The sequence below is a fragment of the Pseudomonas japonica genome (assembly GCF_900188455.1).
Taxonomy (GTDB): domain Bacteria; phylum Pseudomonadota; class Gammaproteobacteria; order Pseudomonadales; family Pseudomonadaceae; genus Aquipseudomonas; species Aquipseudomonas japonica.
Genome location: NZ_FZOL01000002.1, coordinates 113,293 through 170,156 on the forward strand (window position 1 = coordinate 113,293; position 56,864 = coordinate 170,156).

Here is a 56,864-nt window from a genome sequence, read left to right on the forward strand (position 1 = left end):
CGTCACAGCCTGAACGATGCCATCAAGCGCGGCACCGACCACCTGCTGTCGGGCAAGCAGGCCCTGGTGATCGGCTACGGTGACGTGGGCAAGGGCTCGGCCCAGTCGCTGCGTCAGGAAGGCATGATCGTCAAGGTCACCGAAGTCGACCCGATCTGCGCCATGCAGGCCTGCATGGACGGTTTCGAAGTGGTTTCGCCGTTCAAGGACGGCATCAACGATGGCACCGAAGCCAGCATCGACGCGGCCCTGCTGGGCAAGATCGACCTGATCGTCACCACCACCGGTAACGTCAACGTCTGCGACGCCAACATGCTCAAGGCCCTGAAGAAGCGCGCCGTGGTCTGCAACATCGGTCACTTCGACAACGAGATCGACACCGCCTTCATGCGCAAGAACTGGGCATGGGAAGAGGTCAAGCCACAGGTGCACAAGATCCACCGCACCGGTCACGGCGACTTCGACCCGCAGAACGACGACTACCTGATCCTGCTGGCCGAAGGCCGCCTGGTGAACCTGGGCAACGCCACCGGCCACCCGAGCCGGATCATGGACGGTTCCTTCGCCAACCAGGTCCTGGCGCAGATCTTCCTGTTCGCGCAGAAGTTCGCCAACCTGAGCGCCGAGCAGAAGGCCGAGCGCCTGACCGTCGAAGTCCTGCCGAAGAAACTCGACGAGGAAGTGGCCCTGGAAATGGTTCGCGGCTTCGGCGGCGTGATCACCCAGCTGACCCCGAAACAGGCCGAGTACATCGGCGTGACCGTCGAAGGTCCATTCAAGCCGCACGCCTATCGCTACTGATACGCAGGCGACCCCAGCCGCCGGCGGGTACCGTTTCCACGGTGCCCGCCGGCGGTTTGCGGTGTGCAATCCGACGCTGAAGGAACTTTCGAAATGACTCAGGAACGCCGTTACAGCTTCGAGTTCTTCCCGACCAAGACCGACGCTGGACATGAAAAACTGCTCGCCACCGCCCGCACCCTGGCGAGCTACAAGCCGGACTTCTTCTCCTGCACCTACGGGGCCGGCGGTTCGACCCGCGACCGCACCCTGAACACCGTGCTGCAGCTGGAAAGCGAAGTGAAGATCCCCGCTGCGCCGCACCTGTCCTGCGTCGGCGACAGCAAGGCCGAACTGCGCGCCCTGCTCGCCCAGTACAAGGCTGCCGGGATCAAGCGCATCGTCGCCCTGCGCGGCGACCTGCCATCAGGCATGGGCATGGCCAGCGGTGAGCTGCGCTACGCCAACGAACTGGTGGAGTTCATCCGCGAGGAAACCGCCGACCAGTTCCACATCGAAATCGCCGCCTATCCGGAGATGCATCCGCAGGCACGCAATTTCGAGGACGATCTGGCCAACTTCGTGCGCAAGGCCAACGCCGGCGCCGACAGCGCCATCACCCAGTACTTCTTCAACGCCGAAAGCTATTTCTACTTCGTCGAACGCGTGCAGAAGCTGGGGGTGAAGATCCCGGTGGTGCCCGGCATCATGCCGATCACCAACTACAGCAAGCTGGCGCGCTTCTCCGACGCCTGCGGCGCCGAGATTCCACGCTGGATCCGCAAGCAGCTGGAAGCCTATGGCGACGACGTCAAGAGCATCCAGGCCTTCGGCGAAGAGGTCATCACCCAGATGTGCGAGCAACTGCTGCAAGGCGGCGCACCGGGTCTGCACTTCTATACCCTGAACCAGGCTGAACCGAGCCTGGCGATCTGGAACAACCTGAAGCTGCCACGCTGATCCCCAAGCGGCGATGATGCCTGTATCCTTCAGCCTCATCGCCGCTTCCGGCCTTCCGGCCCGCCCGTAATGTCCTATCTCGCCCGACTGTCGATCATTGTGCTGTTGAGCTGCATGAGCCTGCTGGCCCGTGCCGAACAGTTGCGCATCGTCACCGACCCCTGGGCGCCGTATGTCTATGAGGAAAACGGCGAGCCCAAGGGGATCGACTACGAAGTCACCGCCGAAGTGTTCCGCCGGCTCGGCATCGAGGTGCGCTGGGAGTTCATGCCGTGGCGACGCTGCCTGCTGATGCTCGAACAGGGCCTGGCGGACGGGGTGATGGATATCTTCCAGACCAGCCAGCGCGACAGTCAGCTGTTCTACCCCAGCGAGCCGCTGTCGCACGTCGAGTTCGTGCTCTACCAGGCCAACGCGCGACCCCATGCGGTCGACGACCTGGAAGACCTGCGCGGCCTCAATGTCGGCACGTCGCCGGGCTACAACTATGGCGAGGCGTTTCTCGAATCGCCGCTGTTTCGCCGCGAAGCCGCGCCGACCCAGGAAGCCAACTTCGGCAAACTGCTGCTCGGACGCATCGACCTGCTGATCACCGACCGCCGCGTCGGCCAGTTCATGGTCAATCAGCTCGGCCTGCAGGGCCAGGTCAGCGAACTGCCGCTGGTGGTCAGCCGCCAGGCCCAGTACCTCGCCGTGCGCCGCAATGCCGGCATGGACCTGCTGGCCCAGCGCTTCGCCGCCGAGCTGCGCCGCTTCAAACGCGAGCCGGCCTACGCCGAATTGCAGGCGCGTTATCACGTTGTAATGCCGAACGCTACAGAAACCGTTGAGCAGCAGGAACGCAGCACTCCCTGATTGCTCTGTTATACTCGGGCCTTTCCGCCAGGCTTACGCCCGGACGCTGGCCTTGCAAAAGGCATCCCGACCGCAGGATTGCGCGCCTCCAAGGCCCGTCCGCAGCTCCCGGATGCGCAGTGAAGACCAGCAGGACCGGACGCGACAGCATCGACCCGATGCCCCTCGCGCCAGGCACGATCATCCCCATAGGGCACAGCCCCCACTAGAACAGGATTTCTCATGTCCTTTGCATCCCTCGGTCTCTCCGAGGCTCTAGTCCGCGCTATCGAGGCTGCGGGCTATACCCAGCCTACTCCGGTGCAACAGCGGGCCATTCCCGCCGTGTTGCAAGGTCGTGACCTGATGGTCGCGGCACAGACAGGTACTGGTAAAACCGGCGGCTTCGCCCTGCCGATCCTCGAACGCCTGTTTCCCGGTGGTCACCCCGACAAGTCCCAGCGTCATGGTCCGCGTCAGCCACGTGTGCTGGTCCTGACCCCGACCCGCGAGTTGGCAGCCCAGGTGCACGACAGCTTCAAGATCTACGCCCGTGACCTGAAGTTCGTCAGCGCCTGCATCTTCGGCGGCGTCGGCATGAACCCGCAGGTCCAGGCCATGGCCCGTGGCGTCGACGTCCTGGTCGCCTGCCCCGGTCGCCTGCTCGACCTGGCCGGCCAGGGCAGCGTCGATCTCAGTCACGTCGAGATCCTGGTCCTGGACGAAGCCGACCGCATGCTCGACATGGGCTTCATCCACGATGTGAAGAAGGTCCTCGCCCGTCTCCCGGCGAAACGCCAGAACCTGCTGTTCTCGGCGACCTTCTCCAAGGACATCACCGACCTCGCCGACAAGCTCCTGCACAACCCGGAACGCATCGAAGTCACGCCACCGAACACCACGGTCGAGCGCATCGAGCAGCGCGTGTTCCGCCTGCCGGCCAGCCACAAGCGAGCCCTGCTGGCGCACCTGATCACCGCCGGCGCGTGGGAACAGGTCCTGGTCTTCACCCGCACCAAGCACGGCGCCAACCGTCTTGCCGAGTACCTGGAAAAGCACGGCCTGACCGCCGCCGCGATCCACGGCAACAAGAGCCAGAACGCCCGCACCAAAGCGCTCGCCGACTTCAAGTCGGGCGCCGTGCGGATCATGGTCGCCACCGATATCGCCGCCCGCGGCCTGGATATCGACCAACTGCCTCACGTGGTCAACTTCGAACTGCCCAACGTCGAGGAAGACTACGTCCACCGCATCGGCCGTACCGGTCGTGCGGGCCGCTCCGGCGAGGCCATCTCGCTGGTCGCGCCGGATGAGGAAAAACTGCTCAAGAGCATCGAACGCGTCACTCGCCAGAAGATTCCGGATGGCGACCTGATGGGCTTCGACTTCGCCGCCGTCGAGGCGGAAAAACCGGAAGTCCGCGAGCCGCGTCCACAGAACAACCAACGCCGTGGCCAGCGTGCCGACGGCAGCAATGCCGGTGGCCGCAAGGACAAGGGCAAGGACAAGGGCAAAGAGAAAGACAGCAGCAAGGACAAGCCGGCCGGCGAGAAAGCCGCGGAGAAATCCGCCGGTGGTCGTCAGGAGCAGCGCAAGCCGCGGGACAAGAAGCCGCGTCAGCAGCAGAGCGCCCAGCAGGCTGCACCGTCGGGGCAAGTCGATCGCGATCCGGAAGAGTTCCTGGATGACGATGTCGACAACTTCGGCAACCGCGCCGACTACGTCAGCCCGTATCAGAACAAGGGCGGCCAGGGTCGCAACCGGCGTCCGGGCGCCCAGGCCGGTGCCGGCAACGCGGGCGGCCAGTCCCGTGGCAGTCAGCCGCGCAACAACGCCGGCGGCTCCGCTCAGCCACGCAGCGGTGGCGCGGCCAACGGCGAGAAACGTGGCGGCGCGCGCAACGGTGCCAGCGGCAGCGGCGGTGGCGGTGGCGGTGGCGCTCGTGATGGCCAGCAACGTCGCGACGGCAGCAACAACCGCAACCGCCGTCCGGCCCGTGACGATCGTCAGGAGCCGGCGGTGCGCAGCCCGCGTGAAGGCCAACCGCAGCAGAACCAGCCGAAGATCATGCACAAGGAATCGAAGATCGATCGCTTCCCGTCCATGGAACAGCTGGAGCAACTGCCAAGCCGTCCTCGTGGCGAGAAACCGGCGTTGCTGACCCGCAACCGCTGAGTTTTTTCCGCTGGAACAAAAACGCCGCCCTCAGGGGCGGCGTTTTTGTTGGCGGAGCAGAAATTATTTCTGCTTCACGCCTTCCAGAGAGATGTCCAGATCGAAGGTCTGGGAGTTCTCGCCCGGGCCTTTGATACCGAAGTCGTTCAGGTTGACGGTGGTGGTGGCGTTGAAACCGGCACGCTCGCCGCCCCATGGATCCTTGCCTTCGCCGATGAAGGTCGCCTTGAAGGTGACCGGCTTGGTCACGCCGTGGAAGGTCAGGTCGCCGGTCACGTCAGCGGTTTTCTCGCCGGTGGACTTGACGCTGGTGGAGACGAACTTGGCGTCCGGGTACTTCTTCACGTCGAGGAAATCGGCGCTGGCGATGTGCTTGTCACGCTCGGCGTGGTTCGACCACAGGCTGGCGGTTTTCACATCGACGCTGATCTTGCTGGCTTCAGGCTTGGCTGCATCCCAGGAGAAGGTGCCGTCGAAGTCCTTGAAGGTCCCGTGGATGAAGCTGTAGCCCAGGTGGCTGATCTTCCAGTCGACGAATGCGTGCTGGCCTTCCTTGTCGATCTTGTAGTCGGCGGCCATGGCCTGACCAGCCGAGAGCAGAGCGGTACCCAGTGCCAGAGCGGCAAAAGTCTTTTTCAACATACTTTCGATTCCTTTGAGTGGAGGTTGAACATCAAGCCTTGCGGCCCAGCATGCGCGTCAGGGTCGCATCACGGTCGATAAAGTGGTGCTTCAGAGCGGCCAGCCCGTGCAGGACGGCGAACACCACCAGTCCCCAGGCCAGATAGAGGTGAACCAGACCTGCGATATCAGCCTGATCGGGCAGGCCGGAAATCAGTGCAGGTACTTCGAACAGGCCGAACACCGGGATCCCGGCACCGTCGGCGGTGGAAATCAGGTAGCCGGCGATCAGCACGCTGAACAGGCCGACGTAGAGCAGCAGATGCCCGACCTTGGCGGCAATGCGGGTCAGCGTGCCGTGGTTGGCCGGTGCCGGTGGCGGCGGGCTGAGGAAACGCCAGAGCACTCGCAGCAGCATCAGCGCCAGCACGGTCAGGCCGATACCCTTGTGCAGTTCCGGGGCGGTGTGGCGCCAGGAGCTGTAGTAGTCCAGACCGACCATCCAAAGGCCCAGCCCGAACAGACCGAACACGGCCAGGGCAACACCCCAGTGCATGACGATGCTGACCAGACCGTAACGAGAAGATGAATTGCGAAGCTGCATTTGCCGGATTCCCCGTAAGAATTGCTACCAAGACTAACCGGTTATCTATCGATATAAAGCGGAAAATTTCGCTTTGAACTATCAGAAAAATAGATGCTAAGTCTGTAGGAAGGGCGTTAAGGAAACATTAACACCGGGGGAAAGGCTGTAGAGGGGGGCTTTGCGTCATGTCCCCGTAGGAGCGCGGCTTGCCCGCGAAAGGACCGCAAAGCGGTCCCAAATCGGCGTTGCGTGGGATAGGGACCGCTGCGCGGTCCTTTCGCGGGCAAGCCGCGCTCCTACGAAGGCATGACACTAAGACTAGCAGTCAGTCGGCCTTGGCCTGGCTATCGGCAGCCGGCTTCTTGACCGGCTGAGCCTTGGCCTCGGTCTTCTTCGCCGGCGCATGAGTGGTCGCGGTCTTCTTGACGGGCGCCGGCTTGCTCTCTGCCTTTTTCACCGGCGCTGCTTTCGCCGGAGCCTGCTTGGCGGCGGGCGCGGCCTTGGCCGGTTCTTCCTTGGCCACGACAGCCGGCGCCACTGGCGCCACGGGTGCAGGCGCCGCCGCCGGAGCAGGTGTCGGCGCTACCGCCGTTTCCGCGGCCTTGGCCGTCTCCGCCGCCACCGGCTTGTCATCGCCACCGCCAAACAGACGCGAGAAGAAGCCCGGCTTGTCATCCTTGCCTTTGTTCGCCACTGCTGCGACCGCGGCACCGGCTGCCGCCGCGGCCGCCGCCGGCCTGGCATCGAAGGACTTGCCCGCCGCCAGGTCCTCGACCTGCCCCGCCGCACGCTTGCCGCTGCGCAGCGCGCCTTCCAGGGTGCCCGGGTACAGCGCGTCGGTATGTTCGCCGGCGAAGGCGATGCGCTGCAGCGGACGTTCCCACAGACGCCAGTACTTGCTGATCTGCCCCGGACCATAGGCCAGGTAGGAACCGCCAGTGCCCACGTCGGTGCTGTAGCGACGGATCTCATAGCCGGTGAACGCACCACGGGCCTGTGGATAGAACGCATGCAGACGGATCAGCACCTGGTCGACCAACTGCTTGTCGCCGAAGGCCTGCATCACCCGTGCGTTGTCGCCGGACAGGTTGATCACCACGTTGGCGCCACCCTTCAGCGCCGGTTCGATCCACAGCATGCCGAGGCCGGTGTTGCTGTAGATCTCGCCGGACATGCGCGCGCGGCTTTCCCAGACCGGGTTCTTGAACTTCAGCATCAGCTGGTCGCGCCAGCCGTAGTTGGTGCCCTTGAGCGCCGCCAGGTGCTGGTTGCTCAGTGCCGGGGTCAGCTGGATCTTGGCCAGCGCGCGCAGCGGCACCGCCAGTACCAGGTAATCGGCCTGGTAGCCGACACCACCGACCTTGACCGTCACGCCGTCCTTGTCCTGGGTGATGGCGGTGACCGGCGAACTGGTCTTGATGGTCTTCAGTTGCTTGACGAAGGCCTGGGCCAGCACCGGACTGCCGCCGGGCAGGCGCGCGGCGCGCAGGTCACGGTCGTTGACGCCGCGGTAGACGCGGGTCTGCTGGGCGAAATACAGCAGCGACAGGCGCGACGGTTCGTCGTAGCGGGTACGGATCTGCTGGTTGACCAGTTGTCGCGCGGTGGTCGGCAGTTGCAGCTTGTCCAGCCAGGCGGACACGTTCATCTGGTCGAGGGCGAACAGGGTGCTGTTGGCCGCCGGGTTCTCCGGATCGCTGATGGAGGCGGCGAGGTCGTCGAGGGTCTTCTCGTAGCGCTTCAGCGCCTCGGCGGTGGCCGGCTGCTTGGTGGTCAGGTCGGCGGCGCTGAAGTACTCGCCATCGATCAGGTAGCCCGGCGTGCGCACGAACTCCGGCGCCGGCAGCGTGGTGATCTTGAAGGTATCCAGGTACTGGTTGAGCACCGGCTGCGCCTTGCTGTTGCCGATCCATTCGCTGGTGGCCAGGCCGGAGCGGCCACCAATACTGGACTTGGCTTCCAGCAGGGTGACCTGCCAGCCCTTGTTCTGCAGCTCGTAGGCCGCGGTCAGACCCGACAGGCCGCCACCGACCACGATCGCCGTCGGGGTCTTGGTCGCCGCCATCGCCCCCGCGCTGAACAACCCGATAAACACCAGCGCGCAGCCGCGCAGCCAACCAGCAGACATTCGTCGAACTCCGGATCAAAGGCAGGAAAACAGGGCGCTAACCCCGGGAAAAGAGTCCGGTGAAGGATACGTCAGGGCCTGCAGGCTCGCCAGCGCAGGGGCCACGAACAGAGCGGGGTACCTGATATTTCTGTCAGTAGACGGGCTTCGATATCAGCGCGAGGATTATCCGTGCACTGTCAGCTTCTTCAGAACTGCAAGGACTATCCAGTATTTGAAAGATAGGGAGAGGGATCATGCACAAGATCGGATCGGTTTTTGTCGAGAACTTCGAAAAGTTGAGCTCCGCGCCGCTGAAAACCAATGAAACGTTCAATAACCCGTCATGCGGCCTGATCATTACCCTGATCGCCCGCCCCAACACCGCCGGGACGTTGCCGAGTGGACTCTCACGCGAGGAAAATGATTCCTTTCTGAATATCGGCGACCACTCGGAAGTACGTATTCAATTCAAGGACGACAGCGGCAAACCGGTCCTGGTCACCGAGGTGGGATTCCACTGGGCGACCCACCCCGACTACACCGATGAAGACGCCCGGCAGGATGCCATCGACGCCAGCGCAAAACGCATCACCTTCGCCGAACCGGTGCGCATGGAACTGCGTCGGGAAGGCAAGGCTTACGCCTGGAACCACTACACGCCGCCAAGCAAGGCCTGGACGCAGGTCGAGATGAAGAACATCGAACTGGATGAAATCCTCTTCACCACCTCACGGCGCGGCAAGGTTCATTTCGATCATTTCACCTGGAAAATCGCGTAGGTCGCTCCCGGCCCTGACTCGCATGGCACTTCGAGGTTCACCCGGGAAGACGCCTGAACCTCATCCCGACATTGTCCTGAACACGGGCTTTGCTTAGGCTTGTGCGGGTTTCCCCAACCCGCGTTGCCAGGAGTACAAGCCCATGGGCCTCAACCAACAGTGGATGGACCGCGACCTCAAGGTCCTGTGGCATCCCTGCACCCAGATGAAAGACCACGAGCAACTGCCGCTGATCCCGATCAAGCGCGGTGAAGGCGTGTGGCTGGAGGACTTCGAGGGCAAGCGCTACCTCGACGCGGTCAGCTCCTGGTGGGTCAATGCGTTCGGCCACGCCAACCCGCGCATCAACCAGCGCATCAAGGACCAGGTCGACCAACTGGAGCACGTGATCCTCGCCGGCTTCAGCCACCAGCCGGTGATCGAGTTGTCCGAGCGCCTGGTCAGCATCACCCCCGAGGGCCTGAATCGCTGCTTCTACGCCGACAACGGTTCGTCGTGCATCGAAGTGGCGCTGAAGATGAGCTTCCACTATTGGCTGAACAAGGGCCGCACGCAGAAGAAGCGCTTCGTCACCCTGAGCAACAGCTACCACGGCGAAACCATCGCGGCGATGTCGGTGGGCGACGTGCCACTATTCACCGAAACCTACAAGGCGCTGCTGCTGGACACCTTGAAGGTGCCGAGCCCGGACTGCTACCTGCGCCCCGAGGGCGTGAGCTGGGAAGCGCATTCGCGGACGATGTTCGCGGCCATGGAGCAGACCCTCGCCGAACACCACGAAAGCATCGCCGCGGTGATCGTCGAGCCGCTGATCCAGGGCGCCGGCGGCATGCGCATGTACCACCCGGTGTACCTCAAGCTGCTGCGCGAGGCCTGCGACCGCTATGAGGTGCACCTGATCCACGACGAGATCGCCGTGGGCTTCGGTCGCACCGGGACGATGTTCGCCTGCGAACAGGCCGGTATCCGTCCGGATTTCCTTTGTCTGTCCAAGGCCCTGACCGGCGGCTACCTGCCGCTGGCCGCCTGCCTGACCACCGACGAGGTGTATGGCGCCTTCTATGACGACTACCCGACCCTGCGCGCCTTCCTCCACTCCCACAGCTACACCGGCAACCCGCTGGCCTGCGCGGCGGCGCTGGCGACCCTGGACATCTTCGAGCAGGACAACGTGATCGAGGCCAACAAGGCCCTGAGCCAGCGCATGGCCAGTGCCACGGCGCACCTGGTCGACCACCCGCACGTGGCGGAGGTACGCCAGACCGGGATGGCTCTGGCCATCGAGATGGTCCAGGACAAGGCGAGCAAGACCGCCTATCCGTGGCAAGAGCGGCGCGGCCTGAAGGTCTTCGAGCATGCCCTGACCCGCGGCGCGCTGTTGCGGCCGCTGGGTAGCGTGGTGTATTTCCTGCCGCCGTATGTGATCACCCCGGAGCAGATCGACTTCCTGGCCGAGGTGGCCAGCGAGGGGATCGACATTGCCACCCGGGACAAGATCAGCGTGGCGGTGCCGGCGGATTTTCATCCGGATTTCCGCGATCCGGGCTAAGTGAGTTCGGGGGCCGCGTTGCGGCCCTTCGCGGTGGTTCGTCACACGACAAGCCACGCTCCTACAAGGGGATCGCGGTAACCTCGTAGGAGCGTGGCTTGCCCGCGAAGGACCGCGACGCGGTCCCAAACCAGACACCCAAATTTTGAAGAAGAGCCCCAATGCGACTCTCCCGCTTTTTCATCGATGCCCCGCTGAGCCTCGGCGAGCACGATCTGCCTGAAGCCCAGGCCCACTACATCGGTCGCGTCCTGCGCATGAACGCCGGCGATGCCGTGCAACTGTTCGACGGCAGCGGCGAGGAATTCCTCGGCGAGCTGCTGGAAGTGGGCAAGAAGACCGTGCGCGTGCGCCTCGACCAGGCCCTCCCCGGCCAGGCCGAATCGCCCCTGCGCATCCACCTCGGCCAGGGCCTGTCCCGTGGCGAACGCATGGACTGGGCGATCCAGAAAGCCACCGAGCTGGGCGTCGACACGATCACCCCGATCGTCAGCGAACGCTGCGAAGTGCGCCTCAAGGACGAACGCGCCGACAAGCGCCTGGCCCACTGGCGCCAGGTGGCGATCAGCGCCTGCGAACAGTGCGGCCGCTCCAGCGTGCCGCGCATCGAGCCACCGGTCACCCTCGGCGAATGGCTGGCCGCCCGCGACGAAGCGCTGAAACTGGTCCTGCACCCCGTGGCCGAGCCCCTGGTGAGCCATGCCCGGCCGACCAGCCTGGCGTTCCTGATCGGTCCGGAAGGCGGCCTGTCGGACGCCGAGGTGGAACAGGCCAAGGGCAGCGGTTTCCACGCCGCCCGCCTTGGCCCGCGAGTACTGCGCACGGAAACCGCGCCAGTGGTGGCGCTGGCCGTGGCACAGCAACTGTGGGGCGACTTCTAGGCTGGCAGGAGCTTTTCCAGGGCCACCAGATCCGGCACCCGGGCGACCTGCTCGCCCACCTGCACCGCCGCCAGCTCCAGTTCGCCGAGCGGCACATCGACGTAGTTGAGCTGGCTGTCCAGCTTGCAGGAACGGGGAATGCCCTGCACCAGCAGGGCGAAGAAGCTGCGCGTGGTCCCGCCGAGGGCATTGAGCACGACGATCCGCGCCCGCTCGCCGACCTGGGTCTGGCCACCGCAAGCCGCCTCGAAACTCAACAGCGGCAGGCGCTGGCCGCGCCAGTCGATCCAGCCCAGCAACCACGCCGGATGCTCCGGTGCCGGCGCACAGTGCTGGTAGCCGATCAGCTCGGCCACCGCCACATTGGGCAGCACCAGGCTGCGGTCGCTCAACGGCAGCAACAGGCCGGTCAGGCTGCTGCGCCGGCCACTGCGGGGCGCTTGTTCAAGCATTGAATTGGCTCCAGCGGGCGATGCTCTGCAACAGCACCGATTCCTGATACGGCTTGCCCAGATAGTCGTTGACGCCGATCGCCATGGCCCGGTCGCGGTGCTTCTGCCCGGTGCGCGAGGTGATCATGATGATCGGCAGGTCGTGCAAGCGCGGATCCTGGCGCACCTGGGTCGCCACCTCGAAGCCGTCCATGCGCGGCATCTCGATATCCAGCAGCAGCACGTCGGGACGGTGCTCGGCCAGGACCGCCATGGCATCGACACCGTCCTTGGCGGTCAGCACGTTCATGCCATGGCGCTCCAGCAGGCGCCCGGTGACCTTGCGCACGGTGACCGAGTCGTCCACCACCAGCACCAGCAGCGGCCGCGCCGGACCGCTGCCGAGCGGCAACAGGGGCTCGCGCTCGGCGCGTCCGGCCTGCTGCGCCAGGCGCAGATGCAGGCCGCGCAATTGCGCCAGGACATCGAGAATCAGCACCACCCGGCCATCACCGAGCAGGGTCGCGCCCGCCAGGCCCTGCACCGCGGCAAATTGCGCGCCGAGGCTCTTGACCACGATTTCGCGGCTGGGCGACAGGCTGTCGACCTGCACGGCGAACTGCTGGTCATGGGCATGCACCAGCAGCACCGGCAGCGGCAGGGTCTGCCCCAGCAAGCGCGGCTGGCGCTCGCCCTGCAGCAGTTCGCCGAGGTAGCGCAGCTCATAGCCACGCCCGGCGTACTCGTAGCGCGGCGGATCGAGGCGGTAACAGGCCTCCAGCTCCGCCGGCGGTACCCGCACCACACCGTCGATGGCGTTCAGCGGCATGGCGTACTGTTCTTCGCCGCAATGCACCATCAGCGCACGGTTGACCGACACGGTGAACGGCAGGCGAATCAGGAAGCGCGCGCCCTTGCCCGCCACCGAACTGATGACCATCGAACCGCCCAGTTGCTTGACCTCTTCATGGACCACGTCCATGCCCAGGCCGCGCCCGGAAATCTGGGTGATCTTCTCGGCGGTGGAGAAGCCTGGCTGGAGGATGAACTGCATCACCTCGTGGTCGCTGAGCTCGCTGCGCGGATCCAGCAGGCCGCGCTTGATCGCCTTGTTGCGCACGGCCTCCAGCGGCACCCCGGCACCGTCGTCGAACATCTCGATGACGATGTCGGCGCCTTCGTGGAGCAGGTTCAGGGCAATCATGCCCTGCTCCGGCTTGCCCGCCGCCAGGCGTGCCTCGCGGCTTTCCAGGCCATGGTCGACGGCATTGCGCAGCATGTGCTCCAGCGGGGCCACCATGCGTTCGAGAACGCTGCGGTCCATCTCGCCTTCGGCGTTGCCCACCACCAGTTCGACCTGCTTGCCCAGCTCGCTGGCGGTCTGCCGCACCACACGCTGCAGGCGCGGCACCAGGCGCTCGAACGGCACCATGCGGGTGCGCATCAGGCCTTCCTGCAACTCGCTGTTGACCCGTGCCTGCTGCGACAACAGGCTTTGCGCCATCTGGTTGCGCGTGGTCAGGGTTTCCTTCAGGTCGAGCAGGTCGGAAGCCGACTCGGAGAGCGCCCGCGACAGTTGCTGGAGCTGCGAGTGGCGGTCCATCTCCAGCGGGTCGAAATCCTCATAGGCATCGCCGTCGATCTGCAGCCGGCTGAGCAGACTGCCCTGGGTCTCGGTGTCGAGACGGCGCAACTGGTCGCGCATGCGCTCCAGGGTGGTTTCCATCTCGTTGAGGGCGACTTGCGCGTCGTTGATCTGCTGCTCCAGGCGCCCGCGCAGGATCGAGGTTTCCGCCGCCTGGTTGCCCAGGTCGTCGAGCAGCTCGGCATTCACCTTGACCATGTCCAGTGCCGCCCGCTCCGGCGCCGGCGCCGGGGCCTCGGCAGGCGCGGCCTCGTTGCCCGGCGCACTGGCGGCGCTGTCGCTGAGGGCGGCGCTGCTGAAGTTGCGGATGTAGTCGATCAGCGCCGTGGCCGCATGCAGCGGCTGCTGCAGGCGCACCGCGTCGAGCATGTGGGCGAGGCGGTCATGGCAGTTCTGCAGCAGGCTGAACAGCGCCGCACTGGGCTGCAGTTGTCCGGCGGCGAGGTGTTCGTAGAGGAATTCCAGCTCGTGGGCCAGATCGCCGATCGGGGCGATTTCCACCATGCGCGCGCCGCCCTTGAGGGTGTGCAGGTCACGCAGCAGGTTTTCCACCTCGACCGTGTTGCGCGGCTCGGCCTGCCAGCGGGTCAGCGCGGCGGCGGCACTCTCGACGATGTCCACGCCCTCTTCGAGGAAGACATCCAGCAGTTCCTTGTCGCCTTCCTGGGCCGGCTGTTCGGGCTTGCCGGCGGTGCCGGCCGGCTGCGCGTGATGGCGAAACTCACGCAGCGCGGCGAGGGTTTCCACCACCGACTCCAGGGGTTGGGCCTGGCTCAGTTGCGCCAGCAGCCTGGCCAGCAGGGCGTGACTGCCACGCAGCAGGCTGAGCAGTTCCAGCGTCGGACTGTAGCGGCGGTCCACCAGGCCTTCGTAGAGCAGCTCCAGTTCATGGGCGAGCACATCCAGCGCACCGATGCCGGCCATGCGCGCGCCGCCCTTGAGGGTATGCAGGTCGCGCTGCAACGAGGACAGCGCGGAGGCGTTGTCGGCATCGTCGAGCCAACGCTTGAGGGCCTGGTCGGCGCTGTCCAGCACATCGATGGCTTCTTCGAGGAACAGCGCCACCAGTTCATGGTCGGTGTCCTGGTCCGCCAGGTCGCGGGTGACCTCGGCCAGTTCGCTGATGCTCGACGTACCGTCGACCTGCCTGCGCACCAGGCCCATGGCGCTCGGATCGAGGCCCTGTTCGAGCAGTTCGCGCAGCCCGTGCAGACGCTCCGGGCACGGCTCGACCTCCTGGCCGGCGGCAATCTGGTCGAGCATGTTGATCAGCGCTTCGTGAGCCGCCTGCGCCTCCTCGAAGAAGCGCGCATCGGCGCCCAGGCTGCTCTCCTCCACCGCGCCGTAGAGGTCCAGCAGCGCTTCGCACAGCTCGTCCACCTGCCACAGGTTGGCCAGGTGCGCGCTCTGTCCGAGGGTGGTCAGTTCGTCCAGCAGGGCATTGAGTTCCTGGCGCTCGCCGGGGTGCTCCTGCCAGCGCAGCAGCAGCGATTCGGCATCGAGCAGGATGTCCATGCCCTGTTCGAGGAAGCTGGCGATCAGTTGCGGGTCGCGCTTGATCCGCAGGCTCTGGTCCGGTGACTCGAGCAGTGCCTTGAGACGCGCGCCGACGACCTGGTCGACCTGTTCGATGAGGATGTCCGCGCCCTTGATCGGCGCCAGCGGCGTGCTTGCAAGCTGCTCCAGGCCACGGCGCAACAAGGGCTCGGCGGTCTGCAGCAGATAGATCTCGTCAAGGTCGAAGCCGACCTGGTGCGCCTTGAACTCACGGGCCAGCAGGTCCAGGGCGCCGGCCAGCTCGGCGATCGGCGTGACCCCGGCCATGGCCGCGCTGCCCTTGAGGGTGTGCAGGGCCCGCTGCAGGTCGTCGCTGACCGGCGCCGGCAGATACCGCTCGGCGCTTTCGAGAAACACATCGAGACTGGCCAGGTGGGTCTGCGCCTCGTTGCGGAAAATCTCCAGCAATTGCGGGTCGAGGGCTTCGGCGCCGTCCTCGGCACCATCGCTGTCGTTCATCGCCAGGGCGTGCAGATGGCTGGCCAGGTGCTCGACATGGGCATGGGCATGCACTTCGCCCGTGGCGAACTCGGCGACCAGCGGTGGCATCAGGGTCATGGCCTGGCCAATGGCCTTGAGCACCACCTCGCTGCTGCCGACCCGGCCTTCGAGCATGCGGTTGAGCAGGTGCTCGCCGGCCCAGGCCAGTTCGGCCAGGACCAGCGCGCGAACCATGCGGCCACTGCCCTTGAGCGTGTGGAAGCCCCGCCGCAGCTCGATCAGCGCCTCGCGCGGATGGCCCTCGCCACGCCAGCGCTGCCAGTCCTGGTCGAGCTGTTGCAGGACTTCCTCGGCCTCTTCGAGAAACACTTCGCGCAGCTCGTCGTCCACCGGTTCCGGCGCGGCGATGGTCAGCGGCGCCAACTGCACCGGCCGCGCCAGCACCGGGAAGCCGAGGTCGCCGAGGGCCCGACGGGCACGGGCCAGCAAGGCTTCGACATCGGCCCGCAGATCGATGCTCAGGGCCTGCAGGTAGCACTCCAGGCTGCTGATGACATCGGCCAGATGCTCCAGCTCGACACTGCCGGGCAGGGTTTCGGCCTGCAGCACACGGGCCTGCAGGTAGTCGGTGCAGCGCTGCACCACCGCCGCCGGTTGCGGCAGCATCAGCATGGCCAGGGCGCCACGAATCTGTCCGAGCAGGTCCGGCAAGGGCTGCAGGCGCTGGCGTTCCCAGCCGGCTTCGAGGCAATCGGCGATCAGGTCGCGGGCCTGCAGCAGCACACCGTGCGCCTCATCCAGCACCAGTTGGCGAATCTCGCCGATATCGGTACCGTTCGGCGGGTTGTGCTGCGGCGATTCCATGGCGCCGACCATCCCGCTCAGGCTCGCCTCGGCATACTGCAAGGCGCCGGACACATCGAGCAGCGCCGGCAGCTCGCTGGCGCGCTGGCCGCTGACCATGCCCTGCAGGGCCGCCACCTGGTCGAGGATGACCCGGCGCGGCTGGTTGAAACCGAGTACGGCGAGGGTGTCGCAGAGCTGCCGCAGCGGCGCCAGCAGCGGCTCCAGTTCTTCCGTCTGGCGCGACTCGCCCCGGACGAAGCGGTCGATGCGCTCCTTGATGCGCAGCAGATCCTCGCTGATCGCCGCCACCACCGAGCGCATCGCGTCACGCCCGGGCATGTCCGGCAGGTGCCCCTGCAAGGCATCCAGCGACAGACCGAACGCCTCCCCGGTGGCGATACCCAGCGCACTTTCGCCCAGCGCCTCGGCGCCGCGAGCGGCGCGCAACTGGTTGAGCAGCGGCAAGGCCAGCACCGGCAGGTCGCGTCGCGCCCCGCGCAGACGCTCCAGATACAGCGGCAACTGGGTCAACGCGCGGAACAGCGCGCCCTGGCTTTCGCCGTTGGCCGCGACCTGGCCTTCAACCAGGGCCCCGGCCAGCGCTTCCATTTCTTCGGCGAGCAACGCGGCCCCGTTGAGCTCCAGCATCAGCAGGCAGCCACGCACCTGGTGCAAGGGCTCGATGAAGCCCGCCAGGCCGTTGCCGGCGCCATCGACGAACTGCTCCAGGGCCTGGCGGGCCTGAGCCAGATTGTCCTCGATCGCCTCCCTGACCCAGGCCAGGGCGACGAAATCCTGTCGCTCGGCCGCCATCAGCGCGACTCCACGGTACTGGGCAGGGTGAAGCCCGAGACCGAGCGACGCATCTCGCTGGCCATGCGCGCCAGGTTGCCGATGCTCTCGGCGGTGGCGGTGGAGCCGGATGAGGTCTGCGAGGTGATCTGCTGGATGATCGCCATGGTGTGGGAGATCTGTCCGGCCGACGAGGTCTGCAACTGCGCCGCGTCGGAGATGCTCAGGATCAGCTCGGCGAGGGTCTGCGAGACCCCTTCGATCTCCTCCAGGGCCACCCCGGCGTCCTGCGCCAGACGGGCCCCGCGCACCACTTCGGCGGTGGTCTGCTCCATGGAAATCACCGCTTCGTTGGTGTCCACCTGGATCGCCCGCACCAGCGCCTCGATCTGCCGCGTCGCCGAGGACGAACGCTCGGCCAGGCGCTGCACTTCGTCGGCGACCACGGCGAACCCGCGCCCGGCCTCGCCGGCCATCGACGCCTGGATCGCCGCGTTGAGGGCGAGGATGTTGGTCTGATCGGCAATGTCGTCGATCAGGTTGACGATATCGCCGATCTCCTGGGAAGACTCACCCAGTCGTTTGATCCGCTTGGCGGTGTCCTGGATCTGCTCGCGGATGTTGTCCATGCCGTGGATGGTGTTGTGCACCACCTCGTTGCCCTTGTTGGCGATGGCCACCGAACGCTCGGCCACCTTGGCGGACTCGTAGGCGTGACTGGAGACCCGGTCGATGGACTCGGCCATGTCGCCCACCGCCATCGAGGCATCGGCGATCTGCTGGGCCTGGTGCTCGGAGGCCTTGGCCAACTGGTGCGCGGTGTTCTGCGTATCTTCCACGGCGGCGGCGACTTCCTCGGCGCTGAGGTTGATGGTCGCCACCAGGTCGCGCAACTGGTCGATGGAGTAGTTGATCGAGTCGGCGATCGCCCCGGTGAAATCCTCGGTGACCGAGGCGGTGACGGTCAGGTCGCCGTCGGCGAGGTCTTCGATTTCGTCGAGCAGGCGCATGATCGCCTGCTGGTTGCGCTCGTTCTTCTGCGCGGTTTCGCTGAGCTGGCGATGGGTCTCGCGGACCATCACCAGGCCGATGAGGATGATCGAGGCCAGCGCCAGCAGGCCCAGCACGTAGCCGCCGACGGTGTCCAGGGTGCGCCCGCTGGCCAGGTTCTCGAAGCCGTTGGCCAGGCGCGAGGCTTCGTCGAGCAGGGTCTGCGACAGACTGAAGATGTTGCCCGCGGCCTCGCGCACGCGAAACAGCTCCGACGAGGTTTCCAGGATCTCGTCCACGGAGCCGGAGACGAACTGGAACAGTTCGGCGATCTCGCCGAGACGGGCGCGGGCGTCGGGGTCTTCGACACGGCTGATCTGCAGGCTCGGATCACCACCGAGCATGCCGTTCAGTACCTGGCCGAAACGGCTGGCGTCGCGGCCGAAGACATCGGCGGCCTGCACCGAGGTGTCGTCGCCGGCCAGCACGGTGTTGACCGAGCCGAGGATCCGCTCGGCCAGCAGCGCCTGGCGCTGGGCCACGGCCACCTGGTTGGCCGGGGCACCGCTCTGCAGCAGGATCTCCACGACCTTTTCGTACTCGACCTGCAGTTGCGGCACGGTCTCGGCCAGGGTCGCGGCGACCTGGTGCAGGGACAGCACGGTCTGTTCGCTGGCGAGGATCACGTCGGTGTTCTTGCGCAGGGTTTCCCAGTCGCGCTGCACCGCGTCCATCTCGCCACGCACCGCCACGGGCGCCGAGGGCAGGCCGGTGCTCGGGTCGCCCTTCTTCAGGTAGCCCCAGCGCTGTTCGAAATCGTTGCGCGCCTCGCTCAGCAGGCGAAACGCCACGGTCTTGCCGGAGGCCGCCTCGGTGGCGTTCTTGGCGATGCGCTGGGACAGCACGCGCAACTCGCCGGCATGGCCGATGTACTGCTTGTCGTGGTTGGCCTGGGTGTTCAGGTAGGCGAAGTTGGCGAACAGCAGGATGATCGAGAGGATCAGCACCACGAACAACGCGGCGATCTGCGCGCTGCTGCGCGAACCTTTGACTGAACTGGCGGACTTGAGCTGGCTCACGGGTCTGGCGTTCCTTTACAGCGCGACATCGAGAAAGCCCGGGGCCTGGGCCAGGGCGAACGGACTGAAGATTCCCCAGCAGTGCTCACGCTGGAAATGCCCCTGGATAAACGGTGCGGCACTGCCGAGCAGCGGCGCGGGGGGCGACAGCTCCAGGCCGTCCAGCGCGAAATGCTGCAGGCCGAGCACTTCGTCCACCAGCAGGCCGGTGAGCAGCTCGTCGTGATCGACCACCAGCACCCGCCGCTGCTTGCGCGCCAGGCACGGTTCCAGGCCGAGAAAACCGCTGAGGTCGGTCACCGGCAGCAACTGGCCGCGCAGGTTGCTGACCCCGGCGACCCACGGCTTGACCCCCGGAATCCGGCTCAGGCGCGGCGCGGTGAGGACTTCGGCGACTTCACCCATGGGCGCGACGAAACAGTATTCGCCGAGGCGAAAGCCGATGCCGCTCCAGGTCTGCAGGCGGGTTTCCTGCAAGGGCAGGTCGGCGGCCAGCAGGCGGCAGCGCCGGTCGATGTCCAGCAACAGCTCGAATGCGGTCAGCGACTCGCCCATGGCGCCGCGGGTCAAGCCTTGAGAACGTCGTTGAGGACCCGGATCAGGGCATCTTCGTCCACCGGCTTGACCAGGTAGCTCTTGGCGCCCTGGCGGGTGCCCCAGACCTTGTCGGTTTCCTGGTCCTTGGTGGTGACGATGATCACCGGGATGTCCTTGGTCGCCTGGTCCTTGCTCAGCTGGCGGGTGGCCTGGAAACCGTTCAGGCCGGGCATGACGATGTCCATCAGCACGGCATCGGGCTTCTCCTGGGTGGCCAGGGCCACGCCGTCGGCGCCATTGACCGCCTTGAGCACCTGGTGCCCGTGTTTTTCGAGCATTCCGGTGAGTTTGTACATTTCGGTCGGCGAGTCGTCGACGATGAGAATTCGGGCCATGCTGTTCCCCATGAAAGGAAAGACGCCAGCGCGCGGGGCGCTGGCGTCAGGGTGCGTGTTGTTCTTCTGCGGTGAAACCCGGCACGTGGGCACGGATCGCTTCCAGCAGCTCTTCCTTGCTGAACGGTTTGGTCAGGAACTGATCGCAACCGACGATCCGTCCGCGGGCCTTGTCGAACAAGCCGTCGCGGGACGACAACATGATCACCGGGGTGTCCCTGAACGCCATGTTGTGCTTGATCAGGGCGCAGGTCTGGTAACCGTCCAGCCGCGGCATCAGGACGTCGACGAAGATGATCCCGGGACGGTGGTCGACGATCTTGGCCAAGGCATCGAAACCGTCGATGGCCGTGATGACCTCGCACCCCGCTTCGCTCAGAAGCATCTCGGCGGTGCGGCGAATCGTCTTGGAGTCGTCGATCACCATCACTTTCAATGCCGCGTCGGGCTGAACCATATTCGCTCTACCATTACTGTCGGATCGCGCCATGCCGGCCACCTGCCACGCATTTTTAGCACACTCACAGGGTGCATTCCATCAAGCCACCCCGGGGTTTTCCGCTTGACCGCCAGCGCCGCGGGCGCCACCCTGAGCCACTTTTCATTCGAACCACCGCGGCCCCGCGCCGCCGAGAGGATTTCCCCCCATGAGCGTTCGCCTCGGCATTGTCATGGACCCCATCGCGTCCATCTCCTACAAGAAGGACAGCTCGCTGGCCATGCTGCTGGCCGCCCAGGCGCGTGGCTGGACGCTGTTCTACATGGAGCAGAAGGACCTTTACCTGGGTGCCGGCCAGGCCCGCGCGCGGATGCGCCCGCTGAAAGTCTTCGCCAACCCGGAGCGCTGGTTCGAGCTGGAGGCCGAGCAGGACAGCCCGCTGGCCGAGCTGGACGTGATCCTGATGCGCAAGGACCCGCCCTTCGACCTGGAGTTCGTCTACAGCACCTACCTGCTGGAGCAGGCCGAGGCCGAAGGCGTGCTGGTGGTCAACCGCCCGCAGAGCCTGCGCGACTGCAACGAGAAGCTGTTCGCCACGCGCTTCCCGCAGTGCATGGCGCCGACCCTGGTCAGCCGCCGCGCCGACATCCTGCGTGAATTCGCCGCCACCCACGGCGACGTGATCCTCAAGCCGCTGGACGGCATGGGCGGCGCCTCGGTGTTCCGTCACCGTCCGGGCGACCCCAACCTCTCGGTGATCCTCGAAACCCTGACCCAGCACGGTCACCAGCAGATCATGGCGCAGGCCTTCCTGCCGGAAATCAAGGACGGCGACAAACGCATCCTGATGATCGACGGCGAGCCGGTGCCTTATTGCCTGGCGCGCATCCCGGCCAGCGGCGAGACCCGCGGCAACCTGGCCGCCGGCGGTCGCGGCGAAGCCCGCCCGCTGACCGAGCGCGATCGCTGGATCGCCGCGCAGGTCGGCCCGAGCCTGCGCGAGAAGGGCCTGCTGTTCGTCGGCCTCGACGTGATCGGCGACTACCTCACCGAAATCAACGTCACCAGCCCGACCTGCATCCGCGAGATCGACGCGGCCTACAACACCGATATCGGCGGGCAGTTGATGGACGCCATCGATCGCCAGCTGAAGGCACGCTGACCGACGACAAGAGGAAACGCCGCGGAGTGGGTTATCATGCCGGTCCTTTGCCACCTGGCTCCCCGCTCCGCCGGTTGTTGACCCTAGATGACGCTTCCCGCCGACCTCCCCGCCGACCTTGCCCCGCCCCGCGTTCGCGCGGCGGACCGCCTGGGCTTTACCCTGTTCGTGGCGGCGCTGCTGCACCTGGCGCTGATCCTCGGGGTGAGCTTCAGCTTCGCCAAGCCGGAAGAAATCCGCCGCACCATGGAAATCACCCTGGCCACCTTCAAGAGCGAAGTGGCGCCGAAAAAGGCTGATTTCCTCGCCCAGGAGAATCAGCAGGGCAGCGGCACCCTGGACAAGGCGGAGGTACCGAAGACCACCGAAGTGGCGCCGTTCCAGGACAACAAGGTGAACAAGGTCACGCCACCGCCGGTCTCGCGCCAGGAAGACGTGCCACCACCACCGGCCAAGGCCGCGGTCACCACGGTCGCGCCAAAGCCGCAGAAAGTGCAGCCCGCGCCCAAGGAAGCCAAGCCACAGCAGGCACCGAAGGCCCAGACGCCGGACTTCGACAGTTCGCAACTGTCCAGCCAGATCGCCAGCCTCGAAGCCGAACTGGCCAACGAACAACAGCTCTACGCCAAGCGTCCGCGCATCCACCGCCTCAGCGCGGCCTCGACCATGCGCGACAAGGGCGCCTGGTACAAGGACGAATGGCGCAAGAAAGTCGAGCGCATCGGCAACCTCAATTACCCCGACGAAGCCCGTCGCCAGCAGATCTACGGCAGCCTGCGACTGATGGTCTCGATCAACCGCGACGGCTCGCTGTACGAAGTGCTGGTGCTGGAATCGTCCGGGCAGCCGCTGCTGGACCAGGCGGCGCAGCGCATCGTGCGCCTGGCGGCGCCCTTCGCGCCGTTCACCGGCGACCTGTCGGACATCGACCGGCTGGAAATCATCCGGACCTGGCGCTTCGCCCGCGGCGACCGCCTGTCGAGCAATTAGCGACACCCCGGCTTGTCAGCCCGGCCCCTCGCCGCCACACTACTAGGCATGAAAAACTTCAGCCCGAGTTACCTCAAGCATCAGTTCCTGATCGCCATGCCCCACATGGCGGACCCGAATTTTGCCCAGACCCTGACCTACATCGTCGAGCACAACGCCAACGGTGCCATGGGCCTGGTGATCAACCGTCCGCAGGAGCTGAACCTGGCCGACATCCTCGAGCAACTGCGCCCCGAGGAAGAACCGTCGCCCTCCAGCCTGAACGTGCCGATCTACATCGGCGGGCCGGTGCAGACCGACCGCGGCTTCGTCCTGCACAGCGCTGACAAGTCCTACCAGGCCACCATCCAGCTCGATGGCCTGGCGCTGTCCACCTCGCAGGACGTGCTGTTCGCCATCGCCAACGGCAGCGGCCCGCGCAACAGCCTGATCACCCTCGGCTACGCCGGCTGGGAAGCCGGGCAACTGGAGGCCGAACTGGCCGACAACGCCTGGCTGAACTGCCCGTTCGACGCGGAAATCCTCTTCGGCATGGCCACCGAGCTGCGCCTCGATGCCGCCGCCGCGCGCCTGGGCATCAACCTGCACCTGCTGACCAGCCAGGCGGGGCACGCCTGATGGCCGAGCTTCGTCTGCTGCTGGGTTTCGACTACGGCAGCAAGCAGATCGGTGTCGCCGTCGGCCAGGTCATCACCGGCCAGGCCCGCGAGCTGTGCACCCTGAAGGCGCAGAACGGCGTGCCGGACTGGAGCCAGATCGAAAAACTGATCAAGGAGTGGCAACCCGATGCCCTGGTGGTCGGCCTGCCGCTCAACATGGACGGCACTCCCAGCGAGATGAGCGAGCGCGCCGAAAAGTTCGCCCGCCGCCTGAACGGCCGCTTCAACCTGCCGGTACACACCCACGACGAACGCCTGACCACCTTCGAGGCCAAGGGCGAGCGCATGGCCCGTGGCGGCCAGCGCGGCAGTTATCGCGACAACCCGGTCGATGCCATCGCCGCCGCCCTGCTCCTGCAAGGCTGGCTGGAGGCCAATACCGCGTCGTAACCCCCGAATCATTGGTTTCGAGTCGGGCCAGCCCACTGCCCCGGCCTCTTGAGGAGCAAGCATGAGCCTACCCAATCCCGCCGAACTGATCCGGCAGATGGCCGTCGACCTTCGCGCCCATCTGAACCGTCGCAACATTGCCGAGCCGCGCTTCATCGGTATCCGTACCGGTGGCGTCTGGGTGGCCCAGGCGCTGCTCGACGAACTGGGCAACACGACCGCCCTCGGCACCCTCGACGTGTCCTTCTACCGTGACGACTTCAGCCAGAACGGCCTGCACCCGCAGGTGCGCCCGTCGGAGCTGCCGTTCGAGATCGAAGGCCAGCACCTGGTGCTGGTGGACGACGTGCTGATGAGCGGCCGGACCATCCGCGCCGCGCTCAACGAGCTGTTCGACTATGGCCGCCCGGCCAGCGTGACCCTGGTCTGCCTGCTCGACCTGGATGCCGGGGAACTGCCGATCCGCCCGAACGTGGTCGGCGCCACCCTGTCGCTGGCCCCCCATGAACGGGTAAAATTGCTCGGCCCCGCGCCGCTCGTCCTCGAGCGCCAGGACCTCGCCTCCGCTTCCGCCCTTTAAGAGTCCCCCGCGATGACGCCAATCGACGCCAAGCGCCCGCTGCAGCTCAACGATCAGGGCCAGCTGCGCCACTTCCTCTCGCTCGACGGCCTGCCCCGCGAGTTGCTCACCGAAATCCTCGATACCGCCGACTCGTTCCTTGAAGTCGGCGCCCGGGCGGTGAAGAAAGTCCCGTTGCTGCGCGGCAAGACCGTGTGCAACGTGTTCTTCGAGAACTCCACCCGCACCCGCACCACCTTCGAACTGGCCGCCCAGCGCCTGTCGGCGGACGTGATCACCCTCAATGTTTCGACCTCCTCGACCAGCAAGGGCGAAACCCTGTTCGACACCCTGCGCAACCTCGAAGCCATGGCCGCCGACATGTTCGTGGTGCGCCACGCCGACTCCGGCGCCGCGCACTTCATCGCCGAGCACGTCTGCCCCGAGGTGGCGATCATCAACGGCGGCGACGGCCGCCACGCCCACCCGACCCAGGGCATGCTCGACATGCTGACCATCCGTCGCCACAAGGGCGGCTTCGAGAACCTCTCGGTGGCCATCGTCGGCGACATCCTGCACTCGCGGGTGGCGCGTTCGAACATGCTCGCGCTGAAGACCCTGGGCTGCCCCGACATCCGTGTGATCGGCCCGAAAACCCTGCTGCCGGTGGGTATCGAGCAGTACGGGGTGAAGGTCTACACCAACCTGGAAGAAGGCCTGAAGGACGTCGACGTGGTGATCATGCTGCGCCTGCAGCGCGAGCGCATGGCCGGCGGCCTGCTGCCCAGCGAGGGCGAGTTCTACCGCCTGTTCGGCCTGACCACCGCGCGCCTGGCCGGGGCCAAGCCGGATGCCATCGTCATGCACCCGGGACCGATCAACCGCGGCGTGGAAATCGAGTCGGCGGTGGCCGACGGCGCCCACTCGGTGATCCTCAACCAGGTCACCTACGGCATCGCCGTGCGCATGGCGGTACTGTCCATGGCCATGAGCGGGCAGAACGCCCAACGTCAATTCGAGCAGGAGAACGCCCAGTGACCCTCAGTATCCTCGGCGCCCGGGTCATCGACCCCAACAGCGGCCTGGACCAGGTCACCGACCTGCACACCGATGCCGGCAAGATCGTCGCCATCGGCGCCGCGCCCGCGGGCTTCAAGGCGATCCGCAGCATCGACGCCAGCGGCCTGGTGGTCGCGCCAGGCCTGGTCGACCTCAGCGTGTCCCTGCGCGAGCCGGGCTACAGCCGCAAGGGCACCATCGCCAGCGAAACCCGCGCCGCCGCCGCCGGTGGCGTCACCAGCCTGTGCTGCCCGCCACGTACCAAACCGGTGCTGGACACGCCCGCGGTCGCCGAACTGGTCCTCGACCGCGCCCGCGAAGCCGGGCACGCCAAGGTGTTCCCGGTCGGTGCCCTGAGCAAGGGTCTGGAAGGCGAGCAACTGGCCGAACTGGTGGCCCTGCGCGACACCGGTTGCGTGGCCTTCGGCAACGGCCTGGACAGCTTCCGCAATACCCGCACCCTGTGCCGGGCCCTGGAGTACGCGGCCACCTTCGACCTGACGGTGGTGTTCCACTCCCAGGATCGCGACCTGGCCGCCGGCGGCCTGGCCCACGAAGGCGCCATGGCCAGCTTCCTTGGCCTGGCGGGCATCCCGGAGACCGCCGAGACCGTGGCCCTGGCCCGTGACCTGCTGCTGGTGGAACAGACCGGCGTGCGCGCGCACTTCAGCCAGCTGACCAGCGCCCGCGGCGCGCAACTGATCGCCCAGGCCCAGGCCCGCGGCCTGCCGGTCACCGCCGATGTGGCGCTGTACCAACTGATCCTCACCGACGAAGCGCTGGTGGACTTCTCCAGCCTGTACCACGTGCAACCGCCGCTGCGCACCCGCGCCGACCGCGACGGCCTGCGCGAGGCGGTGAAGTCCGGGGTGATCCAGGCGATCTCCAGCCATCACCAGCCCCATGAACGGGATGCCAAGCTGGCGCCATTCGGCGCCACCGAGCCGGGCATCAGCAGCGTCGAAGTGCTGCTGCCACTGGCATTGACCCTGGTGGAGGACGGCCTGCTCGACCTGCCGACCCTGCTCCAGCGCCTGTCCGCCGGCCCTGCCGCGGCACTGCGCCTGCCCGTCGGTGAGCTGCGCGTCGGCGCGGCGGCCGACCTGGTGCTGTTCGACCCGAAAGCCTCGACCGTGGTGGGCGAGCAATGGCGCTCGAAGGGCGACAACTGCCCGTTCATCGGTCATTGCCTGCCGGGTGCGGTGCGCTACACCGTGGTGGATGGGCATATCAGCCACGAGGGCTGAGGCCATATCACCCTCCCGTAGGAGCGAGGCTTGCCCGCGAAGGACCGCATAGCGGTCCCAAAATGGCATTGCCGATTCTATTTTGGGACCGCTATGCGGTCCTTCGCGGGCAAGCCACGCTCCTACAACGGATCTGCACGGCCCCAAGACCAAGGTCGCACCGCCCATCTGTCAAGGTTGAAATCCTTCCCCGCACCCCCATATGAGTCTGCACAGGCATTTTCGCCCCGCTGCGTGGAGACTCTCCCTTGACCACCATCGTTTCAGTTCGTCGCCACGGCAAAGTCGTCATGGGCGGCGACGGCCAGGTTTCCCTCGGCAACACCGTGATGAAAGGCAACGCCAAGAAGGTCCGTCGCCTGTACCACGGCCAGGTCATCGCTGGTTTCGCCGGCGCCACCGCCGACGCCTTCACCCTGTTCGAACGTTTCGAAGGCCAACTGGAAAAACACCAGGGCCACCTGATCCGCGCCGCCGTCGAGCTGGCCAAGGAATGGCGTACCGACCGTTCCCTGAGCCGCCTGGAAGCCATGCTCGCGGTCGCCAACAAGGACGCTTCGCTGATCATCACCGGCAACGGCGATGTGGTCGAACCCGAAGACGGCCTGATCGCCATGGGCTCCGGTGGCGCCTACGCCCAGGCCGCGGCCCGCGCCCTGCTGCAGAAAACCGACCTGTCGGCCCGGGAAATCGCCGAGACCGCCCTGAACATCGCCGGCGACATCTGCGTGTTCACCAACCACAACCTGACCATCGAGGAGCAGGACCTGGCCGAGTGATTCAGCTGTTCTGGCGCCCGGATACATCGCCGGGCTTTTCCACGCTGAATCCATTGCCACGGGACCACCACATACCATGTCCATGACCCCCCGCGAGATCGTTCACGAACTCAACCGCCACATCATCGGCCAGGACGACGCCAAGCGCGCCGTGGCCATCGCCCTGCGCAACCGCTGGCGGCGCATGCAACTGCCCGCCGAACTGCGCGTCGAGGTGACGCCGAAGAACATCCTGATGATCGGCCCTACCGGCGTCGGCAAGACCGAAATCGCCCGCCGCCTGGCCAAGCTGGCCAACGCGCCGTTCATCAAGGTCGAAGCGACCAAGTTCACCGAAGTCGGCTACGTCGGCCGCGACGTCGAGTCGATCATCCGTGACCTGGCCGACGCAGCGATCAAGATGCTCCGCGAGCAGGAAATGATCCGCGTGCGCCACCGCGCCGAGGACGCCGCCGAGGACCGGATCCTCGACGCCCTGCTGCCACCCGCGCGTGCCGGCTTCAACGAAGACCCGGCGCCGAGCCAGGACTCCAACACCCGCCAGCTGTTCCGCAAGCGCCTGCGTGAAGGCCAGCTGGACGACAAGGAAATCGAGATCGAAGTGGCCGAGGCCATGGGTGTCGACATTTCCGCGCCGCCGGGCATGGAAGAGATGACCAACCAGCTGCAGAACCTGTTCGCCAACATGGGCAAGGGCAAGCGCAAGAGCCGCAAGCTCAAGGTCAAGGAAGCGCTCAAGCTGGTACGTGACGAGGAAGCCGGTCGCCTGGTCAACGAGGAAGAGCTCAAGGCCAAGGCCCTGGAAGCGGTCGAGCAGCACGGCATCGTGTTCATCGACGAGATCGACAAGGTGGCCAAGCGCGGCAACGTCGGCGGCGCCGATGTCTCCCGCGAAGGCGTGCAGCGCGACCTGCTGCCGCTGATCGAAGGCTGCACGGTCAACACCAAGCTGGGCATGGTCAAGACCGACCACATCCTGTTCATCGCGTCCGGCGCCTTCCACCTGAGCAAGCCGAGCGACCTGGTGCCCGAGCTGCAGGGTCGTCTGCCGATCCGCGTCGAGCTCAAGGCCCTGACCCCGGAAGACTTCGAGCGCATCCTCAGCGAGCCGCACGCGTCGCTGACCCTGCAATACAGCGAACTGCTGAAGACCGAAGGCCTGAACATCGAGTTCGTACCGGAAGGCATCAAGCGCCTCGCCGAGATCGCCTGGCAGGTCAACGAGAAGACCGAGAACATCGGTGCCCGTCGCCTGCACACCCTGCTCGAACGCCTGCTCGAAGAGGTGTCGTTCAGCGCCGGTGACCTGGCCAGCGCCCACAGCGAAGCGCCGATCCGCATCGACGCCGACTACGTCAACAGCCACCTCGGCGAGCTGGCGCAGAACGAAGACCTGTCGCGCTACATCCTGTAAGCGCCACGCTTCAGGCGGTAAGCTGCATGCAGCCTACCGCCTGTACCAGGAAGCCACTCATGACCCGCCTGCCCACCGCGATCAACCTGCACAAAGCCTCGAAGACCCTGACGCTCACCTACGCGCCGAACGAGGTCTACACCCTCCCCGCCGAATTCCTCCGGGTGCATTCACCCTCCGCCGAAGTCCAGGGCCACGGCAATCCGATCCTGCAATTTGGCAAGATCGGCGTCGGCCTGAGCAAGCTCGAACCCGCCGGCCAGTACGCACTGAAATTGAGCTTCGACGATGGCCATGACAGCGGCCTGTTCACCTGGGAATACCTCGAGCAGCTGTGCCTGCGCCAGGACGAACTCTGGGCCGAATATCTCAAGGATCTCGCCGCCGCCGGCAAATCCCGCGACCCGTCCGAGTCTGTCATCAAGCTGATGCTCTAGCCCGGTACTCTCCTGTTTTAGAGCGCATTTTCTAAAGCGATCTGCTTGAATGGCTGCGGCACCGGCCAGCCTCTGGCCGGCTTGCGCATTGATGGAAAGTCGGGTAACCAATGGATCTGGCAGGTTCTCTGCATCTTTTCGCAGAAGATCGAGAACGGGCCGGCATGCAGAGAACGCGAGCGAAAGCAGGCAGTCTTCACCCGCGGACACTACCCGCAACGCTCAACGCTGCTCAGCGCCGGCCCGCAGGATCGCAACTCGTTATCACTGGTCACCCGAGCAGCAGTACCGGCATCGTCTGGTCAACGCCAGGCGCACAGCGGTACTCGTCTCAGGACAACGGAGCGTCGTAGATGAGCAACAAGAGTAACGATGACCTGCAGCGCCAAGCCTCGGAAAACACCCTGGGTCTGAACCCGGTCATAGGCTTGCGCCGCAAGGATTTGCTGACTTCTGCCCGCATGGTGCTGCGCCAGGCCATCCGGCAGCCGCTGCACAGCGCCAAGCACGTCGCGCACTTCGGCATGGAGCTCAAGGACGTGATCTTCGGCAAATCCGGCCTGCAGCCGGAAGGCGACGATCGTCGCTTCAACGACCCGGCCTGGAGCCAGAACCCCCTGTATCGCCGCTACCTGCAGACCTACCTGGCCTGGCGCAAGGAGCTGCATGACTGGGTCGGCGACAGCAGCCTGTCCGACACCGATATCAGCCGTGCCCACTTCGTCATCAACCTGATGACCGAAGCCATGGCACCGACCAACACCATGGCCAACCCGGCGGCGGTCAAGCGCTTCTTCGAAACCGGCGGCAAGAGCCTGCTCGACGGCCTCTCCAACCTGGCCAAGGACCTGGTGAACAACGGCGGCATGCCAAGCCAGGTCAACATGGACGCCTTCGAGGTCGGCAAGAACCTCGGTACCAGTGAAGGCGCGGTGGTGTACCGCAACGACGTGCTGGAGCTGATCCAGTACAGCCCGATCACCGAGCAGGTGCATGAGCGGCCGCTGCTGGTGGTGCCACCGCAGATCAACAAGTTCTACGTCTTCGACCTCAGCCCGGAAAAGAGCCTGGCGCGCTTCTGCCTGCGCTCCACCGTGCAGACCTTCATCGTCAGCTGGCGCAACCCGACCAAGGCACAGCGCGAGTGGGGGCTGTCGACGTATATCGACGCGCTGAAGGAAGCCGTCGACGTGGTCCTGGCCATCACCGGCAGCGACGACCTGAACATGCTCGGCGCCTGCTCCGGCGGCATCACCTGCACCGCGCTGGTCGGCCACTATGCGGCATTGGGGGAAAAGAAGGTCAACGCCATGACCCTGCTGGTCAGCGTCCTCGATACCACCCTCAATACCCAGGTCGCGCTGTTCGTCGACGAACAGACCCTCGAGGCAGCCAAGCGCCACTCCTACCAGGCCGGGGTGCTGGAGGGGCGCGACATGGCCAAGGTGTTCGCCTGGATGCGCCCCAATGACCTGATCTGGAACTACTGGGTCAACAACTACCTGTTGGGCAACGAACCACCGGTGTTCGACATCCTGTTCTGGAACAACGACACCACGCGCCTGCCCGCCGCCTTCCACGGCGACCTGATCGAGATGTTCAAGAACAACCCGCTGACCCGCCCCGACGCCCTGGAAGTCTGCGGCACGCCGATCGACCTGAAGCAGGTGACCACCGACATCTTCTGCGTCGCCGGTACCTCCGACCACATCACCCCGTGGCAGTCCTGCTACAAATCGGCGCAGCTGTTCGGCGGCAACGTGGAGTTCCTGCTGTCCAACAGCGGGCACATCCAGAGCATCCTCAACCCGCCGGGCAACCCCAAGGCGCGCTACATGACCAGCACGGAAATGCCCGCCGATGCCAACGACTGGCAAGAACACTCCAGCAAGCACACCGACTCCTGGTGGCTGTACTGGCAGAAGTGGCTGGGCGAGCGCTCCGGCGAGCTGAAGAATGCACCGGACAGTCTCGGCAACAAGGCCTACCCGGCAGGCGAGGCGTCGCCGGGCACCTACGTCCACGAACGTTGAAACCGCCGTGCCGCCGGCCTGAAACCGGCGGCACGCCATTAGCCGACAGGGTCCGCGCATGCCGCAACCGTACATCTTCCGAACCGTCGACCTGGATGGACAGACCATCCGCACCGCGGTTCGCCCCGGCAAGCCGCACTTGACGCCGCTGCTGATCTTCAATGGCATCGGTGCCAACCTTGAGCTGGTCTTCCCCTTCATCCAGGCCCTTGATCCGGACCTGGAAGTCATCGCCTTCGATGTGCCCGGTGTCGGCGGCTCGTCGACGCCGCGCCAGCCCTACCGCTTCCCGGGCCTGGCCAAACTGACCGCGCGCATGCTCGATTACCTCGACTACGGCCAGGTCAACGCCATCGGCGTGTCCTGGGGCGGCGCCCTGGCCCAGCAGTTCGCCCACGACTACCCGGAACGCTGCAAGAAGCTGGTGCTGGCCGCCACTGCCGCCGGTGCGGTGATGGTCCCGGGCAAGCCCAAGGTGCTGTGGATGATGGCCAGTCCGCGGCGCTACGTGCAGCCGTCCCATGTGATCCGCATCGCGCCGCTGATCTATGGCGGCGCCTTCCGCCGCGATCCGGAGCTGGCCCTGTCGCATGCCTCCAAGGTGCGCTCCGGCGGCAAGCTCGGCTACTACTGGCAGCTGTTCGCCGGGCTGGGCTGGACCAGCGTGCACTGGCTGCACAAGATCCAGCAACCGACCCTGGTCCTGGCCGGCGACGACGACCCGCTGATCCCATTGATCAATATGCGCTTCCTGGCCTGGCGAATTCCCAATGCCCAGCTACACATAATCGACGATGGACATTTGTTTCTGATTACCCGTGCCGAGGCCGTGGCGCCGATCATCATGAAGTTCCTCCAGCAGGAGCGCCAACGCGCCGTCATGCACCCTCGGCCCGCCCCGAGCGCTTGAACCGCACCTCATCGCCCGCACGTCCGGCAGGAAAGCCGGAGCACGCGAGCGCATGGTCAAGGTGGAGTCGCTCATTGCCCTGGTTCAGTTTGTCGATGGCTCGACGACGGAGTGTTGCCTGATGAAAGACAAACCTGTGAAAGCGGTGAACACCAACCCCGCCACCACGATCAACATTCAGAACGCGATCACCGGCCTGCGTGGTCGCGACCTGATCTCGACCCTACGCCACGTCAGTCGCCACAGCCTGCGCCATCCGCTGTACACCGCGCGGCACATGCTCGAACTGGGTGGCCAACTGGGCCGTGTGCTGCTCGGCGACACCCTGCACCAACCCAGCACCCGCGACAGCCGCTTCAGCGATCCGGCCTGGAACCTCAATCCGTTCTACCGCCGTGGCCTGCAGGCCTACCTGAGCTGGCAGAAGCAGACCCGCCAGTGGATCGACGAAAGCCAGCTGAGCGAAGACGACCGCGCCCGCGCGCACTTCCTCTTCACCCTGCTCAACGACGCCGTGTCGCCGAGCAATACCCTGCTCAATCCGGCCGCGCTGAAGGAGGTCTTCAACTCCGGCGGGCTGAGCCTGGTGCGCGGCCTCGGCCACCTGCTCGACGATCTGCGCCACAACGGCGGCATGCCCCGGCAGGTTGCCCGGGACGCCTTCGAGGTCGGTCGCAACCTGGCCACCACGCCGGGGGCGGTGGTGTTTCGCAACGAGCTGCTGGAACTGATCCAGTACAAGTCGATGAGCGAGAAGCAGTACGCCCGGCCGATGCTGGTGGTGCCACCGCAGATCAACAAGTTCTACATCTTCGACCTCAACCCGACCAACAGCTACGTGCAGTACATGCTGAAGAACGGTCTGCAGGTGTTCATGGTCAGCTGGCGCAACCCCGACCGGCGCCATCGCGAATGGGGCCTGTCGAGCTACGTGGCGGCGCTGGAGGAGGCCATGAACGTGTGCCGCTCGATCACCGGCAGCCGCGACGTCAACCTGATGGGCGCCTGCGCCGGCGGCCTGACCATGGCCGCCCTGCAGGGGCATCTGCAGGCCAAGCGGCAACTGCGTCGGGTGCACAGCGCCACCTACCTGGTCAGCCTGCTCGACAGCCAGTTGGACAGCCCGGCCAGCCTGTTCGCCGACGAGCAGACCCTCGAAGCGGCCAAGCGCCGCTCGTACCAGCAGGGCGTGCTCGATGGTGGTGAAATGAGCCGGGTATTCGCCTGGATGCGGCCCAACGACCTGGTGTGGAACTACTTCGTCAACAACTACCTGCTCGGCAAGACACCACCGCCCTTCGACATCCTCTACTGGAACAACGACAGCACACGCCTGCCCGCGGCACTGCACGGCGATCTGCTGGACTTCTTCAAGTACAACCCGCTGGCCCATTCCGCCGGCCTGGAGGTCTGCGGCACGCCGATCGACCTGCAGAAGATCACCGTCGACAGCTTCCATGTCGCCGGCCACAACGACCACATCACCCCGTGGGACGCGGTGTACCGCTCGACCCTGCTGCTCGGTGGCGAACGGCGCTTCGTGCTGTCCAACAGCGGCCATGTGCAGAGCATCATCAATCCGCCGGGCAACCCCAAGGCGCACTACGTGCTCAACCCCAAGCTGAGCAGCGATCCGCGGGCCTGGTACTACGACGCGGAAAAAAAGGACGGCAGTTGGTGGCCGCTATGGCTGGAATGGATTCAGGCACGCTCCGGCGCCTTGCGTGAAACCGGCAGCAGCCTGGGCAACGCCAGCTATTCGGCGATGGACCCCGCACCTGGCCAATACGTGCTGGTGCGCTGATCAGAGGACTGGATGAAAACCCGCGACCGCATCCTCGAATGCGCCCTGCTGCTGTTCAACCAGCAGGGCGAACCGAATGTCTCGACCCTGGAGATCGCCAACGAGCTGGGCATCAGCCCCGGCAACCTGTACTACCACTTCCACGGCAAGGAGCCGCTGGTACTGGGCTTGTTCGAGCGCTTCGAGGACGAGCTGACGCCACTGCTCGATCCACCGCTGGAAGTGCGCCTGGACGCCGAGGACTACTGGCTGTTCCTGCACTTGATCGTCGAGCGCATGGCGCAGTACCGCTTCCTGTTCCAGGACCTGTCGAACCTCACCGGACGCCTGCCGAAGCTGGCCCGCGGCATGCGCAGCCTGCTCAACTCGCTGAAGCGCACCCTTGCCGCCCTGCTCGCCAGCCTCAAGGCCCAGGGCCAGGTGACCAGCGATACCCAGGCCCTGGGCCAGCTGGTGGAGCAGATCACCCTGACGTTGCTGTTCTCTCTCGATTACCAGCGGGTGCTGGCGCGGGAGGCGGAGGTGGGCGTGGTGGTGTACCAGATCATGATGCTGGTGGCGCCGCACCTGGAGGTGCCGTCGCGGCATGCGGCGGAGCAGCTGGCGCTGCGTTATCTGGAAGGCTGAAATCCACCTGACAAAACAAAACGCCCGGCACTGAGCCGGGCGTTCTGTTTACAGCCGCCTGTGATCAGGACTGGCTGGATGGCGTCGCTGCCGGAGCCGCTGGCGCTGGTGCTGCCGTGCTGGTGGTAGCCGGAGCAGCACTGGCGACCGGGGCCGCGCCGTTTGCCGACGATGGTGCCAGCTTGAGCGCTTCCTGCTTCGGTGCCGCGGCCTTCCTCACCGCTGGCTTCTTCGCCGCGGCTGGCTTGGCGGCCGCTGGTTTCGCGGCAGGCTTGGCAGCCGGTTTGGCGGCCGCGGTTTTCGCTACAGCCGGCTTGGCCGCAGGCTTGGCAGCGGCAGGTTTGGCCGCCGCGGTCTTGGCGGCAGGCTTCGCCGCCACGGTTTTCACCGCAGGCTTGGCTGCTGCGCTCTTGGCCGCCGTGGTGCGCGGAGAAACCGGCGTTACCGAAGCACCGGTGAGTTTCTCGATCTGCTTGGTCAGCGTATCGACCTGCTTGTGCAGTGCCTTGACCTCATTGCGGCTCGGCACGCCAAGACGCGAGATCGCACTGTTCAGACGCTTGTCGAACGCCTCTTCCAGCTCGCTCCACTTGCCCAGGGCACGGTCCTTCACGTCAGTGACACGCGAGGTCGCTGCCTTGGCACCGTCCTTGGCGGTATCGACGCTTTTCTTCGCCTGCTTCTCGGCTTTTTCGCCATCCTTGACCAGGGTATCGAACAGCTTGGGGCCGTCCTGGTCGATCTTCGAGTAGAGGCCCAGGCCCGCCAGCCAGATCTTGCGAGAGTACTTTTCGACTCCCCCGATCCAGGAGCTGCCTTCTTTCTTATCAGTCGTTTTCTTGTCAGCCATCCCGCTCTCCTTATTGTTTGCCCGTGACGCGTTCGAGCAACGCCGTCAGCTCATCGAGCTTGACAGAAAGTGCTTCAACGTCATGTTTAGACGGAATGCCGATGCGATTCAAGGCGCTGGCTACCCGCGTGTCGAAAGCCTTTTCGATTTTGTCCAGTTGGACCTCGACTTTGCCCCTCACGCTGCGCAGTTCTTCCTTCGCCGAATCGATCTCGCTGTTGGCTGCGTCGACTTCACGGTCGATACGTTTCTTGCCGCGTTTCTCGACCTGTTCGCCCGCCTTGATCAGGTCCTTGACGTATTCGGCACTCTCCTGGCCCACGCGGGCATAGGCCCCAAGGCCGGCCAGCCAGATCTTGCGCGCGTAACCACGCACTTCGCCCAGGCTGCTCTGGACATCGTCTTCTTTCTTCAGGATCGCTTTGGCCATGCTCTGCACCTCGAACTGATGACGGAATGGAAGAACTACCCACGGATCGGGGATTGGAAGCCAAGGTACGGAGAAAAATTAGAATGGGCACCCTAAAGGACGGGGCGCATTGCACGCCCCGCCATGCCACATTCAAGCCAGCGCCTTGTCCAGCGCGCGCTCGATCTCGGTCTTGATGGTGCCGCCCATCATCGAGAGCATCATGCCCAGCTTGAGTTCGACACGAATGCTGTCCTCGCCGATCTCCACGCTGCCATTGGCACCGCTGCGCTTGACCTCGACCCGGTCACCCTTCCATTCAGCCTTCAGGTCATATTCGCGGGAAAGCCGCTCGACCAGGGCTTCGGCCTTCTGGCGGGCGGCCTCGCGGCCGAGGCTGTGTTTACGTTCAACGCTGATCTGGGTCATTCATCGGGTCCTGGCTGCAAGGGCATACTGGCGCATTATGCCCCCGCCTCCAGCCGCGACAACCCCGCCAAGACAAATGCAGTCGCACGCCCTAGAATGGCGAGTAATTTTTCCCGGTGAAGCGATATGAACGAGCAGCGCAAAGGCGATAACGCCGAACCCACCACTCATTTCGGTTACCAGAGCGTTCCGGAAAGCCAGAAGGCCGACAAAGTCGCCGAGGTCTTCCATTCCGTAGCCGCCAAATACGACCTCATGAACGATGTGCTTTCCGGCGGCATGCACCGCCTGTGGAAACGCTTCGCCATCGAGCTGTCCGGGGTGCGCAGCGGCAACCGGGTGCTGGACATCGCCGGCGGTACCGGCGATCTGACCCGCAAGTTCTCCCACCTGGTCGGCCCTACCGGCCAGGTCGTGCTCGCCGACATCAACGCCTCGATGCTCAAGGTCGGTCGTGACCGCCTGCTCGACCTGGGCGTGTCCGGCAACGTCGAATTCGTCCAGGCCGACGCGGAAAAGCTGCCGTTCCCGGACAACCATTTCGACTGCGTGACCATCGCCTTCGGCCTGCGCAACGTCACCCACAAGGACGAAGCCCTGCGCTCCATGCTGCGCGTGCTCAAGCCCGGTGGCCGCCTGCTGGTACTGGAATTCTCCAAGCCGACCAGCAAGCTGATGTCCAAGATCTACGACGCCTACTCGTTCGCCTTCATGCCGCTGGCCGGCAAGCTGATCACCAACGACTCGGAAAGCTACCGCTACCTGGCCGAATCGATCCGCATGCACCCCGACCAGGAAACCCTCAAGGCCATGATGGTCGACGCCGGCTTCGATCGCGTCACCTACCACAACATGACCAATGGCGTCGTCGCCCTGCACCGCGGTATCAAGCCCTGATGCTGCTGGCCGGCCTTCTCGCCAGCGTCGAGCACGGCCTCAACCGTGTCCTGCGCCTGGACAGCACCGCGCTGCCGCGCCTGGCCCCGCTCGATGGCAAGGTGATCGCCATCGACTGCCGCCAGCCGGCCCTGCAACTGTTCATTCTGCCCAGCGATGAAGGCCTGCTGCTCGCCAGCCAGTGGGCCAGTGCCCCCGACTGCACCCTGCGCGCCCCGGCCAGCAGCCTGGCGCAACTGGCCCTGAGCCAGGACAAGAGCGCCGTGCTGCACAGCCCGCAGGTCGAACTGGACGGCGACAGTACCGTGCTGCTCGACCTGGTCGGCGTGCTGCAGGACCTGGAGCTGGACTGGGAGTACGAAGTCTCCCGCTGGCTCGGTCCGGTGGCCACCCAACTGCTCAGTGGCCATCTGCGCAGCCGCGCGCGCTGGACCCGGCAGAGCCTGGCCAGCCTCGGTCGCACCGCGTCCGAGTACCTGGCCGAAGAGTCGCGGACCCTGGTCGGTCTGCGCGAAGCCGAAGCCCGCTTCGGCGAGCTCGACATCCTCAAGCTCGACATTGAACGCCTCGAGGCGCGCATCGAGCGCCTTGCCCGATCCCTTGAATCCAGCGATAACGCATGAAGCTGCTTGCCGTCCGCCGTCTGTTGCGCATCCAGCGCGTCGTGATCCGCTACCGTCTCGATGACCTGCTGTTCGACCTCCCCCTGCCCTGGTGGCTCGCCTCGCTGCGCCTGCTCATGCCCTGGCGCTGGCTGCCGCGCAAGCCGCTCGACCTGAGCCGCGGCGCGCGCCTGCGCCTGGCCCTGCAGGACCTCGGGCCGATCTTCATCAAGTTCGGTCAATTGCTCTCGACCCGCCGCGACCTGCTGCCGGCGGACATCGCCGACGAGCTGATGCTGCTGCAGGACCGCGTGCCGCCGTTCGACCCGCAGAAAGCCGTAGCCCTGATCGAGGAGCAGCTCGGTGCGAAAGTCGGCGAGATCTTCTCGCGTTTCGACGTCGAGCCACTGGCCTCGGCCTCGGTCGCCCAGGTCCACGCCGCGCGCCTGAAGAGCGGCGAGGAAGTGGTGGTCAAGGTGGTGCGCCCGGGCCTCAAGCCGGTGATCGCCCAGGACCTCGCCTGGCTGTTCCTCATCGCCCGCGGTGCCGAGCGGGTCTCCGCCGACGCCCGCCTGCTGCACCCGGTGGATGTGGTCAGCGACTACGAGAAGACCATCTACGACGAACTCGACCTGCTCCGCGAGGCGGCCAACGCCAGCCAGCTGCGGCGCAACTTCGAGGGCTCGGACATGATGTACGTGCCCCAGGTCTACTGGGACTGGTGCCGGCCGAAGGTGCTGGTGATGGAGCGCATCTATGGCATCCAGGTCACCGACCTGGAAACCCTCGCCGACCAGCGCACCGACATGAAGATGCTGGCCGAGCGTGGCGTGGAGATCTTCTTCACCCAGGTGTTCCGCGACAGCTTCTTCCACGCCGACATGCACCCCGGCAACATCTTCGTCAGTACCGTGAAGCCGTGGAGCCCGCAGTACATCGCCATCGACTGCGGCATCGTCGGCAGCCTGACCCCGAAAGACCAGGACTACCTGGCGCGCAACCTGTTCGCCTTCTTCAAGCGCGACTACCGCCGCGTGGCGCAGTTGCACATCGATTCGGGCTGGGTCCCGGCGCAGACCAAGCTCAACGAATTCGAGGCGGCGATCCGCACCGTGTGCGAGCCGATCTTCGAAAAACCGCTCAAGGACATCTCCTTCGGCCAGGTGCTGATGCGCCTGTTCCAGACCGCGCGGCGCTTCAACATGGAAGTGCAGCCGCAACTGGTGCTGCTGCAGAAGACCCTGCTCAACATCGAAGGCCTGGGCCGCCAGCTGTACCCGGACCTCGACCTGTGGAGCACCGCGCAGCCGTTCCTGGAACGCTGGATGCGCGAGCGGGTCAGCCCGAAGACACTGCTGCAGAACCTGCACAGCCAGGTCGAGCAGGTGCCGCACCTGGCCAACATGACCCGCGACCTGCTCGAACGCATGTCGCAGCCGCACCGCAACGACCCACCCGCGCCGTGGCAGCAGCAGGACCACTGGGCCCTGCGCCTGCTCGGTGCCGTCCTGCTCGGTGGTGGCGCCACACTGGCCGCCGGCGCCGAACCCCTGACCGCCGTGACCTCCTGGCCGGCCTGGCTGATGCTGGCTGCGGGCCTCTATCTGGTGGTGCGCCGATAGCCAGCCGCGTCAACCGCTGGCACACTAGCCGCCGGCATCGGCGCGGGGCCGTGGCCTGATTTGGAGTCGAACATGAAAGACTGGCTGGACGAGATCAACTGGAACAGCGACGGCCTCGTGCCGGCCATCGCCCAGGACCACAAGACCGGGCGCGTGCTGATGATGGCCTGGATGAACCGCGAGTCGCTGGCCCTGACCGCCGCCGAGCAGCGCGCCATCTACTGGTCGCGCTCCCGTGGCAAACTGTGGCGCAAGGGCGAGGAGTCCGGCCATGTGCAGAAACTGCACGAAATGCGCCTGGACTGCGACGCCGACGTGATCATCCTGATGGTCGAGCAACTGGGCCACATCGCCTGCCATACCGGCCGCGAAAGTTGCTTCTACCGCGTCTTCGAGGACGGCCAGTGGAAAACCGTCGATCCGGTCCTCAAGGACCCGAATGCCATCTACCACGCAGGACACTGACATGAGCGACACCCTGAGCCGCCTGGCCGAAGTACTGGAAGCCCGCAAGGGCGCGGCCCCCGACAGTTCCTACGTCGCCAGCCTGTACCACAAGGGCCTGAACAAGATCCTGGAGAAGGTCGGCGAGGAGTCGGTGGAAACCATCATCGCCGCCAAGGATGCCGCCGCCAGCGGGGATTACAGCGATGTCATCTATGAAACCGCCGATCTGTGGTTCCATAGCCTGGTCATGCTCAGTGCCCTGGGCCAGCACCCGCAGGCCGTGCTGGACGAGCTGGAACGGCGCTTCGGCCTGTCCGGCCATGACGAGAAGGCCGCGCGCCAGCCTTCGGCCTGATTGAACACCATTCGAGGAAAGCACCATGGGTATTTTTGACTGGAAACACTGGATCGTTCTGCTGGTCGTCGTGGTACTGGTATTCGGTACCAAGAAACTGAAGAACTTCGGCAGCGACCTCGGCGAGTCCATCAAGGGCTTCCGCAAGGCCATGAACGAAGACGAAAAACCGGCGGACCCGAACGTCCAGAACGCACAACCTTCCCAGCCGGTCCAACCGCAGGGCACCCCGCTGAACCAGCCGCACACCATCGACGGCCAGGCGCAGAAGGTCCAGGAACCTGCAAGGAAAGAGTGATTCCATGTTCGGCATCAGCTTCAGTGAGTTGCTGCTCGTCGGCCTGGTCGCCCTGGTGGTGCTCGGCCCCGAGCGCCTGCCCGGCGCCGCGCGTACCGCCGGCCTGTGGGTCGGACGGCTCAAGCGCAGCTTCAACGCGATCAAGCAGGAAGTGGAGCGCGAGATCGGTGCCGACGAGATTCGCCGGCAGTTGCACAACGAGCACATCCTGTCCATGGAGCAGGAGGCCCGGCGCATCCTCAATCCGCAGAGCGTGATCCCGGACCCGGCCAACACCCCGGGCAGCCCGTCCGCCGAAGCGACGCCCGTGCCGCCCGCCGCGACGCCTGAAGCCGCGCCAGCGGCAGCGACGCCCACCGAACCGACCCAACCGCCGCGAGCCCCATGAGCGATATCCCGGAAAACGACCAGCCGATGCCGTTGGTGTCGCACCTCACCGAATTGCGTACCCGCCTGTTGCGCTGCGTCGCCGCGGTCTTCCTGATCTTCGCCGGGCTGTTCTCCTTCGCCCAGCAGATCTACACCCTGGTCTCGGCGCCGCTGCGTGCGCACCTGCCGGCCAACGCGACGATGATCGCCACCGACGTGGCCTCGCCGTTCCTCACGCCGTTCAAGCTGACCATGATCGTCTCGCTGTTCCTGGCGATCCCGTACATCCTCTTCCAGATCTGGGGCTTCATCGCCCCGGGCCTGTACCGCCATGAAAAACGCGTCGCCGTGCCGCTGCTGGTTTCCAGCATCCTGCTGTTCTACGCCGGCATGGCCTTCGCCTACTTCCTGGTGTTCCCGCTGATCTTCGGCTTCTTCGCCAGCGCCACCCCGGAAGGCGTGTCGATGATGACCGACATCGCCAGCTACCTCGATTTCGTCATGACCCTGTTCTTCGCCTTCGGCGTGGCCTTCGAGATTCCCGTCGCGGTGGTGCTGCTGGTGTGGATCGGCGTGGTCGACGTGCAGTACCTGCGCAAGATCCGCCCTTACGTGATCATCGGCTGCTTCGTGGTCGGCATGGTCCTGACCCCGCCGGACATCTTCTCGCAGACCCTGCTGGCCGTGCCGATGTGGATGCTGTTCGAGGTCGGCGTGCTGTTCGGCGGCCTGGTGCGCAAGCGCAGCAAGGAGCATGAGGCCAGCGACGATACCCCTGACGACCAGCCGCCAGCGACCCAACAGTGAACCTGCTGCTGCTCGAGGAGGCCGACTTCACCGCGGCCGACCGGGCGGTCCTCAGCGACCGCCGCTTTACCCATATGCAGGACATCCACCGCGTGGCGGTCGGCGACAGCCTGCGCGTCGGCCGTCTCGGCGGGCTGATGGGCCAGGCCCGGGTCGAACGCCTGGAAGGCCATGAAGCCGAGCTGTCGCTGAGTTTCGACCAGCCAGCGCCGGCCAAGCTGCCACTGACCCTGATCCTCGCCCTGCCGCGACCGAAGATGCTCCGTCGGGTGTTCCAGACCGTCGCCACCATGGGCGTGGCGAAGCTGGTGCTGGTCAACAGCTACCGGGTGGAAAAGAGCTTCTGGCAGACCCCGTTCCTCGCCCCCGAGGCGATCCGCGAAAACCTCATCCTCGGCCTGGAACAGGCGCGCGACACGGTGCTGCCCGAGGTGATCATCGAGAAGCGCTTCAAGCCCTTCGTCGAGGACCGCCTGCCAGCCATCGCCCAGGGCACCCTCGGCCTGGTCGGCCATCCCGGCAACCACCCGCCCTGCCCACGCGGCGTCAACCAACCAGTGACCCTGGCCATCGGCCCGGAAGGCGGCTGGATTCCCTACGAAATCGACCTGCTGGGCAAGGCCGGGCTGGCACCGGTGCAGCTGGGCGAGCGCATCCTGCGTGTGGAAACGGCGGTCACGGCGCTGCTGGCACGTCTGTTCTAGCGCCACTCCGGAAAGATCCGACATCTTTCCGGACCATTATCCACACTCCGCATAAGACTATTGGCTAGTCTGGAAAGCCCGTTTCAGACAGGTTTCTACCTTCAGTTTCGGCGTCGCGCGCCGATGCAGGATCACCTCTAATAAAAACCTGTCCGCCTGATCGAAATGGAGTCCCAGCATGTACCGATGGATGGCCCAGCACCTGGGCAATGTGAGCGTCAACCTGAAACTGGGCATCGGCTTCAGCGTGGTCCTGCTGCTGACCCTGGTGATCACCCTCACCGGCTGGTCCGGGCTGAGCGGCGTGATCGACCGTGGCGACAAGCTCGGCGAGATTTCCGAGGTCTACCAGGCCACCCAGGTCCTGCGCATTTCCCGCCAGACCTATGAGCACAAGCGTGACGCCGAGTCCATCGCTCAGGTGGAGAAGGCCCTGACCGCGCTGGACGGCGAACTGCGCAAGGTGGAAAAGCTCATCAGCGAAGGCGACGACCATCGCCGCCTGGTACAGCAGAGCGAGGCGGTGCGCGAGTACGAGCGCAACTTCACCGAGCTGAAGAAGTCCGCCGACGCCCGCGAGGCCGCGCGGGTCGTGCTCGGTGCCAGCGCCGACAAGGCGGCCGCGCTGATCGCCAAGGTCCAGCAGGCGCTGCTGCAAGGCGGCGACATCCAGCTGTTCAACAGCGCGGTGGAGACCGCCAGCCTGCTGCAGCAGGCGCGCTTCCAGGTGCGCGGCTACACCTACAGCGGCGCGAACAAGTACCAGGCGACCGCCCTGACCGCCATCGACCAGGCCCTGAGCCTGCTCAAGAGCCTGCCTGAGCGCGTACCGGCGGAACACCATGGCGACCTCGCCGACGCCGCCGACGCGCTGTCCGCCTACCGTGGCGCCGTGGTGCAGTTCGGCAACGCCCAGGAAAGCAGCGAACAGGCCCTGACGAAGATGGGTCAGCAAGGCACCCGCCTGCTCGACCTGAGCACCGAGCTGAGCGTGTCGCAGACCAGGATCCGCGATGCCGAATCGCAGCAGGCCAAGTCGACCCTGGGCCTGGCCACCGTGCTGGCACTGCTGTTCGGCATCCTCGCCTCCTGGGCCATCACCCGGCAGATCATCATCCCGCTGCGCCACGCCCTCACCGCCGTGGACCGCATCGCCGGCGGCGACCTCAGCCACGATCTCAACGAGCAGCGCCGCGACGAGCTGGGCCAGTTGCAGCGCAGCATGCAGCGCATGACCGTCAGCCTGCGCGAGCTGATCGGCGGCATCGGCGACGGTGTCACGCAGATCGCCAGCGCCGCCGAGGAGCTTTCGGCGGTCACCGAGCAGACCAGCGCCGGGGTCAACAACCAGAAGGTCGAGACCGATCAGGTCGCCACCGCCATGAACGAAATGGCGGCCACCGTGCATGAAGTCGCACGCAACGCCGAGGAGGCCTCGGAGGCGGCGAAGATGGCCGACAACCAGGCCCGCGAGGGTGACCGCGTGGTAGCCGAGGCCATTGCGCAGATCGAGCGTCTGGCCAGGGAAGTGGGCAACTCCAGCGAGGCCATGAGCCAGCTCAAGAGCGAGAGCGACAAGATCGGCAGCGTCCTCGACGTGATCAAGTCGGTGGCCGAGCAGACCAACCTGCTGGCCCTCAACGCCGCCATCGAAGCGGCCCGCGCCGGCGAAGCCGGACGTGGCTTCGCCGTGGTCGCGGATGAAGTACGCAGCCTGGCGCAGCGTACCCAGCAGTCCACCGAGGAGATCGAGGAATTGATCGCCGGGCTGCAGAACGGCACCCAGCAAGTGGCGGCGGTGATGGACAACAGTCGCAGCCTCACCGACAGCAGCGTGCAACTGACCCGCAGTGCCGGCGTGTCCCTGGAAACCATCACCCGGACCGTGTCGTCGATCCAGTCGATGAACCAGCAGATCGCCGCGGCGGCGGAGCAGCAGAGCGCGGTGGCGGAAGAGATCAACCGCAGCGTGATGAACGTGCGCGATGTGTCGGATCAGACAGCATCGGCGAGTGAGGAAACGGCAGCGTCCAGCGTCGAGCTGGCGCGGCTGGGGACGCATTTGCAGGGGTTGGTTTCGCGGTTCCGGCTGTAGTCGCGAGTGTGGACCGCTTTGCGGTCCTTCGCGGTGGTTCGTCACACGACAAGCCACGCTCCTACAGCGGTAGCGCGTATCCTCGTAGGAGCGTGGCTTGCCCGCGAAGGCCTGCAAAGCAGGCCCAGAGGACTTAAAGGACTTGCCGCAGAAACGCCTGGGCCCGCAGATCCTTCGGCGTCGTGAAGAACTGCTCCGGCGGCGAATCCTCCAGCAATTTGCCGTGATCGAAGAACAGCACCCGGTCCGCCACTTCCCGGGCAAAGCCCATCTCGTGGGTCACGCAGACCATGGTCATGCCTTCCTGGGCCAGGGTCTTCATCACGTCCAGCACCTCGCCGACCATCTCCGGGTCGAGCGCCGAAGTCGGCTCGTCGAACAGCATGACCTTGGGGTCCATCGCCAGCGCCCGGGCGATCGCCACGCGCTGCTGCTGGCCACCGGACAACCGCGACGGGTACTCGTTGGCCTTCTGGCCGATACCCACCTTGTCCAGCAACGCCCGGGCCTTGGCCTCGCGCTCGGCCTTGCCGCGCTTGCGCACGACCTTCTGCGCCAGGCACAGGTTCTCCAGCACGGTCATGTGCGGGAACAGGTTGAAATGCTGGAACACCATGCCCACTTCGCGGCGATAGGCGTTGATATCGGTCTTCGGGTCGGCCAGTTGCAGACCGTCGATGGCGACGCTACCGGAGTCGAACGATTCCAGGCCGTTCAGGCAACGCAGGAAGGTCGACTTGCCCGAACCGGACGGGCCGAGCACCACCAGCACCTCGCCACGCGCCACCTGGGTGGTGACGTTATCCACAGCCCGGACGACCATGCCGCGGGTGTCGAAGACTTTGGTCAGATCACGGACTTCAATCACTTTGCGCAAGCCTCCGCTCGAGCCGGCTGGCGAAATGCGACAGCGGCAGGTTGATCAGCAGGTACAGCCCGGCGACGCAGAACCAGATCTCGAAGGTCGAGAACGAGGTGGTGATCGCCTCGCGGCCGCTCTTGGTCAGTTCGGTGATGGCGATCACCGAGACCAGCGACGTGTCCTTGACCAGGCTGATGAACTGCCCGGCCAGCGGCGGCAGCACACGCTTGAACGCCTGCGGCAGGATCACGTGGCGCATCGACTGCGAGGCGTTCAGGCCCAGCGAACGCGCCGCCTCGCCCTGGCCCTTGGCGATCGACTGCACGCCGGCACGGACGATTTCCGCCACATAGGCGCCGGTGAACAGCGCCAGCGCGGCCACCCCGGCGAACTCGCGGGACAGGTTGAGCACGGTACCGATGAAGAAATAGAAGATGAAGATCTGCACCAGCAGCGGCGTACCACGCACCAGTTCGACGTAGACCGTCGACAGGTCGCGCAGGGTCGGATTGCTGGACAGGCGGCAGAGGCCGGCGAACAGTCCGATCACCAGGCCGAGGATCCCGGAGGCCACGGAAATCCACACCGTGGTCCACAGCCCCCAGGCCAGCGGGCCGGCGGCCCAGTGGTGGGTCAGGCCGACGACGTCGCCTTCCGCCACGTCGTCGCCCTGGGACAGCTTCACGCTGGCCGGATCGACTTCCAGCACCTGCTGGTTGCCGTCTTCGTCACGCAGGGTCACCACTGCGGTGTCGCCCTTGCGCACGATCTCCTGCACGGTGCCATAGCCGGCGGCACGATGGGCCTCCTCGGCCTGGTAGGCGAAGTACTGCGGTATCCGGTTCCAGCGCCACTCGTAGGAAATCATCGAGGTGGCGAAATACAGACTCAGCGCCAGTCCGACCAGGACCAGCGCGGTCAGCCCGTGCCAGGGCCACTGGGCTTTCTTGTGTTTGATCACGTGAGGCGTTCCCCTAAAAAGCCAACTGGGGCCGCTTTGCGACCCTTCGCGAGCAAGCTCGCTCCCACAGGATCACACGGACCTCGTGGGAGCGAGCTTGCTCGCGAAGGGCTGCAAAGCAGCCCCAGTATGTCAACTGACCGGCATCGTTCGTCTCGATTCGAAACTCACGGCCTGCAGTTGCCGTTTATTCCATGTCCTTCAGCCACTCGGTCTTCTTGAACCACTTGTCGTGGATTCGATCGTAGGTGCCGTCGTGCTTGATCTGGTGCAGGAAATTGTTGATGAAGTTCAGGCTGTCGTGATCGCCTTTCTTCAGGCCGAAGGCCAGGGGCTCGAAGGTGAACGGCTCGTCCAGGTAGACCAGCTTGCCGTTGCCGACCTTGGTCACCGCGACAACGTTGTACGGCGCGTCGTAGACGAAGGCATCGGCCTTGCCGTTGACCACGTCCATCACGCCTTCCTGCTCGTTGTCGTAGCCGTGGTACTGGGCCTTGCCGATCAGCTTCTTGGCGACCATTTCGCCGGTGGTGCCCAGCTTGGAGGTCAGGCGGTATTCAGCGCTGTTCAGGTCCTTGTAGGACTTGATCTTGTCCGACAGCTCCTTGCGGATCAGCAGGGTCTGGCCGACGACGATGAAGGGTTCGCTGAAGTTCAGCTTCAGGTTGCGTTCCTGGGTCAGGGTCATGCCGCTGCCGATCATGTCGAACTTGTCGGTCATCAGCGCCGGGATGATGCCGTCATAGGCGGTGGAGACCAGCTCCAGCTTGACGCCCATGGACTTGGCCATGGCCTTGAGGATGTCCACTTCGAAACCGACGATCTCGCCGCGCTTGTTGGTCATCTCGAACGGCATGTAGGTCGGGTCCATGCCTACGCGCAGGGTGCCGCGCTTGACCGCGTCATCGATCACGCCGGCCTGTGCGGTGCTGACCGCGACAGTGGCGGCGACGCCGGCCAGCAGCATCGACAGATACTTTTTGAACATCACCAGGTTCCCCCAACAAGAAAACGCTCTAATTTTATTGTGTGCGCGAAAAGTCCTACAGGGATCGCGCCATAGTCGGGGTGGGATGCTAACGCATGAGCGGCACGGGACCTAGCGTCCGTGACGACTTTGTTACTTATTGATACCAGAAAAAGCGAACGGGGCGACCGAAGTCGCCCCGTTGCGGATCAAGCGCTGGCCAGGCTCGGCTGCAGCACCGGCTCTGGGTGCAACGGCAGCAGTGGCGAGTGCGGATCGTTGGCGATCGACGCACGCCAGACGTCCAACCAGGCCGCGTTGTGCTCGGCCCAGACGCTGTCGTGCAGACGCGACAGTGCGACCGGGTCGCTGAGCAGGGCCAGGCGGGTCGCGCCGTCGAGGCCGGACGGGCCGACCTGCAGGGCCTTGGCGATACGCTCGGCGCGCAGCGCCTCGATCGGCTCGGCGACGCCGTGGCGGGCGGTGGCCAGGGCGCAGGCCAGGGCATTCTGCTGCGGGTCGACCACGGCCCGGACGAAACCGTCGTGCAGCGCGTGCCAGCGGTTTTCGTGGGTGTACTGGTCGGTGGCCAGCAGTTCCTGCGGCGTGGCGTACTCCTCGGGGATGAGGAACAGCTTCTCGTCCTTGGCGCGCAGGCCCAGGTTGACCCGGCTGGAGATCACCGAGACCGGGATCGACAGGGTCAGCGAACCGACGATGGGCACCAGCCACCACAGGAAGCTCGGGTTCAGCCAGGCCACCAGCAGCGCCCAGGCCACGCCGAGCAAAGTCTGCGGACCATGGCGGCGCACCGCTTCGCTCCACGGCGTGGAGTCGTCGTCACGCTGCGGCGAGTTCCAGGTCGCGGCCCAGCCGAGGAAGGCGGCGAGGACGAAACGGGTGTGGAAGATCATCCGCACCGGCGCCAGCAGCATGGAGAAGAGCATCTCCAGGAGCATCGACAGGGTGACCTTGATCCGTCCGCCGTACTCTTTCGCACCCTTGGCCCAGATCAGGATGACGCTGAGCAGCTTGGGCAGGAACAGCAGGACGATGGTGGTCGAGAACAGCGCGATGGCTTTTTCCGGGTGCCACTGCGGCCACAGCGGGTACAACTGCCGCGGTTCGAGGAAGTACTGCGGCTCCATCAGGGTGTTGGTCGCCAGCAGCGCGGTCGACAGCACCAGGAAGAAGAACCACAGCGGCGCCGACAGGTACGACATCACCCCGGTGAGGAACACCGCGCGGTGCACCGGGTGCATGCCCTTGACCAAGAACAGGCGGAAGTTCATCAGGTTGCCGTGGCACCAGCGGCGGTCGCGCTTGAGCTCGTCGAGCAGGTTCGGCGGCAGTTCTTCGTAGCTGCCCGGCAGGTCATAGGCGATCCACACGCCCCAGCCGGCACGGCGCATCAGCGCGGCTTCGACGAAGTCGTGGGAAAGGATCGCGCCGGCGAAGGCACCCTTGCCCGGCAACGGCGCCAGGGCGCAGTGCTCGATGAACGGCTTCATGCGGATGATCGCGTTGTGCCCCCAGTAGTGCGACTCACCCAGCTGCCAGAAGTGCAGACCAGCGGTGAACAGCGGGCCGTAGACGCGAGTGGCGAACTGCTGCATGCGCGCATACAGGGTGTCCATGCCCGAGGCCTTCGGCGCGGTCTGGATGATCCCGGCGTCCGGGTTGGCTTCCATCAGGCGCACCAGGCTGGTGAGGCATTCACCGCTCATCACGCTGTCGGCGTCGAGGACCACCATGTAGCGGTAGTCGCTGCCCCAGCGGCGGCAGAAGTCATCGAGGTTGCCGCTCTTGCGCTTCACGCGACGACGGCGGCGACGGTAGAAGATCCTGCCGAAGCCCTTGGCCTCGCGGCACACGTCCAGCCAGGCCTGTTGTTCGGCCACGGCGATGTCGGTGTCGTTGGTGTCGCTGAGGACGAAGAAGTCGAAACGGTCGAGGTCGCCGGTGGCGGCCACCGACTCGAAGGTCGCGCGCAGGCCGGCGAACACCCGTGGCACGTCTTCGTTGCAGATCGGCATGACCAGCGCGGTGCGCGCGCCCTTCTCGATCGGCTCGTTACCGGCGCTGCTCCCGGAAATGCGGTACTTGTCGCGTCCGGTGAGCAGTTCGAGGAAGCCCATCAGGGCGGTCCAGAAGCCCGCCGAGACCCAGCAGAAGAGGATGCCGAAGAGGATCAGGATGGTGGTCTGCAGCGCATACGGCCAGACCTGGGTGGCGGTCTGCAGCAGCGGCTGGTGCAGGACTTCGTCGAGGTCGACGAACGACCAGCCCTGGTACGGCAGGATGCCCTTCATGTACCAGCCGGCGACCAGGGTCTGACCGACCATCAGCGCCAGCAGGATGTAGCGGCGCATCGAGCCGACCCAGCGCCAGCGCGCGGCCGGCAGCTCGCGCTTCTCCGGGGCCGGCGCATTGGTGCGCCCGGTCATCCGGCGCCAGGCGCGAACCAGGATGTTGGTCCGCCACGGCTCGGGAATCACCCGGGTCCGGCGGATCGGCGGGGTCGCCTTGAGGCAGACCCGGCCGCTGGCATCGAGACCGAGCATCTCGGCCTCTTCCATATCAGTAGCGCTGAGCAGGTTCAGGCGGCCGCCGACCGAGCCCTGGGCAGGCTCGGCGGTGGCGCCCGACTGTGCGGACAGGCGCTGGTGCAGCTCGCTGAACGAGGAGCAGCTGGCCAGTTCGGCACGCTGCTCGTCGCTCAGGGGTAGATGGGCCAGGTATTCGGCAAGCGATTCTGGCCGTGCGCAAGAGTTACTCATCGGCTGGCAACTGATAGCTCCAGGTCTCGGTCAGCACCTGTTCGGTGGTGGCCGGGGCCTCGGGGGTGGGCGCCGCTTCGGCGGCTGGCTGCTCGGCAGGTGCTTCGGCTTTCGCGGCTTTGGCGGCGGCCTTGTCATGCTTCGCGGGTTTGTCCTGTTTTTCCTGCTTGGCCGGTTCGGCCTTGACCGGCTCGACCGGTACGTCGCGAACCAGCGCGGCGCGCATTTCCACAGCCTTCCCCGGATCCTTGACCTTCATCCGCAGGGTCAGGCGCCAGCCCTTGATTTCAGGGTTGTAGCGCAGGTTGTTCTCCACCACTTCGGCGTTGTCGCCAACGCTGATCTGGCTGCGCAGCGCGGTGTCTTCCGGCAGCTTGGCCAGCACCGGGCCCTCGAAGTCGACGAGGAAGGCCACGCTGCCGTCCGGCTGACGAATCAGGTTGGACTGCTTGACGTCGCCGGTGGAACGCATGGTCTGCTTGACCCAACCGAGATCCGGCGAGTGGAATGCCGACTCGTCCATGGTCCAGTGCAGGCGGTACTGGTACTCGATCGGGGTACCTGGCTCAGGCAGTTTTTCCGGGCTCCAGAAGGCCACGATATTGTCGTTGGTCTCGTCGGCGGTCGGGATCTCGACCAGATCGACGGTACCCTTGCCCCAGTCGCCTTTCGGTTCGATCCAGGTGCTCGGACGCTTCTGGTAGTTGTCGTCCAGGTCTTCGAAGAAGCTGAAATCGCGATTGCGCTGCAGCAGACCGAAGCCGCGCGGGTTTTCCACGCTGAAGTTGCTCACGGCCAGGTGTTTCGGGTTGTTCAGCGGACGCCACAGCCACTCGCCGTTGCCGGCATGGATCGACAGGCCTTCGGAGTCATGCAGCGAAGGACGGTAGTTCGGCACGCGCGACGGCTGGTTGCTGCCGAACAGGTACATGCTGGTCAGCGGAGCGATGCCCAGGCGGCTGACGTGGTCGCGCAGGAACACCTTGGACTCGACGTCGACGATGGTGTCGCTGCCCGGACGCAGGATCAGCTTGTAGGCACCGGTGGAACGCGGTGAATCCAGCAGGGCGTAGATCACCAGGTGCTTGTCGGCGGCTTTCGGGCGTTCGACCCAGAACTCGGTGAAACGCGGGAACTCTTCGCCGGACGGCAGCGCGGTGTCGATGGCCAGGCCGCGGGCGGACAGGCCATACACCTGGCCCTTACCGACCACACGGAAATAGCTGGCGCCGAGCAGGGTCATGATCTCGTCCTGCTTGTCCGCCTTGTTGATCGGGTACAGCACGCGGAAACCGGCATAGCCCAGCTGCTCGGTGGCCTTGGCGTCGAACTGCAGGTCGCCGAAGTCGAAGCGGCTCGGGTCGTACTTGATTTCTTCGACGGTGGTGGCGGTGACTTCGTTGATTTTCACCGGCGTGTCGAAGTGCATGCCCTGGTGATAGAAGGACAGCTTGAACGGCGTCTTGTCGTCCGCCCACTCGGCTTTCTCGGAGCGGAAATGGATCTTCTGGTAATCGCCGAACTTCATGTCGCGGAAGACCGCCGGCAGGTTGCTTTTCGGTGCTTCGTACTTCTGCCCGGCCAGGTCCTTCGCCTTGGCCGCCACGTCGTCAAGGTTGAACGCCCAGAGCTGGCCGGCGCCGAGCAGGCAGACCAGTGCCGAACCTGCGAGCAGAGCCTTGCGCAGCCGATTGGCAGGCGTTCTTGGAGCATCAAAGGGACTTACAATCACGAGCAACCCTCGCCGAAAACAGATCTAAAGAACCAACGGCCAGCGACACATGCCGGGTTGGCGAGCACTGTTCGGACTCCGAAAGGGCTCAATGATTCCCCAAACGGTTCCGGACAGTTCTCGAGTCAGAGTGAAACAGGCCGTCGAACGTCGGCCCACGTAGCGCGCGATTATCTAGCAGGCTGCGTTACAACGCATCAGGGCCGGCCAACTATTTTTGCTGTGAATCCCCTTGTTTTCCTGCAAACAGGGGGTTTTTTGACGTCATATTTGTAACATAAATGTTACCGGACCATCATTGACCAGATGGACCTGCATGTCGGCACCGAAGCGGCCACTGCCGACAGTCCCGTGCTTGAGCCTTGCCTGCGCCAGCAGGTAGTCGAACAACTCGGCGCCGAGGGCTGGCGAGGCGGCGCTGGAGAAGCTCGGGCGCAGGCCGCTGCGGGTGTCGGCGGCGAGGGTGAACTGCGACACCAGCAACAGGCCGCCGTCGATATCCTTGAGCGACAGGTTCATCTTGCCCTGCGGATCGCTGAAGACCCGGTAGTTGAGCAACTTGTGCAGGAGCTTGTCGGCGTGCTCGGGGGTATCCCCCGGTTCCACCGCGACCAGCACCAGCAGGCCCTGGTCGATGGAACCGACGATCTCGCCCTCCACTTCCACGCGTGCGCCCCGCACGCGTTGCAGCAAACCCTTCACGCTTCGTCCAGCGGCAGGTCGAGCAGGCGCCGGGCCATCTGGTCGGCGGCGCGCACCAGCGCGTCGGTGATGCCTGGCTCGGAGGCAGCGTGACCGGCGTCGCGGATCACCTTCAGTTCGCTGTTCGGCCAGGCCTGGTGCAGTTCCCAGGCATTGTCCAGCGGGCAGATCACGTCATAGCGGCCATGCACGATCACCGCCGGCAGGTGGGCGATCTTCGGCATGTCGCGAATCAGCTGGTTTTCTTCGAGGAAGGCATTGTTGACGAAGTAGTGGCATTCGATCCGGGCGATCGACAGCGCGCGCTGCGGCTCGGAGAAGCGATCGACCACCAGCGGGTTGGGACGCAGCGTGGCGGTGCGGCCTTCCCAGGTCGACCAGGCCTTGGCGGCGTGCATCTGGGCGATCTGGTCGTTGCCGGTGAGGCGCTTGTGGAAGGCCTGGACCAGGTCGTTGCGTTCTTCCTGGGGGATCGGCGCGATGTAGTCCTGCCAGTAGTCGGGGAACAGGCGGCTGGCGCCACCGCTCTGGTAGAACCAGTCGATCTCCTGCGGACGGCAGAGGAAGATGCCGCGCAGGATCAGGCCATGGACGCGCTCGGGGTGGGTCTGGGCGTAGGCCAGGGCCAGCGTGGAGCCCCAGGAGCCACCGAACAGTACCCATTTCTCGATGCCCAGGTGCTTGCGAATGCGCTCCAGGTCTTCGACCAGGTGCCAGGTGGTGTTGTTTTCCAGGCTGGCGTGGGGCGTGGAGCGGCCGCAGCCGCGCTGGTCGAAGGTGATGATGCGGTAGACGGTGGGGTCGAAGTAGCAGCGGCTCTGGGCATCGCACCCGGCGCCAGGGCCACCGTGAATGAACACCACCGGCAGACCTTCCGGGGAACCACTTTCATCGACGTACAGTACATGCGGTGCTTCGACTGCCAGATCGTGCCGGGCGTAGGGTTTGATCTGTGGGTACAAGGTCTGCATTACGCACTCCGTGTGGGAATTATTCTGCCGTTGGGCATCATAAACCCGAATTGCGCTTTGAGCATGCCCCCATGGGTCAACTGTTCTGCAGACTGACCGCGATGCTCTGTAGGAGCGTGGCTTGCCCGCGAAGGACCGCGCAGCGGTCCCGGTTCCCTATCTGCCGCCAGGAGAGAGCATGGGTCTGTCTGTAGATCAGGAACAGGGACCGCTGCGCGGTCCTTCGCGGGCAAGCCACGCTCCTACGGGGGTTGGGCAATCGTGTTCGCGTCAGCCTTTGGCCCAGGCCAGGGTTGCTTCCAGCAATTGCCGGAGGACGACCTGCGTCGGCCCTGCCAGGTCATCCCGATAGGTGAACGGCTCCACCTCCTCCATATAAGTGCTCTGCGCCAGCTCCAGTTGCACCGCATGGATATCGTTCGCCGGATCACCGTAATGCCGGGTGATATGCCCACCCTTGAAGCGCCCGTTCAGCACATGGCTGTAGCCCTGCGCCTCACCGCACACCGCTTCCAGCCGCGCAGCCAGTTGCGGGTCGCAGCTCGCACCATTGAAGGTGCCCAGGTTGAAGTCCGGCAGCTTGCCGTCGAACAGATGCGGCACATGGGACCGAATCGAATGGGCATCCCACAGCAGCGCATAGCCGAACTTCTCTTTCAGCCGCGCCAGCTCGTTGCGCAGGGTGTCGTGATACGGCCGCCAGATCCCTTCCAGGTAACCGGCCCGCTCCTCGACGGACGGCACCCTGCCCTCCTCGAACAGCGGGCTGCCATCGAACAGCGTCGCCGGATACAGCCCGGTGGTCGCACCCACATATAAAGGCTGGTCGTCCTCGGGCCGGTTCAGGTCGATGACGAATCGCGAATACTCGGCCGCCACCACGCTCGCCCCCAGCTCCCGAACGAAGTCGTACAGCTGCGGGATATGCCAGTCGGTGTCCGGCAGGCTGCGCGCGGGCGCCACCAGCCCGTCGCGCACCGCCGGAGTCAGTTTCAGTCCGGCGTGGGGCATGCTGATCAGCAGCGGCAGCGTGCCCTGGTGAAAACTCAGAACCTTGTCCATCGTCGTTGCCTCAATCAGTCAGTTCGACGCCGTGGCGCACCACGCGCTTGTCCAGTTCGCCACCCAGCCAGTACGCCAGGTCGGCCGGGCGCTCGATATCCCAGGCGACGAAGTCGGCGACCTTGCCCACCTCCAGCGAGCCATGGCTGTCACCCAGCCCCAGTGCCGTGGCGGCATGCACGGTGACGCCGGCCAGGGCTTCCTCCGGGGTCATGCGGAACAGGGTGCAGGCCATGTTCAGCATCAGGCGCAGCGACAGCGCCGGTGAGGTGCCGGGGTTGAGGTCGCTGGCGATGGCAATCTTCACCCCGTGCTTGCGCAGGGCGTCCATCGGCGGCAACTGGGTTTCACGCAGGTAATAGAAGGCACCGGGCAGCAGCACGGCGACTGTACCGGCGGCGGCCATGGCGATGGCGTCGTCCTCGGTCATGAACTCCAGATGATCGGCGGACAACCCGTGATAGCGCGCCGCCAGGCTGGAGCCGGCCAGGGACGAAAGTTGCTCGGCATGCAGCTTGACCGGCAGCCCCAGCTCCCGTGCCTTGATGAACACCCGCTCGACCTGCTCCGGCGAAAACGCCAGGTACTCGCAGAAGGCATCCACCGCATCCACCAGCCCCTCGGCGGCCAGCGCCGGGAGCATGACGTCGCAGATATGGGTGATGTAGTCGTCGCTGCGCTCCTTGTATTCCGGTGGCAAGGCATGGGCCGCCAGGCAGGTGGCGCGCACGGTCAGCGGCAGGGTCGCGCCAAGACGACGGGCGACCTTGAGCATCTTGCGCTCGTTGTCCAGATCCAGGCCGTAGCCGGACTTGATCTCCAGGGTGGTCACGCCATCGCGCATCAGCGCCCGCACCCGACGCAGGGCGCTGGCGTACAGTTCATCCTCGCTGGCCGCGCGGGTGGCGCGCACGGTGCTGGCGATGCCGCCGCCCTGGGCGGCGATCTCGGCGTAGCTGACACCCTGCAGGCGCTGTTCGAATTCACCGCTGCGGTTGCCGCCGAACACCGTGTGGGTGTGGCAGTCGATCAAGCCAGGGGTGACCCAGGCACCGCCCAGGTCGACCTGCCGTTCCACCGCCAGCTCCGGCAGCGACTGACGCGGGCCGATCCAGACGATGCGCCCGGCCTCGCTGACGATCGCCGCGTCCTCGATGATCGAGTAGTTGCCCTGGGCCATGCTCGCCACATGACAGTGCCGCCAGAGGGTCTTCATGCCGGTTTCCTCGCTCACGACAGGCTTGGCAGCACGCCGCCCGGCAGCAGACCGGTCAGGCGGGCTTCGGCGAGCAGTTGCACGGCGATCTCGATGTCCGGGGCGAAGAAGCGGTCCTTGTCGTAATGCGGCACGCGATCACGCAGCACCTTGCGGGCCTGCTCCAGCTTGACCGAGGTCTTCAGCCCGGTACGCAGGTCGAGCCCCTGGCAGGCGCCGAGCCATTCGATGGCGAGGATGCCGCGGGTGTTCTCGGCCATCTCCCACAGGCGCTTGCCGGCGGCCGGGGCCATGGACACGTGGTCTTCCTGGTTGGCCGAGGTCGGCAGGCTGTCGACGCTGTGCGGATGGGACAGCGCCTTGTTCTCGCTGGCCAGGGCCGCGGCGGTGACCTGGGCGATCATGAAGCCGGAGTTGACCCCGCCGTTTTCCACGAGGAACGGCGGCAGTTGCGACATGTGCTTGTCCATCATCAGCGAGATGCGGCGCTCGCTCAGCGAACCGATCTCGGCAATGGCCAGGGCCATGTTGTCGGCGGCCATGGCCACCGGTTCGGCGTGGAAGTTGCCGCCGGAAATCACGTCACCCTGCTCGGCGAACACCAGCGGGTTGTCGGACACCGCGTTGGCCTCGACGGCCAGCACTTCGGCGGCCTGACGCAGCTGGGTCAGGCAGGCGCCCATGACCTGCGGCTGGCAGCGCAGCGAGTACGGATCCTGGACCTTGCCGCAGTTTTCGTGGGAGGCGGACACCTCGCTGCCGTCACTGAGCAGGTTGCGGTAGCAGGCAGCGGCATCGATCTGCCCGCGCTGGCCGCGGGCGGCATGGATGCGCGCATCGAACGGCGAACGCGAGCCGAGCACCGCTTCCACGGTCAAGCCGCCGCAGGCGACGGCGGCGGCGAACAGGTCCTCGGCTTCGAACAGGCCACGCAGGGCGTAGGCGGTCGAGGCCTGGGTGCCGTTGAGCAGCGCCAGCCCTTCCTTGGCCGCCAGGGTCAGCGGCTCCAGGCCGGCCACCGCCAGGGCTTCAACCGCCGGCAGCCATTCGCCCTTGTAGCGCGCCTTGCCTTCGCCGAGCAGGACCAGCGACATGTGCGCCAGCGGCGCGAGGTCGCCGGAGGCGCCCACCGAGCCTTTCAACGGAATGTGCGGATAGACCTCGGCGTTGACCAGGGCGATCAGCGCGTCGATCACCTTGCGCCGGATCCCGGAGAAACCCCGGCTCAGG

Annotated in this window: 53 protein-coding genes and 1 pseudogene (1 of these 54 running past the window's edge); 32 read left to right on the forward strand and 22 right to left on the reverse strand. The window is 65.4% G+C overall.

The window, feature by feature from the left end:
- From CHB99_RS30005 to rhlE2, 4 genes are all read left to right on the forward strand, one after another.
- On the forward strand, positions 1-801 hold an 801-nt coding region (locus tag CHB99_RS30005; protein ID WP_249299687.1), incomplete at its 5' end, for an adenosylhomocysteinase.
- 93 nt (positions 802-894) lie between these two features.
- Complete coding sequence (metF, locus tag CHB99_RS02770) at positions 895-1,740, forward strand: methylenetetrahydrofolate reductase [NAD(P)H] (RefSeq protein WP_042120423.1); 846 nt, start codon at positions 895-897, stop codon at positions 1,738-1,740.
- A 69-nt stretch (positions 1,741-1,809) separates the two neighbouring features.
- A complete protein-coding gene (locus tag CHB99_RS02775; RefSeq protein WP_042120425.1) occupies positions 1,810-2,595 on the forward strand; it encodes a substrate-binding periplasmic protein in 786 nt (261 codons plus the stop codon).
- 222 nt (positions 2,596-2,817) lie between these two features.
- A complete protein-coding gene (gene rhlE2 / locus CHB99_RS02780; protein ID WP_042120427.1) occupies positions 2,818-4,749 on the forward strand; it encodes an RNA helicase RhlE2 in 1,932 nt (643 codons plus the stop codon).
- Between the two features lie 63 nt (positions 4,750-4,812).
- Here the strand turns inward: rhlE2 and CHB99_RS02785 are convergent, their stop codons facing one another.
- The 3 genes from CHB99_RS02785 to CHB99_RS02795 form a co-directional block, all read right to left on the reverse strand.
- Positions 4,813-5,391, reverse strand: a complete 579-nt coding sequence (locus CHB99_RS02785; protein WP_042120428.1) for a YceI family protein — start codon at positions 5,389-5,391, stop codon at positions 4,813-4,815.
- A gap of 31 nt (positions 5,392-5,422) precedes the next feature.
- Complete coding sequence (locus CHB99_RS02790) at positions 5,423-5,974, reverse strand: cytochrome b (RefSeq protein ID WP_042120429.1); 552 nt, start codon at positions 5,972-5,974, stop codon at positions 5,423-5,425.
- Positions 5,975-6,281: 307 nt separating this feature from the next.
- Complete coding sequence (locus tag CHB99_RS02795) at positions 6,282-8,084, reverse strand: flavin monoamine oxidase family protein (RefSeq protein WP_042120430.1); 1,803 nt, start codon at positions 8,082-8,084, stop codon at positions 6,282-6,284.
- Positions 8,085-8,320: 236 nt separating this feature from the next.
- Between CHB99_RS02795 and CHB99_RS02800 the strand changes: the two genes are divergently transcribed.
- From CHB99_RS02800 to CHB99_RS02810, 3 genes are all read left to right on the forward strand, one after another.
- Positions 8,321-8,845, forward strand: coding sequence for a hypothetical protein (locus CHB99_RS02800; RefSeq protein WP_042120432.1), 525 nt, complete (start codon positions 8,321-8,323; stop codon positions 8,843-8,845).
- Between the two features lie 142 nt (positions 8,846-8,987).
- Complete coding sequence (locus tag CHB99_RS02805; protein WP_042120433.1) at positions 8,988-10,394, forward strand: adenosylmethionine--8-amino-7-oxononanoate transaminase; 1,407 nt, start codon at positions 8,988-8,990, stop codon at positions 10,392-10,394.
- 161 nt (positions 10,395-10,555) lie between these two features.
- Complete coding sequence (locus CHB99_RS02810; protein WP_042120435.1) at positions 10,556-11,275, forward strand: 16S rRNA (uracil(1498)-N(3))-methyltransferase; 720 nt, start codon at positions 10,556-10,558, stop codon at positions 11,273-11,275.
- Here CHB99_RS02810 and CHB99_RS02815 read toward each other — a convergent pair.
- Genes CHB99_RS02815 through pilG form a run of 6 tightly spaced genes read right to left on the reverse strand, consistent with a single transcriptional unit; the run spans position 11,272 to position 20,445 of the window.
- A complete protein-coding gene (locus CHB99_RS02815) occupies positions 11,272-11,727 on the reverse strand; it encodes a chemotaxis protein CheW (protein ID WP_042120437.1) in 456 nt (151 codons plus the stop codon). The two genes, CHB99_RS02810 and CHB99_RS02815, sit on opposite strands and share 4 nt — an antisense overlap.
- Entirely contained in the window at positions 11,720-17,008 is a 5,289-nt protein-coding gene (locus tag CHB99_RS02820; protein ID WP_042120439.1) for an Hpt domain-containing protein, read from the reverse strand. Before CHB99_RS02820 ends, CHB99_RS02815 begins: the two co-directional genes overlap by 8 nt.
- Entirely contained in the window at positions 17,008-19,056 is a 2,049-nt protein-coding gene (locus CHB99_RS02825) for a methyl-accepting chemotaxis protein (RefSeq protein ID WP_042120440.1), read from the reverse strand. Before CHB99_RS02825 ends, CHB99_RS02820 begins: the two co-directional genes overlap by 1 nt.
- Before the next feature lie 15 nt (positions 19,057-19,071).
- Entirely contained in the window at positions 19,072-19,611 is a 540-nt protein-coding gene (locus CHB99_RS02830) for a chemotaxis protein CheW (protein ID WP_042120441.1), read from the reverse strand.
- Positions 19,612-19,622: 11 nt separating this feature from the next.
- Positions 19,623-19,988 carry a twitching motility response regulator PilH gene (gene pilH, locus CHB99_RS02835; RefSeq protein WP_042120443.1) on the reverse strand — a complete coding sequence of 122 codons (366 nt, stop codon included), beginning with the start codon at positions 19,986-19,988 and terminating at the stop codon, positions 19,623-19,625.
- Positions 19,989-20,034: 46 nt separating this feature from the next.
- The gene (gene pilG / locus CHB99_RS02840) at positions 20,035-20,445 is read right to left on the reverse strand and encodes a twitching motility response regulator PilG (RefSeq protein WP_042120444.1); all 411 of its coding nucleotides are present in this window, start codon (positions 20,443-20,445) and stop codon (positions 20,035-20,037) included.
- A 190-nt stretch (positions 20,446-20,635) separates the two neighbouring features.
- On the opposite strand from pilG, the gene gshB reads away from it, so the two are divergent.
- The 14 genes from gshB (at position 20,636) to CHB99_RS02910 (ending at position 34,497) form a co-directional block, all read left to right on the forward strand.
- The gene (gshB, locus tag CHB99_RS02845; RefSeq protein WP_042120446.1) at positions 20,636-21,589 is read left to right on the forward strand and encodes a glutathione synthase; all 954 of its coding nucleotides are present in this window, start codon (positions 20,636-20,638) and stop codon (positions 21,587-21,589) included.
- A gap of 87 nt (positions 21,590-21,676) precedes the next feature.
- Positions 21,677-22,579 (forward strand): energy transducer TonB, encoded by a 903-nt coding sequence (locus tag CHB99_RS02850; RefSeq protein WP_042120448.1) that lies wholly within the window; start codon positions 21,677-21,679, stop codon positions 22,577-22,579.
- Between the two features lie 48 nt (positions 22,580-22,627).
- Complete coding sequence (locus CHB99_RS02855; protein ID WP_042120450.1) at positions 22,628-23,197, forward strand: YqgE/AlgH family protein; 570 nt, start codon at positions 22,628-22,630, stop codon at positions 23,195-23,197.
- The gene (gene ruvX, locus CHB99_RS02860) at positions 23,197-23,628 is read left to right on the forward strand and encodes a Holliday junction resolvase RuvX (protein WP_042120451.1); all 432 of its coding nucleotides are present in this window, start codon (positions 23,197-23,199) and stop codon (positions 23,626-23,628) included. The genes CHB99_RS02855 and ruvX overlap by 1 nt, the downstream gene beginning before the upstream one ends.
- A 61-nt stretch (positions 23,629-23,689) precedes the next feature.
- Positions 23,690-24,208 (forward strand): bifunctional pyr operon transcriptional regulator/uracil phosphoribosyltransferase PyrR, encoded by a 519-nt coding sequence (gene pyrR / locus CHB99_RS02865; RefSeq protein WP_042120453.1) that lies wholly within the window; start codon positions 23,690-23,692, stop codon positions 24,206-24,208.
- Positions 24,209-24,220: 12 nt separating this feature from the next.
- Entirely contained in the window at positions 24,221-25,225 is a 1,005-nt protein-coding gene (locus tag CHB99_RS02870; protein ID WP_042120455.1) for an aspartate carbamoyltransferase catalytic subunit, read from the forward strand.
- Positions 25,222-26,493 carry a dihydroorotase gene (locus CHB99_RS02875; RefSeq protein ID WP_042120457.1) on the forward strand — a complete coding sequence of 424 codons (1,272 nt, stop codon included), beginning with the start codon at positions 25,222-25,224 and terminating at the stop codon, positions 26,491-26,493. Before CHB99_RS02870 ends, CHB99_RS02875 begins: the two co-directional genes overlap by 4 nt.
- 248 nt (positions 26,494-26,741) lie before the next feature.
- Positions 26,742-27,272: an ATP-dependent protease subunit HslV gene (gene hslV, locus CHB99_RS02880; protein ID WP_028945572.1), complete on the forward strand. Its 531-nt coding sequence runs from the start codon at positions 26,742-26,744 to the stop codon at positions 27,270-27,272.
- A 76-nt stretch (positions 27,273-27,348) separates the two neighbouring features.
- Complete coding sequence (hslU, locus tag CHB99_RS02885; protein ID WP_042120462.1) at positions 27,349-28,686, forward strand: ATP-dependent protease ATPase subunit HslU; 1,338 nt, start codon at positions 27,349-27,351, stop codon at positions 28,684-28,686.
- A 59-nt stretch (positions 28,687-28,745) separates the two neighbouring features.
- Entirely contained in the window at positions 28,746-29,123 is a 378-nt protein-coding gene (locus CHB99_RS02890) for a gamma-butyrobetaine hydroxylase family protein (protein ID WP_042120464.1), read from the forward strand.
- A 353-nt stretch (positions 29,124-29,476) separates the two neighbouring features.
- Positions 29,477-31,156, forward strand: coding sequence for a class II poly(R)-hydroxyalkanoic acid synthase (phaC, locus tag CHB99_RS02895; RefSeq protein ID WP_042120466.1), 1,680 nt, complete (start codon positions 29,477-29,479; stop codon positions 31,154-31,156).
- A 58-nt stretch (positions 31,157-31,214) separates the two neighbouring features.
- Positions 31,215-32,066, forward strand: coding sequence for a poly(3-hydroxyalkanoate) depolymerase (phaZ, locus tag CHB99_RS02900; RefSeq protein WP_042120468.1), 852 nt, complete (start codon positions 31,215-31,217; stop codon positions 32,064-32,066).
- A 121-nt stretch (positions 32,067-32,187) separates the two neighbouring features.
- Entirely contained in the window at positions 32,188-33,870 is a 1,683-nt protein-coding gene (gene phaC / locus CHB99_RS02905; protein WP_042120658.1) for a class II poly(R)-hydroxyalkanoic acid synthase, read from the forward strand.
- Positions 33,871-33,882: 12 nt separating this feature from the next.
- Positions 33,883-34,497 (forward strand): TetR/AcrR family transcriptional regulator, encoded by a 615-nt coding sequence (locus CHB99_RS02910; RefSeq protein WP_042120469.1) that lies wholly within the window; start codon positions 33,883-33,885, stop codon positions 34,495-34,497.
- 64 nt (positions 34,498-34,561) lie between these two features.
- Here the strand turns inward: CHB99_RS02910 and CHB99_RS02915 are convergent, their stop codons facing one another.
- From CHB99_RS02915 to CHB99_RS02925, 3 genes are all read right to left on the reverse strand, one after another.
- Positions 34,562-35,347, reverse strand: a complete 786-nt coding sequence (locus tag CHB99_RS02915; protein WP_042120471.1) for a phasin family protein — start codon at positions 35,345-35,347, stop codon at positions 34,562-34,564.
- A gap of 10 nt (positions 35,348-35,357) precedes the next feature.
- Positions 35,358-35,777, reverse strand: a complete 420-nt coding sequence (locus CHB99_RS02920; protein WP_042120473.1) for a phasin family protein — start codon at positions 35,775-35,777, stop codon at positions 35,358-35,360.
- A gap of 132 nt (positions 35,778-35,909) precedes the next feature.
- Positions 35,910-36,185 (reverse strand): polyhydroxyalkanoic acid system family protein, encoded by a 276-nt coding sequence (locus tag CHB99_RS02925; protein ID WP_042120476.1) that lies wholly within the window; start codon positions 36,183-36,185, stop codon positions 35,910-35,912.
- Between the two features lie 126 nt (positions 36,186-36,311).
- Between CHB99_RS02925 and ubiE the strand changes: the two genes are divergently transcribed.
- From ubiE to CHB99_RS30465, 11 genes and pseudogenes are all read left to right on the forward strand, one after another.
- A complete protein-coding gene (gene ubiE, locus CHB99_RS02930) occupies positions 36,312-37,082 on the forward strand; it encodes a bifunctional demethylmenaquinone methyltransferase/2-methoxy-6-polyprenyl-1,4-benzoquinol methylase UbiE (protein ID WP_042120478.1) in 771 nt (256 codons plus the stop codon).
- Positions 37,082-37,705, forward strand: a complete 624-nt coding sequence (locus CHB99_RS02935; RefSeq protein ID WP_042120479.1) for a ubiquinone biosynthesis accessory factor UbiJ — start codon at positions 37,082-37,084, stop codon at positions 37,703-37,705. Before ubiE ends, CHB99_RS02935 begins: the two co-directional genes overlap by 1 nt.
- Positions 37,702-39,306 (forward strand): ubiquinone biosynthesis regulatory protein kinase UbiB, encoded by a 1,605-nt coding sequence (gene ubiB / locus CHB99_RS02940; protein WP_089266409.1) that lies wholly within the window; start codon positions 37,702-37,704, stop codon positions 39,304-39,306. The genes CHB99_RS02935 and ubiB overlap by 4 nt, the downstream gene beginning before the upstream one ends.
- A 72-nt stretch (positions 39,307-39,378) precedes the next feature.
- On the forward strand, positions 39,379-39,771 hold the full coding sequence (gene hisI, locus CHB99_RS02945; protein WP_042120483.1) for a phosphoribosyl-AMP cyclohydrolase: 393 nt from the start codon (positions 39,379-39,381) through the stop codon (positions 39,769-39,771).
- Between the two features lies 1 nt (position 39,772).
- Positions 39,773-40,108 carry a phosphoribosyl-ATP diphosphatase gene (locus CHB99_RS02950; RefSeq protein ID WP_042120485.1) on the forward strand — a complete coding sequence of 112 codons (336 nt, stop codon included), beginning with the start codon at positions 39,773-39,775 and terminating at the stop codon, positions 40,106-40,108.
- Positions 40,109-40,133: 25 nt separating this feature from the next.
- Positions 40,134-40,406 (forward strand): twin-arginine translocase TatA/TatE family subunit, encoded by a 273-nt coding sequence (locus CHB99_RS02955; RefSeq protein WP_042120487.1) that lies wholly within the window; start codon positions 40,134-40,136, stop codon positions 40,404-40,406.
- Positions 40,407-40,410: 4 nt separating this feature from the next.
- Entirely contained in the window at positions 40,411-40,794 is a 384-nt protein-coding gene (tatB, locus tag CHB99_RS02960) for a Sec-independent protein translocase protein TatB (RefSeq protein WP_042120488.1), read from the forward strand.
- Positions 40,791-41,582 carry a twin-arginine translocase subunit TatC gene (tatC, locus tag CHB99_RS02965; RefSeq protein ID WP_042120489.1) on the forward strand — a complete coding sequence of 264 codons (792 nt, stop codon included), beginning with the start codon at positions 40,791-40,793 and terminating at the stop codon, positions 41,580-41,582. The genes tatB and tatC overlap by 4 nt, the downstream gene beginning before the upstream one ends.
- The gene (locus CHB99_RS02970; protein ID WP_042120491.1) at positions 41,579-42,286 is read left to right on the forward strand and encodes a 16S rRNA (uracil(1498)-N(3))-methyltransferase; all 708 of its coding nucleotides are present in this window, start codon (positions 41,579-41,581) and stop codon (positions 42,284-42,286) included. The genes tatC and CHB99_RS02970 overlap by 4 nt, the downstream gene beginning before the upstream one ends.
- A gap of 190 nt (positions 42,287-42,476) precedes the next feature.
- A pseudogene (locus tag CHB99_RS30460) lies at positions 42,477-43,526 on the forward strand (methyl-accepting chemotaxis protein); the annotation flags it as partial.
- A 141-nt stretch (positions 43,527-43,667) separates the two neighbouring features.
- Entirely contained in the window at positions 43,668-44,381 is a 714-nt protein-coding gene (locus CHB99_RS30465; RefSeq protein ID WP_428977836.1) for a methyl-accepting chemotaxis protein, read from the forward strand.
- 133 nt (positions 44,382-44,514) lie between these two features.
- Here CHB99_RS30465 and CHB99_RS02980 read toward each other — a convergent pair whose 3' ends face one another.
- The 10 genes from CHB99_RS02980 to hutH form a co-directional block, all read right to left on the reverse strand.
- On the reverse strand, positions 44,515-45,249 hold the full coding sequence (locus CHB99_RS02980; RefSeq protein WP_042120660.1) for an amino acid ABC transporter ATP-binding protein: 735 nt from the start codon (positions 45,247-45,249) through the stop codon (positions 44,515-44,517).
- The gene (locus CHB99_RS02985; protein ID WP_042120493.1) at positions 45,242-46,204 is read right to left on the reverse strand and encodes an amino acid ABC transporter permease; all 963 of its coding nucleotides are present in this window, start codon (positions 46,202-46,204) and stop codon (positions 45,242-45,244) included. Before CHB99_RS02985 ends, CHB99_RS02980 begins: the two co-directional genes overlap by 8 nt.
- Before the next feature lie 187 nt (positions 46,205-46,391).
- Complete coding sequence (locus CHB99_RS02990) at positions 46,392-47,192, reverse strand: transporter substrate-binding domain-containing protein (protein ID WP_042120495.1); 801 nt, start codon at positions 47,190-47,192, stop codon at positions 46,392-46,394.
- A gap of 188 nt (positions 47,193-47,380) precedes the next feature.
- Positions 47,381-49,951, reverse strand: a complete 2,571-nt coding sequence (gene mdoH / locus CHB99_RS02995; RefSeq protein WP_042120497.1) for a glucans biosynthesis glucosyltransferase MdoH — start codon at positions 49,949-49,951, stop codon at positions 47,381-47,383.
- Positions 49,944-51,683 (reverse strand): glucan biosynthesis protein G, encoded by a 1,740-nt coding sequence (locus CHB99_RS03000; RefSeq protein WP_042120498.1) that lies wholly within the window; start codon positions 51,681-51,683, stop codon positions 49,944-49,946. Before CHB99_RS03000 ends, mdoH begins: the two co-directional genes overlap by 8 nt.
- A gap of 264 nt (positions 51,684-51,947) precedes the next feature.
- Entirely contained in the window at positions 51,948-52,385 is a 438-nt protein-coding gene (dtd, locus tag CHB99_RS03005) for a D-aminoacyl-tRNA deacylase (RefSeq protein ID WP_042120499.1), read from the reverse strand.
- On the reverse strand, positions 52,382-53,356 hold the full coding sequence (gene pip / locus CHB99_RS03010; RefSeq protein ID WP_042120501.1) for a prolyl aminopeptidase: 975 nt from the start codon (positions 53,354-53,356) through the stop codon (positions 52,382-52,384). The genes dtd and pip overlap by 4 nt, the downstream gene beginning before the upstream one ends.
- A 270-nt stretch (positions 53,357-53,626) precedes the next feature.
- The gene (gene hutG / locus CHB99_RS03015) at positions 53,627-54,418 is read right to left on the reverse strand and encodes an N-formylglutamate deformylase (protein ID WP_042120503.1); all 792 of its coding nucleotides are present in this window, start codon (positions 54,416-54,418) and stop codon (positions 53,627-53,629) included.
- Between the two features lie 10 nt (positions 54,419-54,428).
- Entirely contained in the window at positions 54,429-55,634 is a 1,206-nt protein-coding gene (hutI, locus tag CHB99_RS03020) for an imidazolonepropionase (protein WP_042120504.1), read from the reverse strand.
- A 14-nt stretch (positions 55,635-55,648) separates the two neighbouring features.
- Positions 55,649-56,864, reverse strand: partial view of a histidine ammonia-lyase gene (gene hutH / locus CHB99_RS03025; RefSeq protein ID WP_042120505.1) — the 3' portion only. It continues 320 nt past the right edge of the window; 1,216 of the gene's 1,536 nt are visible here — the last part of the coding sequence; its start codon lies off the right edge, out of view — the gene reads right to left on this strand; the stop codon is at positions 55,649-55,651.

Coding starts and splice junctions, on each gene's coding strand:
- metF (WP_042120423.1), top strand. CDS start 895: ATGACTCAGGAACGCCGTTACAGCTTCGAGTTCTTCCCGACCAAGACC.
- CHB99_RS02775 (WP_042120425.1), top strand. CDS start 1,810: ATGTCCTATCTCGCCCGACTGTCGATCATTGTGCTGTTGAGCTGCATG.
- rhlE2 (WP_042120427.1), top strand. CDS start 2,818: ATGTCCTTTGCATCCCTCGGTCTCTCCGAGGCTCTAGTCCGCGCTATC.
- CHB99_RS02785 (WP_042120428.1), bottom strand. CDS start 5,391: ATGTTGAAAAAGACTTTTGCCGCTCTGGCACTGGGTACCGCTCTGCTC.
- CHB99_RS02790 (WP_042120429.1), bottom strand. CDS start 5,974: ATGCAGCTTCGCAATTCATCTTCTCGTTACGGTCTGGTCAGCATCGTC.
- CHB99_RS02795 (WP_042120430.1), bottom strand. CDS start 8,084: ATGTCTGCTGGTTGGCTGCGCGGCTGCGCGCTGGTGTTTATCGGGTTG.
- CHB99_RS02800 (WP_042120432.1), top strand. CDS start 8,321: ATGCACAAGATCGGATCGGTTTTTGTCGAGAACTTCGAAAAGTTGAGC.
- CHB99_RS02805 (WP_042120433.1), top strand. CDS start 8,988: ATGGGCCTCAACCAACAGTGGATGGACCGCGACCTCAAGGTCCTGTGG.
- CHB99_RS02810 (WP_042120435.1), top strand. CDS start 10,556: ATGCGACTCTCCCGCTTTTTCATCGATGCCCCGCTGAGCCTCGGCGAG.
- CHB99_RS02815 (WP_042120437.1), bottom strand. CDS start 11,727: ATGCTTGAACAAGCGCCCCGCAGTGGCCGGCGCAGCAGCCTGACCGGC.
- CHB99_RS02820 (WP_042120439.1), bottom strand. CDS start 17,008: ATGGCGGCCGAGCGACAGGATTTCGTCGCCCTGGCCTGGGTCAGGGAG.
- CHB99_RS02830 (WP_042120441.1), bottom strand. CDS start 19,611: ATGGGCGAGTCGCTGACCGCATTCGAGCTGTTGCTGGACATCGACCGG.
- pilH (WP_042120443.1), bottom strand. CDS start 19,988: ATGGCCCGAATTCTCATCGTCGACGACTCGCCGACCGAAATGTACAAA.
- pilG (WP_042120444.1), bottom strand. CDS start 20,445: ATGGTTCAGCCCGACGCGGCATTGAAAGTGATGGTGATCGACGACTCC.
- gshB (WP_042120446.1), top strand. CDS start 20,636: ATGAGCGTTCGCCTCGGCATTGTCATGGACCCCATCGCGTCCATCTCC.
- CHB99_RS02850 (WP_042120448.1), top strand. CDS start 21,677: ATGACGCTTCCCGCCGACCTCCCCGCCGACCTTGCCCCGCCCCGCGTT.
- CHB99_RS02855 (WP_042120450.1), top strand. CDS start 22,628: ATGAAAAACTTCAGCCCGAGTTACCTCAAGCATCAGTTCCTGATCGCC.
- ruvX (WP_042120451.1), top strand. CDS start 23,197: ATGGCCGAGCTTCGTCTGCTGCTGGGTTTCGACTACGGCAGCAAGCAG.
- pyrR (WP_042120453.1), top strand. CDS start 23,690: ATGAGCCTACCCAATCCCGCCGAACTGATCCGGCAGATGGCCGTCGAC.
- CHB99_RS02870 (WP_042120455.1), top strand. CDS start 24,221: ATGACGCCAATCGACGCCAAGCGCCCGCTGCAGCTCAACGATCAGGGC.
- hslU (WP_042120462.1), top strand. CDS start 27,349: ATGTCCATGACCCCCCGCGAGATCGTTCACGAACTCAACCGCCACATC.
- CHB99_RS02890 (WP_042120464.1), top strand. CDS start 28,746: ATGACCCGCCTGCCCACCGCGATCAACCTGCACAAAGCCTCGAAGACC.
- phaC (WP_042120466.1), top strand. CDS start 29,477: ATGAGCAACAAGAGTAACGATGACCTGCAGCGCCAAGCCTCGGAAAAC.
- phaZ (WP_042120468.1), top strand. CDS start 31,215: ATGCCGCAACCGTACATCTTCCGAACCGTCGACCTGGATGGACAGACC.
- phaC (WP_042120658.1), top strand. CDS start 32,188: ATGAAAGACAAACCTGTGAAAGCGGTGAACACCAACCCCGCCACCACG.
- CHB99_RS02910 (WP_042120469.1), top strand. CDS start 33,883: ATGAAAACCCGCGACCGCATCCTCGAATGCGCCCTGCTGCTGTTCAAC.
- CHB99_RS02915 (WP_042120471.1), bottom strand. CDS start 35,347: ATGGCTGACAAGAAAACGACTGATAAGAAAGAAGGCAGCTCCTGGATC.
- CHB99_RS02920 (WP_042120473.1), bottom strand. CDS start 35,777: ATGGCCAAAGCGATCCTGAAGAAAGAAGACGATGTCCAGAGCAGCCTG.
- CHB99_RS02925 (WP_042120476.1), bottom strand. CDS start 36,185: ATGACCCAGATCAGCGTTGAACGTAAACACAGCCTCGGCCGCGAGGCC.
- ubiE (WP_042120478.1), top strand. CDS start 36,312: ATGAACGAGCAGCGCAAAGGCGATAACGCCGAACCCACCACTCATTTC.
- CHB99_RS02935 (WP_042120479.1), top strand. CDS start 37,082: ATGCTGCTGGCCGGCCTTCTCGCCAGCGTCGAGCACGGCCTCAACCGT.
- ubiB (WP_089266409.1), top strand. CDS start 37,702: ATGAAGCTGCTTGCCGTCCGCCGTCTGTTGCGCATCCAGCGCGTCGTG.
- hisI (WP_042120483.1), top strand. CDS start 39,379: ATGAAAGACTGGCTGGACGAGATCAACTGGAACAGCGACGGCCTCGTG.
- CHB99_RS02950 (WP_042120485.1), top strand. CDS start 39,773: ATGAGCGACACCCTGAGCCGCCTGGCCGAAGTACTGGAAGCCCGCAAG.
- CHB99_RS02955 (WP_042120487.1), top strand. CDS start 40,134: ATGGGTATTTTTGACTGGAAACACTGGATCGTTCTGCTGGTCGTCGTG.
- tatB (WP_042120488.1), top strand. CDS start 40,411: ATGTTCGGCATCAGCTTCAGTGAGTTGCTGCTCGTCGGCCTGGTCGCC.
- tatC (WP_042120489.1), top strand. CDS start 40,791: ATGAGCGATATCCCGGAAAACGACCAGCCGATGCCGTTGGTGTCGCAC.
- CHB99_RS30465 (WP_428977836.1), top strand. CDS start 43,668: ATGAACGAAATGGCGGCCACCGTGCATGAAGTCGCACGCAACGCCGAG.
- CHB99_RS02990 (WP_042120495.1), bottom strand. CDS start 47,192: ATGTTCAAAAAGTATCTGTCGATGCTGCTGGCCGGCGTCGCCGCCACT.
- mdoH (WP_042120497.1), bottom strand. CDS start 49,951: ATGAGTAACTCTTGCGCACGGCCAGAATCGCTTGCCGAATACCTGGCC.
- pip (WP_042120501.1), bottom strand. CDS start 53,356: ATGCAGACCTTGTACCCACAGATCAAACCCTACGCCCGGCACGATCTG.
- hutG (WP_042120503.1), bottom strand. CDS start 54,418: ATGGACAAGGTTCTGAGTTTTCACCAGGGCACGCTGCCGCTGCTGATC.
- hutI (WP_042120504.1), bottom strand. CDS start 55,634: ATGAAGACCCTCTGGCGGCACTGTCATGTGGCGAGCATGGCCCAGGGC.